Raw genomic sequence first — 57,671 nt, 5'->3', positions numbered from 1 at the left:
GGGGACTGACGTGGGTTTGCATCCACTGGTTACCCGAAGAGCGGCTGCGGCGCAGCTCACTGGCGCTGACAACAACACTGGCGACCGTATTGACCACCGTCTGTGCGGTTCAGCTGGTGTATTTTGTCCTTACCCGACAGCATCAATTGACGCCGACACTGCAGAGTTTCTCTGACGAACTCGAAAAGCTGGCCTATACATGCGCCATGATTACCGGCCTGAGCCGAGCCTTGTTATCCACTCGGCATCCATCCTGGCGCTTACCCTCTATTGCCGATCCGGTGGCGCTGGCCATAAAGCCTTTTCCACGCAGATTGGCAGCTCTGCTCATGGTGCTCGTTTCTCTGGTACAGATGAGCAACGTGGCCGACATGAGTTCACAGGTCATTATTTTTGGGCGTGGCGTGGTGGCAATGGGTGTAGCGCTAACCATTGGCGCGTTGCTGCTGCGTGTAAATCACACCCGAAGAATGATGGCGGCGGCGGCAAGTGAACCGCCTGAATCAAGTACTATCTTCGCCGGACTGATTTATGCCAGCGCGAGCATCGTCGTCGTGCTGTCGCTGCTCTCCTTGTTGATTGGCTACACCTCTCTGGCAAGGTTTCTTACTTACGAACTGGTGTGGATTTATATTGTCCTGTCCAGTTTCTATCTGCTGACACAACTACTCAAAGATACCTGCGATAACGTTTTTTCGCCCAAACACTCAAGTGGCAAAGCCATCAAGCAACTATTGGGCATTGGTGACGTACGCCTGGAGCAGGTAGCGATCGTTTTGTCGGGTGCAGGCAGAGCACTGCTATTGTTGCTCGCGGTCATTGCGCTGTTCGTGGGCGGGGTCGGTAGCACGCTTGGACAACTGGTTCACAGCATCTTCGGGGTGCTCGGTGGCGACGGACTGCGCAAACTGAATATTATTCCGGCACACCTCTGGCACGCCGGCCTGGCCCTTGCCATAGGCGTTTATATGGTTCGAACGCTAAGCAAGTGGCTAGACACAGAGCTATTGCCTAAAACAGATATGGACCCGGGCATGTGCGCCTCGCTGAGCACGTTGTTCAGCAACATTAGTTACGCCGTGGTCATTCTGCTGACCTTGTCTACCCTTGGGGTCGAGTGGCAAAGTCTTGCCTGGATAGTCAGTGCCTTGTCAGTGGGTATCGGCTTCGGCCTGCAGGAAATCGTCAAGAATTTCGTCTCTGGAATCATCCTGCTCACCGAGCGCCCAGTCAAAGTCGGCGACCTGATAAGCATCAGCGGAGTCGAAGGGGATATCCGACGGATCAATGTGAGGGCCACAGAAATTCAACTCAGCGATCGGTCGATCGTCATTGTCCCTAACTCCCAATTGATCTCACAAAACCTGCGCAACGTGACCATGGGCGGTAGTTCTCTAGGTGTAGCCACACTTGAGCTCATCTTTCCACTTGATATCGATCCGGAACAAGTCAAAAGCCTGTTACTGGCTGCCTATGACGAACACAAAATCATTCTCGACAAACCCTCACCTTCGGTAAGATTCAGCAAACTGACGCCTGATGGCATCACGTTAACCATCACCGGTTATGTCAATAGCCCTAGAATCGTTAGCGCGACCAAGAGCGACCTCCTCTTTGAAATACTCAAGCGACTGAGCGTTGCCGGCATTCCCTTGGCCAGCCCTAAACCTTGATACCTATGAAATTTTTGGGTCGGATGGATTGTTTAAATGCAGTGGGCCCGTTTGTATAGATAGGCACCTGATTGCACGGATCTGCCTCCCCACCTTCCGACGCCATTCCTGATAAACTTTCGTCTCCCGCCTCATCCACCTAGATACCCAATGCCCCTAAATCTCGCCACGGCAACACCCCAATCCTTCTCCCGCCGCTTCTCCGTGGCCCCGATGATGGATTGGACCGATCACCATTGCCGCTTTTTCCTGCGTCTGTTGTCGAAAAACGCTCTGCTGTACACGGAAATGGTCACGACCGGCGCGCTTCTCAATGGGGATCACGCTCGTTTCCTGCAGCACGACGAAGCAGAGCACCCGTTGGCTCTGCAGTTGGGCGGGAGTGTTCCTGCCGACTTGGCGGCCTGCGCGCGTTTGGCTGAAGCCGTAGGCTACGACGAGGTCAATCTGAATGTGGGCTGTCCGAGTGATCGGGTGCAGAACAATTTGATTGGCGCGGTGCTGATGGCGCATCCGGGGTTGGTGGCGGATTGTGTCAAGGCGATGCTGGATGCGGTGTCGATCCCGATGACGGTGAAGCATCGGATCGGGATCAATGGTCGGGACAGTTACGCGCAGTTGTGTGATTTTGTCGGACAGGTAAGCGAGGCGGGTTGCACGAGTTTTACCGTGCATGCGCGGATTGCGATTCTTGAGGGATTGTCGCCTAAGGAGAACCGCGATATTCCGCCGCTGCGCTATGACGTAGCCGCGCAGTTGAAGGCGGATTTTCCTGATCTGGAAATCATCCTCAACGGCGGGATCAAGACGCTGGACCAATGCCGTGAGCATTTGCAGGTGTTCGACGGCGTGATGTTGGGGCGTGAGGCTTATCACAACCCTTATATGTTGGCCGAGGTCGATCAGCAGTTATTTGGCAGCACCGCGCCGGTGATTTCCCGGGCGGAGTCGCTGGCGGCGTTGCGGCCTTATATAGCTGCGCATATTGCCAGCGGCGGCTCGATGCATCACATCACTCGGCATGTGCTGGGGCTGGGCACGGGTTTTCCAGGGGCTCGGCGCTTTCGGCAATTGCTGTCAGTCGATATCCATAAGGCAAAGGACCCGCTGGCGTTGCTGGATCAGGCGGCGCAGCTGCTCGAAGGTCGGTAGTTACAGCGTCGCTTGGGGAACAACCGGTACAGATCGGGTTCAAAGGATTCTGGATCGCTTATCCGCCTCTTGGAGCGCCGATAAGGATGCGCCCTTGAGTGGCTGGCAGCGCTCGGGTAATGTCTTCTAACCGCACAGGACAGAGCACGCTCATGACTTCCAAGCTGGATCAACTCAAGCAAATGACTACTGTGGTCGCTGATACTGGCGATTTTGATGCCATCGCCCGCCTCAAGCCGGTGGATGCGACGACCAACCCTTCCCTGCTGCTCAAGGCCGCCTCCAGTTCGAACAACGCCGGACTGCTCGCCGATGCTTTCAGCGGTAGCAAAAACGATATTGGACTCGCTTGCGACCGGTTTGCTGTCGCGATCGGGCAAAAGATTCTCAACGTGGTACCTGGTCGCGTTTCCACTGAAGTGGACTCCCGGCTGTCATTCGACACTGATGCCATGATCAAACGTGCCGAGCGTCTGGTTGGCCTTTACGATGATGCCGGCATTGGCCGCGACCGGATACTGATCAAGCTGGCGTCGACCTGGGAAGGCATTCGTGCCGCCGAGAAGCTCGAACGCGACGGTATCCAGACCAACCTCACGCTGCTGTTCTCGTTTGCTCAAGCGGTGGCCTGCGCCGAGGCTGGCGTGTTCTTGATTTCGCCGTTCGTAGGGCGGATTTACGACTGGTACAAAAAGTCGGCTGGCCATGATTTTCTTGGCGCTGAAGACCCTGGCGTGCAATCGGTCACCCGGATCTACAACTACTACAAATCCAATGACTACAAGACCGTGGTCATGGGTGCGAGCTTCCGCAACCTCAGCCAGATCGAGCTCCTGGCCGGTTGTGATCGCCTGACCATCAGCCCGGACTTGCTTGAGCAGCTGTCGAATGATAACGGTACGCTGGAGCGCAAACTGGCGCCGGGCAATGCCGGAGAGAAACGTCAGAGCTTGAGCGAAAACCAGTTCCGCTGGGCCTCGAACGAAGATGCGATGGCCACCGAAAAACTGGCTGAAGGCATTCGTCAGTTCGCACGGGATCAGGAAAAACTCGAAGCATTACTCGCCGCCAAGGCCTGAATGCATCAAAGGGCGGCACCTTCACAGGTCCGCCCTTTTTAATTCCCGCGCATCAATGGCTTCAGCAGTGTCGCTATCAGTGCCGCTCCAGGGCATTGACCAGGTCGTGAAACGCTTCGCGATTAGAGTCGTTCAAGCCCATCAGTATCTTGTGCGCTTCCAGCACTTTGGCCTTCACCACTTCTTCGGACTGATCCTGCGACGGCAAGTCGGTCAGGCACTCAGGACACGGGATCGGTCGATCCACTATGTTGAACACTTGATCAAAGCCCATCGACTGCAACAGTCGAGTGATGTCTTCGTGGGTGGTGACAACCGTCGGCAACAGCCCAACTTTTTGGCGCGACAAGATGGACAACTTGGCCAGCAAGCCGAGCGTCGTGCTGTCAATGCTGCGGGTTTCGGTCAAATCGATGACGATTGCCGAAAAATTCCGCGCAGTGAAGATGCGTTCAATAGTGGCATCCAAAGCCGAACAGAGCGTCAGGCGCACTTCGCCAACGAACTTAAGGACAAAAGTGCCTGCTTGCTCAGCGAACTGGATTCTACCGGTACTCATTAAAGGTTCCTGCTCAACACCAACAAGGCGATATCATCCGGCATCTCTCCTAGCGTGGCCAATCCAAAAACTTGACGCAGACCATCCAGGCTGCCGCCGGCCTTTTTTACCAACTGAGGTAAAATGGCCTCTTTCTCTTTGAGTGTATCACCGGGCAAAAGGTCCAAAATCCCATCAGAGAGTAAAGTCAGGCTGAAGGTCTCAGGCAAGTCCAGTACGTGATCTTGATAGGTCGCCTCATTGAACAGCCCGACCGGCAGGCCACGGCCTTCCAGATAATGGACATCCGTGGGCGTGTACAAAATCGGTAGCGGTAAATGGCCACCGATACTGTAGGTCAATTTCCCGGTTTCTTCGTCGATGACACCACCTACCATGGTCACATGCTTGCCCAGGTTGCAGTTGATCAGTCCACGGTTGATATGGCCCAGCACTTCCGAAGGTTTGAACTCCGGCAATGTACCGCTACGTTTGAATTCGAACAACAGGCGCGTGGTCATGAACTTCAGCAGCACCGTGACAAAGGCTGAAGAAGCACCATGCCCGGACACGTCGGCGAGGTAAAACGCCACGCGGCGCTCGTCGACCCGAAAGTAATCCACGAAGTCGCCTGACAGGTACAGCGACGGGATGATCTCGTGAGCGAACTGGAACTGATCGACCGCCCATGGATTGACCGGCAACATGTTCATCTGCACCTGTCGACCGGCGTTCTGGTCTTCCTGGAGCAAATGCAGGCTGGCTTCGAGTTCGCGGTTGGCCGTTTCGAGCTTCTGACGATAGCGCTGGTTTTCCAGGAGCAGCCGCGCACGATCCAGGGCTCGACGCACTGAGTGCTCGAGCACCGCCAGATCTTCTAGGGGCTTGACCAGGTAATCGGCGGCACCCAAGCGCAAGGCTTCGACGGCGTCGCTCATGACCCCTGCCCCGGAAACGACGATGACCGGCGTTTCAGGCGCGAGGTTAGTTACCTGACGGATAAGCTCGAGGCCGCCCACCTGAGGCATACGCAGGTCGCAGATCACAAGGTCGGGCTTTTTTTGCTCAAAGACCTGAAGACCCTGCAAGCCATTGCTCGCTTGCAGGACGCTGAAGCCACTGTCTTCCAAATAGGCGGCGATGCTCGCTCGCACTACTTCGTCGTCATCGATTATCAGCAGCGTGGCACTGGTTTTCTGCATGTGGGCAAACGGCGCCAGAGTAGGTTGGCGTAGGCGGCTCGGTTTTTTACCGGGCTCGCATACTGGATTCGCTTCTAGCCTCTCTAAAACAGCAATCACAGACTTTTGGTCGTGCGCAGCGCTGTTCAAAGGTGCCCTTCAAGGCGCAGACGGTACTCCCATCCGCCGGGCGTTTCAAGCTCACGCCGATGGTCACGGGATGTCTTTACATCGCAAATCACCCGGAGTTATAAGAACAGGTAAATCAGCAACGAAATCGAAGGACATGTCATGAGCCAAAATGATCGGAACTACGCAGAAAAGAGAGATTACATCCGCATGCGTGTGGATGCCGACGTGACCCTGTTGTACGCCGGCCAGATCATTCCAGCAGTCTGCGTGGACCTGTCAAGCTCGGGCATGCAAGTGGAAGCGCCTCGCGCGTTCAAGATTGGTGACAAGCTGAGCGTGCGGATCGATTCCGACCATGCGGCGCTCAAGGGGCTGGAGGCCGACACCGAGGTTGTGTGGCTGACCGATCAAGACGAAGGGGGTCAGAAACTGGGCCTGACTATTCTCTCAATGAATTGAACCGATTTTTTCGAGAGAAAAATCAAATAAAAAAGGCGACCTGAAGGTCGCCTTTTTTGCAGGCCGGAAGACTAGAAATCGTCTTTGACCTTGCCGTCTTTCACCTTGAACTCGCGATTCTGCAAGTAGGCGTTACGGATGAACGTGTATTTGTCACCACGGATCAACTTCTCGGCTGACAACAGGCTCGCACGGGTGTCGACAATATCCACGCCCCACATGGTGTTGCGGGCCGGTATATCGTTCATGTAGTGGTACGGCGAGGTGTACGTGTCAGGGTACTTGGCGAGACCGTCGCGCACGTTGCTAGGACCGAGCAACGGCAGCACCACATACGGTCCGCTTGGCAAACCCCAATGACCCAGGGTCTGACCAAAGTCTTCATCGTTACGCTGCAAGCCCATCTTGGTACCGACGTCGAAGAAGCCGGCCAAACCAAATGTCGTGTTGAACAGCAGACGGGCCGTGTCGACGCCAGCGGCCTTCGGCTTGGCCTGCAAGACATCGTTGGCGAAGTTGCGAACGTCACCGATGTTATTGAACATGTTGTGAATGCCGTCTTCAAGGAACTGCGGCGTGATGTACTGATACCCCTGCGCCAATGGCTTCAGGGCGTAGGTATCGACTGTATCGTTGAAGCGGAAAATGACTCGGTTGACGCCTTCCCAAGGGTCTTCATCAGCGGCTTGAGCAACCATGGGAACCAGCGCAATACCGGCACAAATACACAATTGAGCCAGACGATCGATAAAGCCTGCACCGGTCACGGGCATAGCAGACACTCCTAGAGACAGTAATGGGGCGGGCGCTATGCCCTGCAACTCAAGACGCGCAGTATAAAGCCTTCTACGACTATTTAGGCAGCTTAGTGGATCCAGATGCTGCCAAAGTACAAATCAACGGCCCATCCTCGTTACCAAAATGTCATGCGACTGTCATCTGCCACCCGTAGCGTGTGAGGATAATTCAGGGACGTGACCATGCCTGCGCCACACGCCACACCCGCACCCTCTCCTTCGCCAATCTTCACTGCGCTGCTCTTCGGCCTCAGTGGCTGCCTGGTCGACTTTGGTGCTCGCGCCCGAGCGGTGTCGGCTAGAAGCGCACTCGGCGCGCAACCGCAGGATATTCAACTCGAGATGAGCGAACAGGCCCGCGTCACACCGGGCGCTCTAGATATTCTGCAAACCCTGAGCCGACAAGGCATACCTTGCGCCTGGCTGGATGACCTTCCCTCCACGGTCAGCCAACACTTGGCGGCGCCACTGCCGGAATGGGTTCAACCGACCAATCACGCCATTGCCTGCGCCGCCTGGCCCGCCCCCGATGCTTGTTGGCAGGCGTTAATGGCCTTGAAGGTGAAACAACTCGATGGCTGCGTGCTGGTCAGCGGTGAACCACACCTGCTGCAGTCCGGGCTCAACGCCGGACTCTGGACAGTCGGCCTGGCATCTTGCGGCCCCCTCTGCGGATTGTCTCCTAGTGAATGGCGAGCGCTGAACAGCGCCGAACGTGAACACCGTCGCGGCCAAGCGACCCTGCAACTGTATGGCCTTGGCGTACATTCAGTGATCGATCACCTCGGGGAACTCGCTTCCTGCCTCGCCGATATCAGCTTGCGCCGCACCAAAGGCGAGAAGCCCTGATCGCGACCCGTTGATCAAGATCATGCATGCAGCTTCGGAGTGGATTAGTCTTATACTTATCAAGGACCTTTAGCTCAGCGCTAAGGTCCATGCCAGAGACTATCCATAAAGGGAGCACGCTATGCCTGCCCGCGAACTGCAAGAACAACTCAACACCCTGCGCGAGCAACTGGAGCAGAATCCGCCGCTGTCTGAATCGGAACGCGAGCACCTGCATGAACTGATGCAGAAGATCGAACTGGAGCTTCAACTGGAAACCGTCACTCAGGACTCGAGCCTGTCTGACAACGTCAATCTTGCCGTCGAACGCTTTGAGCTGGAACATCCAGCCATTGCCGGAACACTGCGCAGCATTGTTCAGACCTTGGGTAACATCGGGATTTAAGCCCACCCGCGAAACACATCGGTTACGCACCACAAAAAACCCGTCTGATTAGACGGGTTTTTTCGTTTACTGACGTGCCAGCCTGCGATTTTCCAGGCTGATCGCCTCGGTACTGCGATAAGGGTTGATGTCCAACCCGCCGCGTCGCACGTAACGTGCGTAGACCGTTAACATCTCTGGCTTGAGCAAGCGCTGCAGATCGAGAAAAATCCGCTCGACGCATTGCTCGTGAAAGTCTGAGTGCTGACGGAAGCTGACGATATAGGCCAACAAACTGGCGTGATCCAGAGCGGAACCGCGATATTCCACGGCAACGCTGCCCCAGTCAGGTTGACTGGTGACCGGACAATTGGATTTGAGCAGATGGCTGTGCAGGCTTTCTTCGATCACCCGCGAGTCATCGCAACGCAGCAACTCTGGGCGCGGCGTCTCGTAGCTATTGATGCTCACGTCCAGCTCATCGATGCAAACGCCCGGCAATGCCGCGACACCCTCCGTTTCAACGTCACTCAGGCTCCGAATTCGAACGCCCACCGGCTTGCCGGCGGCGGCAGACAGATCCGCTTGCAACGTCGCGACCAAGCTGGCTCGATCCGGGAACGGGGTCTGGTTCAGCGAATTGAGGTAAAGCTTGAACGATTTAGACTCAATGATATTCGGCGAGTCTGCCGGGATGGTGAATTCACCAATGGCCACCACCGGCTTGCCCGACGGCAGCAGCCAGGACAACTCAAAGCAGTTCCAGAAATCGACACCTTGATAGGGCAGCGTTTCAGCCGTGAGCCCAAGCTCGGCCCATTTCGCCGCACGCGGGATCGGGAACAGCAGGGACGGCGTGTAGGTGGCAATGTATTCACTGGACTTGCCCAGCGGCGAATGTTCGGCTGCGGGATGCATGGTGGGGACCTGGCTAAATAATCCCCACGAGTTTATAGGGTTTGCCCGCAGCTTTCAGCGCCTAGTCGACGATGTTGATCTTACCGACCATCCCGGCCTGATAATGCCCGGGAATATTGCAGGCAAACTCAAGGTCGCTGGCCTTGCTGAAAGTCCAGGTCAATTCGGCGGTTTTGCCCGGCTCAACCAGCACGCTGTTGGGGGCGTCGTGTTTCATGGGTTTATCATTATTCATTGCACCTTGCATCATGCTGTCATGACCCATACTGCCGTGATCCATTGCCTCATGGCTCATTGCCTCATGACTCATACCCGTCGGCGAGAGCATGCCGCCTTGCTGCATCGCGAGCATTTCCTTCTGATGTTCCGCGTGCATGGCCGCGTCGCCAAGGTTGAACTCGTGCAGCAACTGCCCCTTGTTGACGAGGACGAAGCGCACCGTCTCACCCGCTTTGACCTGAATAGCCTTGTCCTGGAAAAACATATCGCCCAAGGTCAACTCGACCGTGCGAGTAGCCTGAGCCGCCGGAGCAGCGTGACCGAAGTTCAGTGTATGGGCAGACGAAGCCATTAGCGGCAGGCTCAACCCCAGCAGCCCCGCGACCACGGCAATACGAACAAGCGAAACCATAGACTTCTCCAAATAAGCGACAATCAATCACCCTACTGTAGAGAGGCAGCGCTGGCAGTTAGCTGACCGGGAGATTACAACTTTGTCAGCTTCGGCCTTGGATCTGCCATTCGCGTTATAAAGTACCGCTGCATAAGCTCCTCCGCGGTCGCCACGAGTCGCCCATGAAATTACTAATCGTCGAAGATCAACCGAAAACCGGCCATTACCTGCGCCAAGGCCTGAACGAGGCCGGTTTCATCACCGAACTGGTGGCCGATGGCACCACGGGACAGCACTTGGCGTTGAGCGGCGACTACGCGCTGCTGATCCTGGATGTGATGCTGCCCGGCCGCGATGGCTGGCAGATACTCCAGGCCGTGCGCAGCGCCGGACTGGAGACGCCTGTGTTGTTTCTCACCGCCCGCGATGCAGTGGAGGATCGGGTTCGAGGCCTTGAGCTGGGCGCCGATGATTACCTGGTCAAACCCTTCGCCTTCTCTGAACTGCTCGCCCGGGTGCGCAGCCTGCTTCGTCGTGGCAGCAGCGTCGCGCAGGAAACTCATCTGCAACTGGCCGATTTGCGCCTTGACCTGCTGCGTCGGCGAGTAGAACGCAATGGACAACGCATCGACCTGACGGCCAAAGAGTTTTCGTTGCTGGAACTGCTGTTGCGGCGCCAGGGTGAAGTGCTGCCTAAATCGCTGATCGCATCACAGGTCTGGGACATGAATTTCGACAGCGACACCAACGTGATTGAAGTCGCCATCCGCCGCTTGCGCTTGAAGGTCGATGATGATTACCCAAATAAACTGATCCATACCGTTCGCGGCATGGGCTATGTTCTAGAAGAGCGCCCCCTGTGATGGCTCGTCTGTCCCTCAGCAGTCGTCTGGCACTGCTGTTCGCAGCCTGCACTGCCGTGGTTTCGTTGACCGCGGGCGTGCTGTTCAATCGAGCCAGTGAAGCGCACTTCATCGAACTGGACCAACAATCACTCGACAGCAAGTTGCAGACATTTCGCTCGGTATTGAAGGGTGTTGCGAGCCAAGCCGATCTCAGCGCTCGACAAACGACGCTGCAAAGCGAGCTCAGCCATCAGCCAGACCTGGCGCTGCGTCTCAGCGGCAGTGACGGAATCATCTGGTTCGACAGCCTGCCGACGCTCCCGGCAACATTGCCCACTCCGCATGGCCTGCACACCTTGCACAGCACAGAGACTGACTTTCGAACGTATAGCGCCTTGCTCGAGCCCGAGGTCGTTAATTCACCGCAACTGACGCTGTTGCTGGACGTGACCCACCACCAACACTTTCTTCAGCGCATGCAGCACTTGATCTGGCTCACGGTTGGATTTTCTGCTCTGGCCACGGCACTGCTGGGTGCCTGGGCGGCGCGCAGCGGCCTCCGACCACTCAGACAAATGAGCGAAATCGCCGCCAGCGTCTCGGCCAGTTCGCTGACGACACGCCTGCCGCAGACGGAAATGCCCGCTGAACTGGCGGAACTGACGCACGCCTTCAACGCCATGTTTGGACGCCTCGACGACGCCTTTCAGCGGCTCTCGGCATTCTCTGCGGACATTGCCCATGAGTTGCGCACGCCGCTGTCCAACCTGCTGACCCATACCCAAGTCACCCTCACCCGCCCGCGCTCGACCGAGGACTATCGCGAAGCCTTGCTCGGCAATCTTGAGGAACTGCAATGGATGGCGCAGATGATCAACGACATGCTGTATCTGGCCAAGGCCGAACACGGCCTGCTCAACCCGACGCGGGAAACCCTGCAACTGGAAGACGAAGCGGACGCAGTACTCGAGTTTTTCGCACCCTTGGCCGAGGACGCGCAGGTGCGGCTGTCACGCGAAGGCAACGCCACACTGGCCGGTGATCGCAACATGCTGCGCCGCGCTATCTCCAACCTGCTGGACAACGCGCTGCGCTTCACCCCGGCAGGCGGACAGGTCGCAATGCGCATATCCCGCTCGGATCAAGGCGTGCAACTGAGTATCGAAAACAACGGAGCAACCATTCCTGCACCAGCGTTGCCCCATGTGTTCGATCGGTTTTTTCGCGCGGACCCTGCACGCAGCGAAGGCAGCAGCGAGCACGCAGGGCTGGGGCTGGCGATCACTCAGTCAATCATCCGCGCCCACGGCGGGCAGATTCGCTGCGAATCGGCGGACGGCTGGACACGCTTTGTGATTGAGTTCAACCGTGAATCACCGCACGGCAATCACTCGTAGCGCAGCGCATAGGCCGGCTGGATCTGTGCCGCACGCCAGGCTGGGTAGAGCGTCGCGAGAAAACTCAGGATGAATCCGGCGCTGCAGATCAACACAACATCCTCCCATTGCAGTTGGGATGGCAGGTTATTGATGAAGTACACATCGGAACTGAAGATGTGCTGCCCGGTGACGCGCTCCAGCCAGCCCACCATCTCGCTGACATTGATTGCAGCGATCACGCCGAGAACACCACCGATAATGGTGCCCACGATCCCGATGACGGTGCCCTGAACCATGAAGATGGTCATGATCTGCCCAGGTGTGGCACCGATGGTGCGCAAGATGGCGATGTCAGCGCCTTTGTCGTTTACTACCATGATCAAGGTGGCGATGATGTTGAACGCCGCCACAGCGACAATCATCAGCAGCAACAGGCCGATCATGGTCTTTTCCATTTTCATCGCACTGAACAGACTGCCCTGAGTGTGAGTCCAGTCATCGGCGCGGTAACCAGCACCTAGGCCGGCAACAATGGCAGCCGAGACCTGCGGCGCTGTGTACAGATCCTTAAGCGCCAGACGTACGCCTTGCACTTGATCAGGCTTCCAGCGCTGCATTTGCGCAGCGTCGGCGACGTTGATCAGGGCCATGGAGCCATCCAGCTCGGCACCGACCTTGAACACGCCGACCACCGTCAGCCGCTGCAGGCGCGGGGTAATGCCGCCCGGCGCATTACTGACTTCCGGGACGATCAGGGTCAGCTTGTCGCCGACGTTCAGGCGAAAACGTCGAGCGGTGATTTCACCAACCACCACACCAAACTCACCAGCTTTGAGGTCTTCCAGGCGCCCCTGAGTGATGTGTTGGGCAACAATCGAAACCTTGTGTTCCAGCGCCGGATCAACGCCGCTGATCTGGATAGGCTGCATCGAACCCTTATAGGAGAACATGCCTTCCATTTCGGTGAACGGAACAGCAGCGGTCACCTCGGGGTTCGTCATCGCCGCAGCGGCTGCGGGTTTCCAGTCGTCAAGAGGCGTAACGCCGGCGATGACGGCGTGGGGCACCATGCCCAGAATCCGCGAGCTCATTTCACGCTGAAAACCATTCATCACCGACAGCACCACGATCATTGCCAACACGCCCAGGGCGAGGCCAATCATCGAGGTCATCGAAATAAACGAAATGAAGTGATTACGGCGCTTGGCGCGGGTATAGCGCGCGCCAATAAAAATTGATAACGGTCTGAACATTCGCGGAGCACCGTAGAAAAAATGAAAACCCCGACGCCGTGACAACCGGCGCCGGGTTGATTGAATCAATCAGCGACCAAATGACCATCTTCGAGGCGCAACACTCGATCCATCTGCCGGGCCAGAGCCATGTCGTGGGTCACGACCAGAAACGCCGTTTGCGATGAGGTACTGAGCTCCAGCATCAAATCCTGAATGCCCTGCGCCGTGTGATGATCGAGGTTACCGGTGGGCTCGTCGAGCATCACCAGTCCCGGCCGGTTGACCAGCGCCCGGGCAATTGCCACGCGCTGACGCTCGCCACCAGACAATTCCGATGGTTTATGCGCCAGTCGATGCCCCAGCCCTACCCGCTGCAGCAACTCGGTAGCACGCTGACGGGCTTCCGGGATCGCCGTACGGCCGATCAACAGCGGCATGCAGACGTTCTCCAGAGCGGTGAACTCAGGCAACAGGTGGTGGAATTGATACACAAACCCCAGCGCCCGGTTACGCAACAGACCCCGGGCTTTTTCGCCCAACGCCGACAATTCTTCACCCGCCAGCCAAACGCTGCCTTGCGAAGGCGTATCCAGACCGCCAAGCAGATTGAGCAAGGTACTTTTACCGGAACCCGAACTGCCGACAATGGCGACGCGCTCGCCGGGGTGCAACTCCAGTTGCAAGCCCGAAAGGACCACCACTGACTCCGGGCCTTCCTCGTAGGATTTGCCCAGATTGCGGCAACTCAGTACTGCTTTATCACTCATGCCCGACTCACTCATAACGTAGCGCCTCCGCAGGCTGGGTGCGCGCAGCACGCCAGGCTGGATACAGGGTGGCGAGAAAACTCAGAATCAATGCGGCACCGCAGACCAGCAGCACGTCTTCGGCCATCAATTGCGACGGCAGGTAGTCGATGAAGTAGACGTCCGCATTGAGAAACTTGTGCCCGAGCAAACCTTCCAGCGCGGAGATCGCAGCACTGACATTGAGCGCGGCGAAAATCCCCACCACAGCGCCGATCAGCGTCCCGACCACACCAATGACCGTGCCCTGCACCATGAAGATCGCCATGATCTGCCCGGGTGTAGCGCCCAAGGTGCGCAGGATCGCGATATCGCCTTTCTTGTCGTTGACCACCATCACCAGCGTGGAAATGATATTGAAGGCAGCGACCGCAACGATGAGCAACAACAGCAAGCCGATCATGGCTTTTTCCATACGGATCGCCTGATACAAATTGCCCTGCGTCCGGGTCCAGTCACGGGCATAGAAATTATGATCACCCAACCTCTGCGCGATTTCCCACGATACGCGGGGTGCCTCGAACAGGTCGTCGAACTTCAGACGCAGCCCTTGCACCTGATCCGGTTTCCAGCGATGCAGACGCGCCAGATCGGTGAGATTGGTCAAGCCGAGGTAGCCGTCCAGCTCGCCAGCGCCGACATGAAAGATGCCAACGACAGTAAAACGCTTCATCCGCGGAAATATTCCGGCGGGGGTAACGGTCACTTCCGGGGCGACGAAGGTCAGTTTGTCACCGAGACCTACGCCCAGCTTGGTGGCGGCCTTGTCGCCGATAACGATGCCAAAGCTGCCGGGGGCCAGATCATCCAGGCGCCCCTTCAGCATAAAGTTATCGATGATCGAAACTTTGCGCTCCTGCGCCGGATCGATGGCGTTGAGCAACACCTTCTGCACCTGACCGTTGCTGGTCAGCAAACCCTGCATCTGGGTAAACGGCGCAACCGCGACAACCTTGGGGTTTGCCTTGACCTTGTCGCCCAGGCTTTGCCAGTCGCTGATCGGCTGATCGGACTCGATGGTCGCGTGGGGCACCATGCCCAGCACACGGGTGCGCATCTCATGATCGAAACCATTCATGACCGATAACACGACGATCATCACGACGACGCCAAGGGCGAGGCCGATCATCGACGTCAGGGAAATGAAGGAGACAAAATGATTGCGGCGTTTTGCACGGGTATAACGCGTGCCAATAAATACAAAAAGAGGTCTGAACATGTCGGGGCTTGTTCGGAGGAAAGGGAACGTCCTTGTGGCGGGGCTCAGCGAGCAGCTTTACACTCAGAACACCGCCGCTACCATGGGTTCGCCATGTCGACATTAAATGAAGAAGATCGCCGCGAATACTACCGTATCGAGGACACGATCGCACTGGAAATTAACCACCTGTCCGGCACCCACGCGACCCATCAGACGCCTGCGCAGGACACGTCCACGTTGTTCAACCTGCTCAGCGAACTGCACGTCAGCGAGTTCGAGTCTCAACATTTGCTACGCCAGCTAGGTGATAACGACCGCGCGCTCGGCAGCTATCTGAAGGCCCTGAACAAGCGCATCGATTTGCTCGGTCAGGTCGTGGCACACACCGTTCTGGGCAAGATAGGCGAGCCACAGCTGGTGATTCTCTCCGAAGGCGGCGTGCAGTTTCATCATCCGCTGCCGATTCCCGCAGGCACGAAACTGTCCATCAAGATGGTGCTGATGCCACAAGCACTGGGCTTGATGATGAACGCCAAGGTCACGCACTGCGGCGCTCGCGAAATCGGAAATTTCGAGATTGGTACCGAGTTCGAGGACCTCCCGGATGCCCAGCGACAGCTGCTCGCCCGTTACATCTTGCAACGACAATCCCAGCAACGCCGCCTGGCGCGAGAGCAAAGCAATGGCTCAGAGACGTGATACCTGACAAATCTGGCTATCCCGTGAAAACCTCTGAGCCCAGGTAACGAAGACGCTTAGGCAACAAACAGCGCTAAAACCCACAAGGAGTAAACGTGACCCTTATTTACGGCCACCGCGGCGCTAAAGGCGAAGCACCGGAAAACACCCTGACCAGCTTCCAGGAATGCCTCAAGCACGGCGTTCGCCGCTGCGAGCTGGATCTGCACCTGTCCCGTGATGGCGAACTCATGGTAATCCATGACCCGACGCTAAAACGCACCACGGATCGGCGCGGCAAAATCATCGAGCAGGACGCTGCGGACCTGGTGACTTTTGATGCGCGCAAAGGCGGCCCAGGCTGGGTTCATCCCTGCCCGATTCCACGTCTGGAAGAATTGTTCGAACAATGCGCCTTCGATCATTGGCAACTGGAAGTCAAAAGCGCATCCCGCACACGCGCTGCGACCACCGTGCTGGCGATTCGGGAATTGGCCCAGCGTCACGGCCTGCTGGACAAGGTCACCGTTACGTCGAGTTCGAGGGAAGTGTTGCGCGCAGCACTGGAGCTGACACCCGACCTGTCACGCGGACTGGTGGCTGAATACGCCTGGCTCGACCCTCTGAAGGTCGCGCAAAGTTATGACTGCAAGATTCTGGCGTTGAACTGGACACTGTGCACCCCCGAGCGCTTGCAGAAAGCCCAGCGTCAGGGATTGCACGTATCGGTATGGACAGTCAACGAACCCGCGCTGATGCGCAGGCTCGCCGACTTCGGCGTAGATAGCCTGATTACAGACTTTCCCGGTTTGGCCACTGCCACTCTCGGGAATTGCTGAAATCGGTCTCCCCGGCCGGCTCAGGCCACCGGCCGGAGCCGCTCAAAAAAGCCGGTTGAGGCCGTCGTAAGCCGCTACCCGATAGGCTTCTGCCATGGTCGGGTAGTTAAACGTGGTGTTGACGAAGTACTTGAGGGTGTTGGCCTCGCCCGGCTGGTTCATGATCGCCTGACCGATATGCACGATCTCTGACGCCTGGTCACCAAAGCAATGCACGCCCAGCACTTGCAGCGTCTCGCGGTGGAACAGGATCTTCAGCATGCCGACCGGCTCGCCGGAGATCTGCGCCCGGGCCATGCCCTTGAAGAACGCCTTGCCCACTTCGTACGGTATTTTCGCCTGGGTCAGTTCGTGTTCATTCTTGCCGATCGAACTGATCTCCGGAATGGTGTAGATCCCGGTTGGCACATCGTTGACGAAACGCCAGCTGCCATTGTCGACAAGGCTGCCCGCCGCTGAACGACCCTGGTCATAGGCCGCACTGGCCAGGCTAGGCCAACCGATCACATCGCCCGCACCATAGATGGTCGGTACGCTGGTCCGGTAGCTCTCATCGACTTCGATCTGACCACGGCTGTTGGCCTTGATCCCGACGTTTTCCAATCCGAGCTTGTCGGTGTTGCCAGTCCGGCCATTACACCAGAGCAAGGCGTCGGCCTTGATCTTTTTACCGGACTTGAGGTGCAGGATCACACCATGATCCAGGCCTTCGACCTTCTCGTACTCTTCGTTATGGCGAACCATCACGTTGTTGTTGCTGAAGTGATAGCTCAACGCCTGAGAGATTTCCGAGTCAAGGAAGCTCAGCAGTTGCTCACGGTTGTCCACCAGCTCGACCATCACACCAAGACCGCTGAAGATCGAGGCGTATTCGCAACCGATAACGCCGGCACCGTAGATGATCAGCTTGCGCGGGGTATGCCCGAGGCTGAGGATGGTGTCGCTATCGTAAATTCGTTGGTGGGTGAAATCGATATCGACCGGGCGATAAGGACGCGAGCCGGTGGCGATGATGATCTGATTGGCCACCAGCTTTTCCAACGTACCGTTGGGGCATACCACGTCGATGCTGTGCTCGTCGGCAAAACTGCCCGTGCCTAAAAACACATCGACACGGTTACGGGCGTAATAGCCGGTACGCGACGTCACTTGCTTGGCAATGACTTTTTCAGCGTTTTTAAGTACGTCCGGGAACGAGAACCAGCGCGGCTCACCAATAGCCCTGAACATAGGGTTGGTGTTGAAGTGCATGATTTGCTTGACCGAGTGACGCAGCGCCTTGGACGGGATGGTGCCCAGGTGAGTGCAGTTGCCGCCGACCTGACGACGGCTATCGACCATCGCTACTTTGCGTCCTGCTTTAGCGGCGTTCATCGCCGCGCCTTCTCCCGCCGGGCCTGAACCCAGCACCACTACGTCGTAGTTGTAGACAGCCATGCGTACTCCTTTAGAACAGGCCGAGGCGCCACTCTGGCGTCTCTGGCTAAATCATGCCGCGGCCAGCGGCATGAAGGATCGAAACAGGGGCGCAGTCTAACCAAGCGCGGAAGCGGCGAACATTAACCCTTGGTCGCGTCGTAGGCCAATACTGTCTGCACTACATCGCACACAAGGTCGATAAATCGCTGTCGGGCTACTGCGATTTATCGGAAAACAGCCTGTCGAACGCCGAATTGCTGCGGATGATAAAACGCTTGTCGACACGAATCACAAAAAAAGCGGCAATTTCATGCTCTTCAGCGAAAGCCCAACCCCGTTCCGGGCCGAGAATCAGGAGTAAGGTAGAAAATCCATCGGCCATCAATGCCGACCGATCGATGACCGTGACCGATGCCAGTGCGTGATCAATGGGCGCACCCATCAGCGCATCAAAGGTATGGGAATAACGCCGTCCGTCTTGCTCGAAATAATTACGGTAGTCGCCAGATGTTGAAACACCATAGCCATCGAGTTCGATAATTTTTTCGGCAATCTGCTGATCATCTCGGGGCGCTTCGAGTGCAACACGCCAAGGCGACCCATCGGCTTTTTTGCCCACGGCCTTGAGCTCACCTGTCGCCTCGACCAAAAAACTGCGGATACCCAACGCCTGCATCCGAGCGCTGATGCGGTCCACCGCATAACCGGCTGCGATGCTATTGAAGTCCACCTGGACCGGGGCATCCTTGCACAACTGGTCGCCGTCGATGCGCAAGTGGTCATGCCCCACCCGCTGGCGTACCAAGGCCAATTGCTCGGCCGTCGGCACGTGTTCGACCCGGGCCTGCGGGCCAAAACCCCACAAATCGAGCAAGGGTTCCACCGTCAGGTCATATGAGCCCTGGCTGTCGATGGACAATTGCTCGCCCACCCGCACCAACGCCAACACCCCTGCGGGCATCGACTGACAACTGTCCGCTGGCAGCCCATTGAACCGCTCAATGTCCGAATCACTGCGGTAGGTCGACATCTGCTGATCGACTTCAGCCAGAATCGCTTCCACCTCCGGCTGAACGTGCGCAATGTCTGGCCCGGAGGGGCCGCGCACGTATTTCACCGAATACGTACTGCCCATAGTCGGACCGCCAAAACTTTCCAGACCGTCACCCGAGCCGCACGCGGTCATGGAACCCATCAGCAGTACAGGCATACAACGCCTGATGAGCCTAACGCTGCACTTGAACGCGCGTGACTCCGCTATCAAATCGAAACACATTTATTGCTCGCAAGCCCGGCATCGAGCAAAAATTGACTTAACCTGTCAGTAGGCATTCAACGAAGCGCGGCCATTATGCGACATCTGATGATTTACCTGCTGCTGATATTCAGTCCATTGGCACTGGCTAATCAGGCAGAGCGCCTCAAGGAAGCAAACTTCCCCGCGCAACTCAGCGACCACTCACCTGCGCTTGAGCGCAAGAGCCAGGCAGTACTGACGTATTTATGGGTCGACGTTTACGCTGCCGCCCTGTTTGCTGAACCTTCGACCAGCGCCCAACAGGCGGTGTCCGCCCAAAAAACGCAGCGCCTCGAATTGTATTATTTTCGCGACATTGATCGTCAGGACGTGATCAAAGCCGCCAGTGCAACACTCGAACGCCAGCAAAACAAAGCAACCCTCGCCCGCCTGCAGCCACAACTGGATCAGCTCAGCCAGAGCATCCAGAGTATTCGTCACGGAGATCGGTACGCCTTGACCTGGCAGCCCGGCCAAGGGCTGAAAATGGAGTGCAACAACAAGGTCATCTTCAGCAGCCTGGACCACGAATTGGCCCAGGTATATTTCTCGATCTGGCTGGGGACTCAGGGGGTATCAGACGACTTGCGAGAAGCCTTGCTCACGCAGAATTGAACAAGGCTGCAGCGCTTCGTATCAGCGCGTTAATACCAGATAGCCAAATCGCGTCCAAAAAAATGCCCCGAACTGAGTCGGGGCACTTTTCAACCTGTTACTTGGCCTAGCGGTTACTTAACGCGGGAAAGCAGGCGGGTTGACCCCGGACATGTCTTCCATCACGCGAACAACCTGGCAGCTGTAACCGAATTCGTTGTCGTACCAGACATACAGAACAACACGGTTGTCATTGCAGATGGTCGCTTCAGCATCCACTACACCGGCGTGACGCGAACCCACGAAGTCAGTGGATACCACCTCCTGCGAATGCACGAAATCGATCTGCTTGTGCAGGTCCGAGTGCATGGCCATGTAGCGCAGGTACTCGTTGATTTCGTCGCGGCTGGTTGGCTTCTCAAGGGTCAGATTGAGAATAGCCATGGACACGTTTGGAGTTGGAACACGGATCGCGTTGCCGGTCAGCTTGCCAGCCAGTTCAGGCAGGGCCTTGGCAGCGGCGGTAGCAGCACCGGTTTCAGTGATAACCATGTTCAACGCAGCGCTACGGCCACGACGATCACCCTTGTGGAAGTTGTCGATCAGGTTCTGGTCGTTGGTGTACGAATGAACCGTTTCAACGTGACCATTGACGATACCGAACTTGTCGTTGACGGCCTTCAACACCGGCACGATGGCGTTGGTGGTGCAGGACGCCGCCGAAACGATCAGGTCTTCAGCCGTGATCTGGTCATGGTTGATGCCATGCACGATATTCTTCAGCTTGCCTTTGCCTGGCGCGGTGAGAACCACACGCTCGATACCTGCGCAGGTCAAATGCTGGCCCAGACCCTCGGCATCACGCCATACGCCGGTGTTATCCACCAGCAATGCGTCCTTGATGCCGTACTGGGTGTAATCCACCTCGGTCGGGTTCTTCGCGTAGATCACCTTGATCATGTTGCCGTTGGCGGTGATGGTGCTGTTGGCTTCATCGATAGTGATGGTGCCATTGAACGGGCCATGTACCGAGTCACGACGTAGCAGACTGGCACGTTTGACCAGGTCATTGTCGGCGCCTTTGCGCACGACAATGGCGCGCAGACGCAGGCCATCGCCCCCACCGGTTTTCTCGATCAGAATCCGCGCCAGCAGGCGACCGATCCGGCCGAAACCGTACAGCACGACGTCCTTGCCTTTACGAGCAGTGGCGCTTTGTTGACCGACGACATCGGCCAGCTCTGCACGCACGAACTGCTCAGCAGTAAGGCCTTGGCCTTCTGCCTTGAATTTCACGGCCAACTTGCCCAGGTCCACCGAAGCGGCACCCAGTTTGAGTTCGCTCATGGCTTTGATAAGCGGGAATGTTTCGTGTACGGACAGCTCACTGCCATCGGCCTGGCGATGACGAGCAAAGCGATGGGCTTTGAGAATCGCGATGACTGAACGGTTGATCAGACTGCGGCCATAGATCGAGCTCACCACATTGTTATTGCGGTAGAGCTGACCGATGAGGGGGATCATCGCCTCGGCGAGGGCTTCACGATCGATCCATTCACCAAGACACTGGTCGGGCTTCTGAGTCACGGGAACCTTCCACATGTAGGGGCTGAAAAAAGGGGCTACATTATGCCGCCGCCTTTGTTTATGAGCAATGCACGGCTATCAGATTACACGGCACTGCATTTTCCGGCGCGCTGAAAACTGACAGCGCCTGCCTCCGCCCGTTACAATCGCAACCCCTGTTGTAACGCTTGGAGCTCAACCTCCCGTGCCTGTCCTGCGCCTACCGCTACTCCCTGCCGCTGCAGGTAAACAGCACTGGGGCAACTTGCCTGGTGCCGCCCTGAGCCTGGCTATTGCCGAGGCTGCCAGCGCCGCCAAGCGCTTCACGCTGCTGTTGACCGCCGACAGCCAGAGTGCCGAGCGCCTTGAACAAGAGCTTAGCTTCTTTGCGCCTACGCTGCCGGTTCTGCATTTTCCGGATTGGGAAACCCTGCCCTACGATTTGTTCTCGCCGCACCAGGACATCATTTCCCAGCGCATCGCCAGCCTTTATCGGTTGCCGGAACTCGCGCATGGCGTTTTGGTAGTACCCATCACGACGGCGCTACACAGACTGGCACCCACCAAATTCCTGCTCGGCAGCAGCCTGGTGCTGGACATCGGCCAGAAGCTTGATGTCGAGCAGATGCGTACCCGGCTTGAAGCCAGCGGCTATCGCTGCGTCGACACGGTGTATGAGCACGGCGAGTTCGCGGTCCGTGGCGCCCTGATCGATCTGTTCCCGATGGGCAGCAAACTGCCGTACCGGATCGACCTGTTCGACGACGAAATCGAAACCCTGCGCACCTTCGACCCGGAAAACCAGCGTTCCATCGACAAAGTCGAATCGGTTCGCCTGCTGCCGGCGCGAGAGTTTCCGCTGCAAAAAGATGCCGTGACCCGCTTCAAGGCCCGCTTTCGCGAGCGCTTCGACGTGGACTTCCGTCGCTGCCCGATCTTTCAGGACCTGAGCAGCGGCATCACACCGGCCGGCATCGAGTACTACCTGCCGTTGTTCTTTGACGAAACCTCCACCCTGTTCGATTACCTGCCCCAGGACACCCAGGTGTTCTCGCTGCCCGGCATCGAACAAGCGGCGGAAAATTTCTGGAACGACGTCCGCAACCGTTATGAAGAGCGGCGCGTCGACCCTGAGCGTCCGTTATTACCGCCCAATGAATTGTTCTTGCCGGTAGAAGACTGCTTCGCTCGCCTGAAAAGCTGGCCTCGCGTGGTTGTCAGCCAGCAGGACGTCGAACCTGGTGTTGGCCGCGAACGCTTCCCGGCGCTGCCGTTACCGAATCTGGCGATTGAATCCAAGGCCACACAACCGTTGGCGGCGCTGTCGACATTTCTCGAAGGATTCCCAGGGCGCGTGCTGTTCACCGCAGAATCCGCCGGGCGCCGGGAAGTCCTGCTGGAACTGCTTGAGCGCCTGAAACTGCGACCGAAAACCGTGGACAGCTGGCCGGACTTCGTCAGTGGCAGCGAACGCCTGTCGATCACCATTGCGCCACTCGATGAGGGTCTTCTGATTGAGGACCCGTCTCTGGCGCTGGTGGCCGAAAGCCCACTGTTCGGTCAGCGGGTCATGCAGCGTCGACGTCGGGAAAAACGCACCGACGGCGGCAACAATGACGCAGTCATCAAAAACCTTACTGAACTGCGCGAAGGCGCGCCCGTGGTGCATATCGACCATGGCGTCGGCCGCTACCTGGGCCTGGCGACGCTGGAAGTGGAGAATCAGGTCGCCGAATTCCTGATGTTGGCCTACGCCGAAGACGCCAAGCTGTACGTCCCGGTCGCCAACCTGCACTTGATCGCCCGTTACACCGGCAGCGATGACGCCCTTGCGCCGCTACACCGACTGGGTTCGGAAACCTGGCAGAAAGCCAAACGCAAAGCGGCCGAGCAAGTACGTGATGTCGCCGCCGAGCTATTGGACATCTACGCACGACGTGCCGCCCGTGAAGGGTATGCCTTCGCCGACCCGAAAGCCGACTATGCGACGTTCAGCGCCGGCTTCCCGTTCGAAGAGACCCCGGACCAGCAAACCACCATCGATGCCGTGCGTGCCGACATGCTCGCGCCCAAGCCGATGGACCGCCTGGTGTGCGGCGATGTGGGCTTCGGCAAAACCGAAGTGGCAATGCGCGCAGCCTTTATTGCCGTACATGGCGGACGTCAGGTCGCGATCCTGGTGCCGACCACCCTCCTCGCCCAGCAGCACTACAACAGCTTCCGCGATCGCTTTGCCGATTGGCCGGTGAGCGTGGAAGTCATGAGCCGCTTCAAGTCTGCCAAGGAAATCAACGCGGCAGTCGCGGACCTGGCAGAAGGCAAGATTGATATCGTCATCGGCACGCACAAACTGCTGCAGGACGATGTGAAGATCAAGAATCTGGGCCTGGTCATCATCGACGAAGAGCACCGTTTCGGCGTGCGTCAGAAGGAGCAACTCAAGGCCCTGCGCAGTGAAGTCGATATCCTCACCCTGACCGCGACCCCGATCCCGCGCACGCTGAACATGGCCGTATCGGGCATGCGCGACCTGTCGATCATCGCCACACCGCCAGCGCGCCGCCTGTCCGTGCGCACCTTCGTCATGGAAGAGAACAAAAGCACGGTCAAGGAAGCACTGCTCCGGGAACTGCTGCGTGGTGGCCAGGTTTATTACCTGCACAACGACGTGAAAACCATCGAGAAATGCGCCGCCGACCTGGCCGAACTGGTGCCTGAAGCCCGTATCGGCATCGGTCATGGACAGATGCGCGAACGCGATCTCGAACAGGTGATGAGCGACTTCTATCATAAGCGCTTCAACGTGCTGATCGCCTCGACCATCATCGAGACGGGCATTGACGTGCCCAGCGCGAACACCATCATCATCGAACGTGCCGACAAATTCGGTCTGGCTCAACTGCACCAATTACGTGGTCGGGTCGGCCGCAGTCACCACCAGGCTTACGCCTACCTGCTGACCCCGCCCCGGAAACAGATCACCCCGGATGCCGAGAAGCGCCTGGAAGCCATCGCCAACACCCAGGACCTCGGCGCGGGCTTCGTGCTCGCGACCAACGATCTGGAGATCCGTGGTGCTGGCGAACTGCTGGGCGACGGGCAGAGCGGGCAGATCCAGGCCGTGGGCTTCACCCTGTACATGGAAATGCTTGAACGCGCGGTCAAGGCCATTCGCAAGGGCGAACAGCCAAACCTCGACCAACCCCTGGGCGGCGGCCCGGAAATCAACCTGCGCTTGCCAGCGTTGATCCCCGAAGCCTACCTGCCCGATGTGCATACGCGCCTGATTCTGTACAAACGCATCGCCAATGCCGCCGACGAAGAGGGCCTCAAGGACCTCCAGGTCGAGATGATCGACCGCTTCGGCCTGTTGCCCGAGCCGACCAAAAACCTGGTGCGCCTGACACTGCTCAAATTGCAGGCCGAGCAGCTAGGCATCAAAAAAGTCGACGCCGGACCGCAGGGTGGACGAATTGAATTCAGCGCCGATACCCAAGTTGATCCGCTGGTGCTGATCAAGCTGATTCAGGGCCAGCCCAACCGCTACAAATTCGAGGGTGCCACGCTGTTCAAGTTCATGGTGCCGATGGAGCGCCCGGAAGAGCGATTCAATATTTTAGAAGCGCTGTTCGAGCGCCTGACTCCAAAAACGGCTTAAGGATTCACCCATGCGTGTGCTCCACTCATTGATTCTGCTGCTGACACTGGTCGCACCGGCAGCGTTTGCCGACGGCCTGTATCAGGTCGAAATGATCCTGTTCCGGCAGATTGGCCAACCCGCCACGACCAACCAGCCCGCCCCCGAAGCCTGGGCCGCCGGGGCGCAGAAAATCAGCCCCGAAAATGAACGCAGCCCGGCGCTGACCGGAATGGCCAGTAAGCTGGACGCCAGCGGCAACTACAACGTGCTGCTGCATCGGGCCTGGCAGCAGAATCTGAGCGCTGACCCGAGCAAAATGGCGGTCAGCAGTGGTCAGGAGCAGTTCGGTCACTTTCCCATTGAGGGCACCGTCACCTTGAGCCTGGCGCGGTTTACCGATATCACTGCAGACTTTTGGGTCAATCAGCTCGATGCCTATGGTGTGGTGCGCACCAGCGAGCGAATGACCCAGACGACCCGGGTGAAGAATGGCGAATTGACCTATATGGACAATGGCAGCCTGGCCATGCTGATCAAGGTTTCACCTCTTTAAGCATCCAGGGAGCGCGTTGCGCTCCTTGCCCTTTGAGCATCGCTGCGGCGTCGGGCTGTACTGAACTGTGTCGTCCATTCTTGAAAAAGTTCTAGCCTCTTCGTGGGCACAAGTCTTCAAAGCTCAAAGCCTTGAGCGAGGGCGCGACTATGCCCAGCAGCAACGCATCAAGTTGCAGCACCTGAGTCCCGAGCTGGTCAGGACGGTGTGCAGAGGCTCGAGTCTGGAAATCTACACGCAAACCCTCACTTTCAAGGACCCGGCCGAGCATAAGCAATTCGTGGTGTGTAAATGCACCTGCCCCGTGCGCAACAATTGCAAACATTGCGCCGCTGCTCTTTTCTTTCTGCAGGACCCGGAAAACAAGGCCTCGATCCTCGCCGCGCTGGGTGCGCCAGACCGTACGCCTGCGCCTGCGCCAGCACGAGCCGAGCCCAAGCCCGCATTGCCTGAACGCTTGATAGACACCCAACCTGTGCCTCGGCTGATTCTTGCCAGCTTCGAGTTCAGCGCTTACGAACCACGCAATGGCCGTATGCAACGTCATATCCAGCATCGCGCCGCGCTGGCGTTTGGCTACGGCGAGCATTACGCGACAGGGAGCAAAACCACCGACGTCCTGGAACACTTCGACACTGAAACCGTGCGCATACGCCGCTATCCGGAGGCAGAAAAGCACTGGCGACAGATCATCCAGGACCTCGGTTTCAGGCTGGCGACCCGGCAAAGCAAGGCCTTGCCCGACAGCGCCGGGGACATGTTCGAACTGCCGAGCGACAAGGCCTGGCTGAACTTCATGACCCACGACTTGCCACAGCTGCGTGAGCAAGGCTGGGAGATCGACGTCGCGGAAGATTTCGCGTTTGACGTCACGCCTGTAGACGACTGGTACGCGGTCATCAATGAGCAGCCAGAGCGCGACTGGTTCGACCTGGAACTGGGTATCATCGTCAATGGTGAGCGCCTGAGCCTGCTGCCGATTCTGATCAATCTACTGCGCAGCCACCCCGAACTGATGAGCCCGGCCGGGATCGCCAAGCGCCGGGACGATGAGCAACTCTTGGTCCAGCTCAATCACTTCACCCAGCGAGGTGGCGGCCCGATCCAGGTCGCCCTGCCCTACGGCCGTCTAAAACCCGTGCTGGCAACCCTGGGTGACTTCTATTGGCGCGACGACGGCAATAACGCCCTGCGCCTCAATACCGCAGACGCCGCACGCCTGACCCAGCTGGACGATATGCCGCTGACCTGGGAAGGCGGCGAACGCCTGCGTCAATTCGGCGAGCGCCTGGCGGACATCAAGAATTTTTCAGTGACCGTACCCGACGGTTTGAATGCAACCCTGCGACCCTATCAGCTCGAAGGCTTGAGCTGGATGCAATCGCTGCGCGAGCTGGAAGTTGGCGGCATCCTGGCCGATGACATGGGCCTGGGCAAAACCCTGCAAACCCTGGCCCACCTGCTGGTGGAAAAGCAGGCCGGTCGCATTGATCGCCCGTCCCTGGCCGTGATGCCCACCAGCCTGATTCCCAACTGGATGGATGAAGCCGAACGTTTCACCCCTCAACTACGTGTATTGGCGTTGTATGGGCCAGGCAGGCGCCAGGATTTCGCCAACCTGCAGGATTACGACCTGATCCTCACCACCTATGCGCTGCTGCCGCGTGACGTCGAGTTGTTGGCGCAGCAGCCGCTGCATGTGCTGATCCTCGACGAAGCGCAGTACATCAAGAACCCCAACAGCAAGGCCGCTGAGGCCGCGCGCAGCCTAAACGCCCGTCAGCGCCTGTGCCTGAGCGGTACGCCGTTGGAAAATCATCTGGGCGAACTCTGGTCGCTATTCCACTTCCTGATGCCAGGCTGGCTGGGCGACAGCAAGCAGTTCAACAGCAACTACCGCACCGCCATCGAGAAGCAGGGCAACGAAGAACGCTTGCAGCACTTGAATGCGCGGATCAAGCCCTTCCTCCTGCGCCGCACCAAAGAGCAGGTCGCCACCGAACTGCCGCCCAAGACCGAAATCATCCATTGGGTCGAGCTCAACGACGCCCAGCGCGACGTGTATGAGACGGTACGCCTGGCCATGGACAAGAAGGTACGCGACGAAATCGCCCGCAAAGGCGTTGGTCGCAGTCAAATCATCGTTCTGGAAGCGTTGCTCAAACTGCGTCAGGTCTGCTGTGATTTACGGCTGGTCAACAGCGCTCCGGCAACGGGGCGCCATGGCAGCTCGGCCAAGCTGCACAGCCTGATGGAAATGTTTGAAGAGTTGCTGGCCGAAGGTCGAAAAATCCTGTTGTTCTCACAGTTCACCTCGATGCTGACCCTGATCGAAGCCGAGCTGAAACAGCGCGGCATCGAATACGCGCTGCTAACCGGGGCAACCAGAGACCGCCGCACACCGGTACAGGACTTCCAGAGTGGCAAGCTTCCGGTTTTCCTGATCAGCCTCAAAGCCGGTGGCACCGGCCTGAACCTGACCGCAGCCGACACGGTGATCCATTACGATCCCTGGTGGAACCCGGCAGCCGAAAATCAGGCCACCGACCGTGCGTACCGCATCGGCCAGGAGAAACCGGTCTTCGTCTACAAGATGATCGCGCGCGGCACGGTGGAAGAGAAAATCCAGCGTTTGCAGCAGGAAAAATCAGCGCTGGCGTCAGGCGTACTGGATGGCAGGACCGCAGGTGACTGGAAGTTGGGAAGCGAAGACATCGCCGCCCTGTTCGCGCCATTGCCAGCGCCGGTCAAAAAAATAAAGCATTGAGTCAGACACCCTAATGAAATGGTTGCCCCCAGGTACGCGGGGTAACCATAGATGCAGGAGCGGGCTTGCCCGCGATGGCGGCATGCCCGACTCAATCGCATTTTTCAGCCCGCAGCAAGCACCCGCGCCAAAGTCGCCTTCACCTTGCCCATCCCGTCATGCAGTGCCTGTTCAATTTCGGCCATGGTAATCACTGCCGACGATTTTCCCGCCGCCGGATTGACCACCAGCGCCAGACAGGCGTAATCCAGTTCTATTTCGCGGGCCAGTGCCGCTTCAGGCATACCGGTCATGCCGACGATATCGCAACCATCACGCTCCAGCCGAATGATCTCCGCCACGGTTTCAAGGCGCGGGCCCTGAGTGCAGGCATACACGCCTTGGTCGCTGTAAGCACAGCCTTCAGCCGCCAGCGCTGCAATAAGTCGCGTGCGCAGCGCTTCGCTGTAGGGATAGCTGAAATCGATGTGGGTCACCTGCTCCAGATCATCAGCGAAGTAGGTGTGCTCGCGACCGCTGGTGTAGTCGATCAACTGGTGCGGCACGCAGAAATGCCCGGTACCCATGGCCGGATGAATCCCGCCCACAGCATTCACGGCCAGGATCGCCTCGGCCCCGGCCTGCTTCAATGCCCACAGATTAGCCCGGTAGTTGACCTGATGTGGCGGTAGGCGATGGGGGTGACCGTGGCGCGCCAGAAACAGCACCTCACGCCCTGCATACTCGCCAATCTGAATCTCAGCCGACGGCGCACCATAAGGCGTATTCATCGGCAGGGACTGACGGATATTCAAGCCATCAAGTTGGGTCAGGCCAGTGCCGCCGATAATCGCGTAAACAGTCATTAATACATCCTTCAGTCGATCAGTTGGGCAGCACGCAGTGCATCAAGGGCCGCCAGCCAGCGTGGGTGCTGGCGATATTCAGTAGTGGCGTACGCCTGGCCTCGCATCCGCGCGATGCGTGGCGATGGTTTTACCTTCAGCCGTTGCGCGGCATTGAGTGCCAGCTCGGCAGCCGCCCGGTCGTTGCACACCAGGCCCATGTCACACCCGGCGCTCAAAGCAGCCTCGATACGACTTGCGGCATCACCGACCACATGCGCGCCGGCCATGGACAGATCATCGCTGAAAATCACCCCATCGAACCGCAACTCGCCGCGCAGGATATCTTGCAGCCAACGCCGGGAGAAACCGGCAGGCTGAGCATCGACTTGCGGATAAATGACGTGGGCTGGCATCACGGCTGCCAGTTGCTTGCTTAGGCGAGCGAACGGCACAAGGTCCTTGGCGCGGATTTCGTCGAGGCTGCGCTCGTCTGTCGGAATCGCGACATGAGAGTCGGCTTCAGCCCAGCCATGGCCAGGAAAGTGTTTGCCGGTTGCCGCCATGCCTGCGGCGTTCATGCCACGAATAAAGGCACCCGCCAGCAACGCCGCACGTTCGGGATCACCCTCAAAAGCCCGGCTCCCGACCACGGCACTGCGCTGATAATCCAGATCAAGGACCGGTGCGAAACTCAAATCCAGCCCGACCGCCAACACTTCAGTGGCCATCAGCCATCCGCAATGTTCAGCCAGCGATTCGGCATTCAGGTTGTCGGCAATCGCCCGCATCGCCGGTAATCGGACGAATCCCTGACGCAGACGCTGTACCCGCCCGCCCTCCTGATCCACCGCCAACAGCAACTCAGGTCGTATCGCACGGACAGCGGCACTGAGTTCACGAACCTGGCGCGGATGCTCAATGTTGCGGGCAAAAATGATCAGACCACCCACTTCGGGCTGACGCAAAAACTGGCGGTCCTCAGCGGTCAGCCAAGTACCGGCGACATCCACCATCAACGAGCCTTGCAGGCCAGAACTCATATGCAATTCCTTAACTCAACGCAGCCGACGCCCGATCCGGGCGTGGCATCAAAGCGCAGTGAAGACAGCCAGACGCACACACCGCTGCCGATCGGCGGAGCTGGACAAATACGGAGTGGCGTGGGAGACATGAATAAATCGAGGGTACGCATGGGCGGCTAGCTTAGCCGATGAAAGCTGCCACGCCCACCCATCAACGGTCAAACCTTGGCGACGGCGACCGTACTTTTGCTGCGCGGTTTGAGTTGTGCAGAGACCATGGCCGCGTCGGTCACGCCGGTTTCGGCGCGCATGCCGGCTGCCAGGAACGGCACCATTAGACGCATCACCTGCTCAATGGAGGTATTGACCCCGAAATCAGTCTCGGCAATCGCCCGCAACGCTTTGATCCCGGACATGCTGAACGCTGCGGCGCCGAGCATGAAATGCACGCGCCAGAACAGTTCGATCGGTGGAATATTCGGGGCTGCTTCATTGACCAGTAACATGTAGCGGCGAAACACCTTGCCGTACATGTCTTCCAAGTAACGACGCAGGTGCCCCTGGCTCTGACTGAACGCCAGGCCCAGCAAGCGCATGAAAATCGACAGGTCGTTACCGCTCCGCGGCTGCACCACCAACGCTTGCTCGACGAGGATTTCCAGCAGCTCTTCAAGTGTCGGCTTGTGTTCAGGCTTGGCCTGACGGCGCTCCAGCTCTCGATCGAGGCTGATACAGAACGGACCGAGGAAGCGCGAGAAAACCGCCTGAATCAGGGCCTTCTTCGAACCAAAGTGATAATTCACCGCGGCCAGGTTGACCGAGGCTTTGCTGGTGATCAACCGCAACGATGTTTCGGCAAAGCCTTTTTCCGCGAACAACTGCTCAGCAGCATCGAGGATACGTTCAACTGTTTCCGACTGGGCCATGATTCTTCTGCCTGACAAACACTTGTTTGAAACATACGTTTCAGCCGGGCTATTTGTCAAGTCTGCCCGTTCGTTTTCTGGCTGACCAGTCATGCATTTAATCATATAACCCGGGGCCTGTAGCCACCGCGTGACTTATCGCCTCGGATCACCTGCCAGCAGCCCCCTGCACACCGTCCAGCGGCCTGAGTAAAAAGGACGATTGCCAAGACGCAATCACTGTATATAATCCCAGTCACTGTATAAAAAGACAGAGCGATCATCATGATAAAACTGACGCCACGCCAAGCTGAGATTCTGGGTTTCATCAAACGCTGCCTTGAAGACAACGGCTACCCGCCGACCCGTGCGGAAATCGCTCAGGAACTGGGCTTCAAGTCGCCCAATGCGGCGGAAGAACACCTCAAGGCTCTGGCGCGCAAAGGCGCTATCGAAATGACGCCGGGCGCCTCGCGGGGTATTCGTATTCCTGGCTTCGAAGCCAAGTCCGAAGAACGCAGCCTGCCAATCATCGGTCGCGTCGCCGCTGGGGCACCGATTCTGGCGCAGCAACATGTCGAAGAGTCCTGCAACATCAACCCGTCTTTCTTCCATCCGAGCGCAGACTATTTGTTGCGCGTGCATGGCATGAGCATGAAGGACGTCGGCATCCTCGATGGCGACTTGATTGCCGTCCATACCTGCCGCGAAGCCCGCAATGGCCAGATCGTCGTGGCGCGAATTGGTGATGAAGTGACGGTTAAGCGCTTCAAGCGTGAAGGCAGCAAGGTTTGGCTACTTGCCGAGAACCCGGATTTCGCCCCTATTGAAGTGAACCTCAAAGATCAGGAATTGGTGATCGAAGGCTTGAGTGTCGGCGTCATTCGCCGCTAAAGGAGACGTTATGCAGTTCCCCCAAACACCACAGCAAGCACAACTACCACTGTTCGAGGCATTCATGGCACAGCCCATCGCCCCGCTCCTCAAAGAAGTAGTCGAAACGCCCTGGAACACAGCGCCAGACGCTTTTAGTGAACTGTCATTGCGCGGCGCAGCCGGGAACTGCCTGAACCTTCTGGCGCCGATTTTGCGGGAGCTGAGTCAGGACCAGGACGCACGCTGGCTGACATTGATCGCGCCACCTGCGAGTCTGACTCAGACCTGGTTGCGTGATGCGGGGCTTAATCGTGAACGGATTCTTCTATTGCAACCACGCGGTACACAAAGCGCGTTGCAATTGACCTGCGAGGCTCTGCGGCTGGGTCGCAGCCACACGGTTGTCAGCTGGCTCAACCCGATCAATGCCGGGGCACGCCAACAGCTGATCAGCGCTGCCAGGACGGGTGATGCGCAGAGTTTGAATATTCGGCTGGGCTGAAGATCAGCCCGTGATCAATGAAGAACGCGCGGGCCATCGTGTTTATCAAAGTCGCCTTCCGCAAGGCGCCCAGCCATCTGAACGCCGACGCTCAGCATGGCTTTAGCGATTTCTACGTGCTGACCTTGCAAAAAGGCTTTGGCATCAGCAGAAAAATCCAGGGTAACCAAGGAGCCCTCGTCCTCAGCACGGCGCAGTTCGATGCGGCCGTCGGGCAACTCGACAATTTCTAAAAAGGACGTTGGCATAGGATCTGTTCTCCACGAAAGGCCAGCATTGTATCAGCCCGTCGACTCAGCCCCTAGCCCATCGATCAATCAGCACTCGCTCAGCCCTTCGCGAAAACGAATCGTCAGGCTCTTGAGCTGCTGACGCCAACTTTCCATTTCCTCACGGCCCAACTCAGGCTCAGGCTCGTCATCCAGGCTGACAGCAATAATCATTGGCTGCGTAACGTCACCCTTGGCTTTCCTTGGCGCACGCGGCGGCAGGAACAGCGCGTTGTAGGCCGCCAGCAACTGCGCCAGCCAGGTTTCCCGGTTCTGCGCGAGCTCGATCAGCTCGGCCATTTCCGGGATCGCGATAGCGTCCAGCACCTCTTTGGTCAACAGCAGTTCTGCGCGCGGCGCATTGGCCTGGGGCAAACGGTAAAACCCTGCGATCTCATGGCACAAACCGAGCAACGCGCCATACAGGTGAAACAGGACGGACTCACGCTCAGCCTGAACCAGCGCGATAGCATTCATCGCCCGGCTTTCCTGAGCCTTACCCAGCGCCTCAAGAGCGAGCCCTGCAAAATAAATCTTCTGGTTGGTACGGGTATAGAGTTCATGGGCCATGGTGGCACTCTCCATCACAAACAAAAAAGAACGGCTCTACTCAAAGCAAATCTGGCTCGCGCAACGCGCTTTGGGCGCACCGGGCGAGCCAGCATCAGACAATCGATGGGCGCCTGACGGGTGACGTCAGGCGCAATGGATCAACGTTTGTCTTCGACCTTCCAGGCCTTGCCATCGTAGAACGCGCGCCAGCCTGTCGGCTTGCCTTCCACTTCGGTCTGCACATATTGCTCTTTGGTTTTGCGGCTGTAACGAATCACCGCAGGGTGCCCGTCTGGATCTTTCTTCGGTGCTTCGCAGAGGAAGTGGTACTTCGGATCGATTTCGTCTTTGTGCGGCACAATCTCGATCACCAGCGGAGCACGGGTCTCGCGGTTTTTCGGGAACTGACTGGCCGCCAGAAACAGCCCGGAGGCACCATCACGCAGAATATACGTGTCGGTGACCTTCTCGCATTTGAGTTCGGGCATCTTCACCGGGTCCATTTTCGGCCCCGCCGCTTCACCGCTTTTCAGCAGCTTTCGGGTGTTCTTGCAGTCAGGGTTGGTGCAACCGAAGAACTTGCCGAAACGACCGGTCTTGAGCTGCATCTCGGAGCCACACTTGTCGCACTCCAGGCTCGGACCTTCATAACCCTTGATCCGGTAGGTGCCCTCTTCGATCTCATAACCCACGCAATCGGGGTTATTGCCGCAGATGTGCAGCTTGTGCTTCTCGTCCAGCAAGTACGCATCCATGGCCGTGCTGCAAATATGGCAACGGTGCTTGCCACGCAATACGCGTGACTCGGACTCACCCTCATCATCCTCGGCAATTTCGTCGCCGGGGGTGAGGTTGACGGTCGCCTTGCAGCGTTCTTTAGGCGGCAGGCTGTACCCGGAGCAACCGAGAAACACCCCGGTCGACGCCGTACGAATCTGCATCGGGCGACCGCAGAGCTTGCACGGGATGTCCGTCATCACCGGCTGGTTGGAACGCATGCCGCTGTCTGGCGCTTCGGCTACTTCGAGTTTCTTCTTGAAGTCACCGTAGAACTCGTCGAGCACGTTTTTCCAGTCGCGCTGACCTTGAGCGACGTCATCGAGGTTCTCTTCCATACCGGCGGTGAAGCCGTAGTCCATCAGGTTCGAGAAGCTTTCGGACAAGCGCCCTGTAACGATATCGCCCATTTTTTCAGAGTAGAAACGGCGGTTATGCAACGCCACGTAACCACGATCCTGAATGGTCGAAATAATCGCGGCGTACGTCGATGGACGACCAATACCGCGTTTTTCCATTTCCTTGACCAGGCTCGCTTCGGAGTAGCGCGCAGGCGGCTTGGTGAAGTGCTGGCTTGGATCAAGTTTGTTCAGCTTCAGGTTGTCGCCCTGAGCCATGTCCGGCAACACATCGTCGTCGCCCGGCTTGGCCATCTGCGGCATGACACGGGTGTAACCGTCGAACTTGAGGATGCGGCCTTTGGCACGCAGCTCAAAGGTGCCAGCAGCGACGCTGACGGTGGTCGACAGGTATTGCGCCGGTGGCATCTGGCACGCGACGAATTGGCGCCAGATCAGCTCGTAGAGGCGCTCAGCGTCACGTTCCATACCCGTCAGCTTGCTCGGGTGGGTGTTGACATCGGACGGACGAATCGCTTCGTGCGCCTCTTGTGCACCTTCTTTGCTGCTGTAGACGTTTGGCGATTCAGGCAGGTACTTCTTGCCGAACTCGGTTTCGATGTAGCTGCGCGCCATGGTGACCGCGTCGACTGACAGGTTAGTCGAGTCGGTACGCATGTACGTGATGTAGCCCGCTTCATACAAACGCTGGGCCATCATCATGGTTTTTTTCACGCCAAAGCCCAGGCGGTTGCTTCCCGCCTGTTGCAGGGTCGACGTGATGAACGGCGCAGAAGGCTTGCTGCTGGTCGGTTTGTCTTCACGCTTGACGATGCTATAGCTGGAAGCTTTGAGCTTCTCCAGCGCAGCCATTGCGTGGGTTTCATTCAACGGCTTAAAGGCTTCGCCGTTTTCGCGAGCCACTTCAAAGCGTACGTTGGCGCCTTTGGTGGTGCCCAGATCCGCGTGGATTTCCCAATATTCTTCGGGGTTGAACGCACGAATCTCGCGCTCACGCTCCACCACCAGCTTCACGGCAACCGATTGCACACGGCCTGCAGACAAACCACGGGCGACCTTCTGCCAGAGCAGCGGCGACACCATGTAGCCAACAACACGATCGAGGAAGCGACGTGCCTGCTGGGCATTGACCCGATTAATATCCAGCTCGCCTGGCTTGGAGAAAGCTTCCTGAATCGCTTTCTTGGTGATTTCGTTGAACACCACGCGCTTGTAGCGGCTGTCGTCACCGCCGATGGCTTCGCGCAGGTGCCAGGCAATGGCTTCCCCTTCGCGGTCCAAGTCGGTTGCGAGATAGATGATGTCAGCATCCTTGGCGAGCCGGCGCAGCTCCTCGACCACCTTCTCTTTACCGGGAAGGATTTCGTACTTGGCTTTCCAGCCGTGATCAGGATCGACACCCATGCGCGAGACGAGCTGGCGCTTGGCTTTTTCCTTCGGCGTAAGCACAGGCGCATCACCAGCGGCAGCCTTGCCACGCTTGGCAGCGGGCTCTTTGCTGGCGCTAGCGGAACCGCTAGTGGGCAAGTCTCGGATATGGCCGATACTCGACTTCACCACGTATTGGTTACCCAAGTACTTGTTGATGGTCTTGGCCTTAGCCGGGGATTCCACAATGACCAGCGATTTGCCCATGGATCAGAAAATTCCTGAATTCTAGAAATGAAAGGCGGTTGGTGCCTGTCGAGGCCCGCTATATATAGTGGCAATCAGGTGAGGTCAAGCACAGGTTACTGCGCGATCTCAGCTCAAGGCCTTGAAAACAGACTGGGTTCAGCCTGAACCAAAGCAAAGCGAGGCACCTGTTCACCGTCAACTTCGACGGATTCAAGGAACATGCTCAAAGGGCGCACCCACAGGCCGTAATCGCCATAGAGCGCTTGGTAGAACACCACTTCTTCTTCGGTTTCAGAATGTCGGGCAACGCTGAATACACGGTACTCAGGGCCCTTGTAATGGCGATAGAGTCCTGGCTGTAACTGCATGCTGCTGCCCTCGTAAAATAAATCCGAAATAAAAGGTTTCAAAAACAATTCTTCAGAAAAACAAAAGCCGGGGCACAAGGCCCCGGCGTCCATCACTCGAACCTTTTAGACGCGTTCGAAGACGGTGGCAATGCCCTGACCGAGGCCGATGCACATGGTAGCAACCCCAAGGTTACCGCCATTTTGCTTCATGACGTTCAGCAACGTGCCGGAGATACGCGCGCCAGAACACCCAAATGGATGACCCAGAGCGATCGCGCCGCCGTGCAGGTTAACCTTCTCGTTCATCTTGTCGAGAACTTTCAAATCTTTCAGCACTGGCAGGGCCTGTGCAGCGAAAGCTTCGTTGAGCTCGAAGAAGTCGATATCGGCAATACTCAGGCCGGCACGTTTCAACGCTTTTTGCGTTGCCGGCACTGGACCATAGCCCATGATCGCCGGGTCAACACCTGCCACTGCCATCGAGCGGATAACCGCCATAGGCTGGATGCCAAGGTCTTGAGCGCGCTGTGCGGACATGACAATCATGCACGATGCACCGTCGGTAATTTGCGAGGAAGTCCCCGCCGTCACGGTGCCGCCTTTCGGGTTGAAAGCAGGCTTCAAGGCGGCCAGGCTTTCCAATGTCGTTTCTGGACGAATGGTCTCGTCGTAGTCGAACATTTTCAGGAAGCCGTTCTCGTCATACCCTTGCATCGGGATGATTTCGTCCTTGAACTTGCCTTCAATCGTGGCCTTGTGTGCCAGCTGATGCGAGCGCACACCGAAAGCGTCTTGCGCTTCGCGGGTGATGCCGTGCATTTTGCCGAGCATTTCTGCAGTCAGGCCCATCATGCCGGAAGCCTTGGCCGCGTGCAGTGACATATGCGGGTTCGGATCCACGCCATGCATCATGCTGACGTGGCCCATGTGCTCGACACCACCGATCACGAACACATCGCCGTTGCCGGTCATGATCGCTTGCGCAGCAGTGTGCAAAGCGCTCATGGACGAACCACACAGGCGGCTGACCGTCTGTGCCGCCGAGGTGTGCGGGATCGGCGTCAACAACGACACCATGCGAGCGATGTTCCAGCCCTGCTCCAGGGTCTGGTTCACACACCCCCAGATTACGTCTTCCACTTCCGCAGGATCGACCTTGACGTTACGTTCCAGCAGCTTGGTGATCAGGTGCGCGGACATATCTTCAGCGCGGGTATTGCGGTGCATGCCACCCTTGGAGCGGCCCATCGGAGTGCGACCGAAGTCAACAATCACGACATCTCTCGGATTCAAGCTCATAAATTCCTCTCAATCGTTGGGCGCTTAACCGAAGAAGCTCTGGCCATTCTTGGCCATCTCACGCAGCTTCGCGGTGGGTTGGTACAAGGCGCCCAGATCAGCGTATTTGTCAGCCAGCGCGACGAATTCAGCGACACCTACGGAGTCGATGTAACGCAGCGCACCGCCACGGAATGGAGGGAAACCGATACCGTAGATCAAGCCCATATCAGCTTCAGCGGCTGTTTCAACAATGCCGTCTTCCAGGCAGCGTACGGTTTCCAGGCACAACGGAATCATCAACCAGTTAATGATGTCGTCGTCGGACACTTCGCGCTGCTCGTAGACAATCGGCTTGAGTACTTCAAGCACGGCGGCATCGGCGACTTTCTTCGGCTTGCCTTTCTTGTCCATTTCGTAGGCGTAGAAGCCCTTGCCGTTCTTCTGACCCAGACGATTGGCTTCGTAAAGCACGTCCACAGCCGAACGACGATCGTCCTTCATGCGATCCGGGAAACCTTCAGCCATCACGTCGCGGCCATGGTGGCCAGTGTCGATACCGACCACGTCCATCAGGTAGGCCGGGCCCATTGGCCAACCGAATTTTTCCATGACCTTGTCGATGCGAACGAAGTCCACACCCGCGCTGACCAATTTGGCAAAACCGCCGAAGTACGGGAACAGGACACGGTTGACCAGGAAGCCCGGGCAGTCATTGACCACGATCGGGTTCTTGCCGATTTTCTTGGCGTAAGCCACAGCCGTCGCAACCGCGACTTCACTGGACTTCTCACCACGAATCACTTCGACCAGCGGCATCATGTGCACCGGGTTGAAGAAGTGCATACCCACGAAGTCTTCCGGACGCTTGAGGGCCTTGGCCAACAAACTGATGGAAATGGTCGAGGTGTTGGACGCCAGAATGGTGCCTTCCTTGACCTGACCTTCGACTTCAGCCAGCACAGCTTGCTTGACCTTAGGGTTCTCGACCACAGCTTCGACGACGAAGTCGACGGTGCCGAAATCACCGTAGGACAGGGTTGGACGAATTGCGTTGAGGGCCACAGCCATCTTCGCCGACGTCAGGCGACCTTTGTCGACACGGTTGCCCAGTAGCTTGGACGCTTCGTTAAGACCCAATTGAATGGCGTCTTCGCGGATGTCCTTCATCAGGATCGGCGTGCCTTTGACAGCCGACTGATAGGCAATGCCGCCGCCCATGATGCCTGCGCCGAGTACCGCCGCCTGCTTCACGTCTTTCGCGACTTCATCGTAGATCTTGGCTTTTTTCTTCAGTTCCTGATCGTTCAGAAACAGACCGATCAGACTATGCGCAGCCGAGGTTTTGGCCATTTTGACGAAACCGGCAGCTTCGATTTCAAGCGCTTTATCCCGACCAAAGTTGGCGGCTTTCTGGATGGTCTTGATCGCTTCGACCGGCGCCGGGTAGTTCGGGCCAGCCTGGCCTGCAACGAAGCCCTTGGCGGTTTCGAATGCCATCATCTGTTCGATGGCATTGAGCTTGAGCTTGTCCAGTTTCGGCTGACGCTTGACCTTGAAATCGAACTCGCCGGAAATGGCACGCTTGATCAGGTCCAGCGCTGCTTCACGCAGTTTTTCAGGGGCAACCACCGCATCGACAGCACCGACTTTCAGGGCATCTTCAGCACGGTTTTCCTTGCCCGATGCGATCCACTCGATGGCGTTGTCGGCACCGATGATGCGTGGCAGACGCACGGTGCCGCCGAAACCAGGGTAGAGGCCCAGTTTGACTTCAGGCAGACCGACCTTGGCGCTGCTGGACATCACGCGGAAATCCGCTGCCAGGCACATCTCGAAACCACCGCCCAGGGCGATGCCATTGATGGCCACGACGGTTGGAACGCTGAGGTCTTCAAAATCGCTGAAGATTTTGTTGGCTTCGAGGTTACCCGCCACCAGCTCTGCATCCGGCAACTTGAAGTTGTCGACGAACTCGGTGATGTCGGCGCCGACGATGAAGACGTCCTTGCCGCTGGTGACAATCACGCCCTTGATCGAACCATCTGCCTTGATGGTGTCAACGGCCTGACGCAGGTCGTTGAGGGTTAGACGGTTGAACTTGTTGACGGACTCACCCTTGAGATCGAAATTCAATTCGACGATGCCACTTTCAAGAGCCTTAACCGTGATGGCTTTACCTTCGTAAATCATCAACTGATCTCCACGATATGGAAGCTGAACAATACACGTCGGACACTGGAGGCCGGCGTGACTACGACGTTTCGTCAATGCTAACGCCAAACCGCCAGACACATCCGCCGACGTATTAGCCGGGATTCTGTAAGAGCCTTCTGACAATGCAAACGCTCAATTCATACGACCGTTTGATTTGGGTAACACACCTTCACGGAAATCCTGGCAATTGTCAAATCAACAGAACGTCAATAAAAGCGGCGAATTATGGGGGTGCATGATCATTCATTAGCGCCCATCACAGGTTTGATACACGATTGATGGGGAAGTATTCATGCACGTGATGACGAACAGACTGACGCAAAGTGTCGGGCAAACCCTGCACGGTTGAGGTGACGGGCAGCTTTTGCGAATAAAATGATGGGCGCGACAGCGACAAACGCTTCGGGAGCGACTACATTCAGCGCACTGAATGTTTCAGGCCAAACACGTCCGGCCGAAACATCGCGCAGCACAGTGCCTTCCCAGTCTCGTCGCAGGGATCGCTACAGATTATCGGCCTGCCTGGCCACCCCAGCCCGATGTTGTTGTCGGGCTTTTTATTGCCTGGACTTTGAGGTATGGCTGATTGCCAACACAGTCAGAATCGTCAAGCCAGCGCTTTAAGGACGGCGGAGATGCGTTGCAGTATTTCGGGCTCGCCGCGCTCGCCCCAGTACAAGGCGATCATTTGCTGACCCGCCTCGACCTTGAAAACGTTGGCTGGGAGCGTACTGAACTGGGCCATCAGTTGCGCATCCTCGCAGGGCTCGCGCCATTGGTTGAGCCAGACGCCTGGAGTGGTTTGCCAATAGACCCAGCACACGGCCCGTTCGCTACGGCGCGGTCGATGGTATTGCGCGCAGGGGCTTGGCGGCTCTTCTGGCAGCCAGTGCGGCCATTCCTGAGGCGCCAGTTGCATGCCAAGCCCAATACGCCGTGCCTCCATGCGCAGGGCCATCTTGCCGCTCTGATGACGCGAAGGTCGCAGCCACGCCAAAGGGCTCAGGACCAGCGCAAGGATTGACAACACTATCCAGACCGTCATATTTCTTATTCCCAGAAGTAATTATCAATTTAACCGCGCACCCAGCCCTGGGTGAAAAGAGCCATACTTACAGCTATCGCAATCCTAAAGAGGAGCTCCTCATGCCATACGAACACATTTTGGTCGCTATAGACCTCACTGAAGAGTGCGATCCTGTTATCCGCCGCGCTCGCGAACTCGCCGTCAGCAATGGTGCCAAATTGTCCCTGGTGCATATCGTTGAACCCATGGCCATGGCCTTTGGTGGCGATGTACCGATGGATCTCTCCCAATTGCAACAGCAGCAGTTCGACCAGGCCAAAGAGAAACTCGAAGCCTTGAAGCTGAAATACCCGGAAGTCCGGATCGGCGACAGCCACCTCACCTATGGTCAGCCCCGACAGGAAATCCATCAACTGGCCAAGGCGCAGGGCTGCGACCTGATCGTTGTCGGCAGCCATGGCCGGCATGGCTTGGCGTTGCTGCTCGGTTCGACTGCCAACGACGTCCTCCACGGTGCGCCGTGCGATGTTCTTGCCGTGCGCCTGAAGCGCCCTGAGTAACCGGGATGTAAATTGAAGGCAGGTGCGACCCGCCTTCAGTAAAAAGCCCGGGCCATTTGCAAATGGCCCGGGCTTTTTTATTCAGCTCAGCAAAGCAAAGCAAAACGCATTACGCGTCCAGCTCGGCCCAGCGCTCCAGCAATGCATCGAGTTGCGCTTGCTGGTTTTCCATTTGCGCCAGCACTGCAGCAGTCTGCTCGGCTGGGCGCTGATAGAAACCGGCATGAGCCATTTCAGCCGTCAGAGCAGCCATCTGCGCCTCGACATCGTCGATTTGTGCAGGCAGCCCTTCCAGCTCGCGTTGCAGCTTATAGCTGAGCTTCTTCTTGGCCACTGGCATTTCCTGAGCCGCCACAGGCGTCGCAGCAACAACTGCAGTCGCCAGTTCGGCTTTACCGGATTTATTCTCGGTCACACCCAGCAGGCGCGGCGAGCCGCCCTGGCGCAGCCAGTCCTGATAACCACCGACGTATTCACGAACCTTGCCTTCACCTTCAAACACCAAGGTGCTGGTCACAACGTTATCGAGGAATGCCCGGTCGTGGCTGACCATCAACACGGTGCCTTTGAAGGTCAACAGCACTTCTTCAAGCAACTCGAGGGTTTCCACATCGAGGTCGTTGGTAGGTTCGTCGAGTACCAGCAGGTTGGCTGGCTTGCTGAACAGTTTGGCCAGCAACAGACGCGCACGCTCGCCACCGGACAATGCCTTCACTGGCGTACGAGCACGCTGCGGGCTGAACAGGAAGTCGCCCAGATAGCTCAGGACATGCCGGCTCTGACCGTCGATATCGATGAAATCCCGACCTTCGGCCACGTTGTCGATAACGGTTTTTTCCAGATCGAGCTGGTGACGCAACTGGTCGAAATAGGCCACTTCCAGACGCGTACCCACTTCCACGGTGCCGCTGGAGGGTTGCAGGTTATCAAGCATCAGCTTGAGCAAGGTGGTCTTGCCGGTACCGTTGGCGCCCAACAGACCGATACGGTCCTCGCGCTGCAGGACCATGGAGAAATCCTTGATCAGGAACGGACCGCCCGGGTGAGCGAAGCTGACGTTGTCCAGAACCATCACTTGCTTACCGGACTTGTCGGATGTATCCAGCTGAATGTTGGCCTTGCCTGTGCGCTCACGACGCTCGCCACGCTCCACACGCAACTCTTTCAAGGCGCGTACGCGACCTTCGTTACGGGTGCGACGAGCCTTGATGCCCTGACGAATCCAGACTTCTTCTTGCGCGAGGCGCTTGTCGAACAGCGCGTTGGCGGTTTCTTCCGCGGACAACTGGGCTTCTTTGTGGACCAGGAAGCTGGCGTAGTCGCCATCCCAGTCGATCAGACCGCCACGGTCCAGTTCAAGAATGCGGGTGGCCAGGTTCTGCAGAAAGGACCGGTCGTGGGTAATGAACAGAACCGCGCCCTGGAAGCCCATCAAGGCCTCTTCGAGCCAAGCGATCGCGCCGATATCCAAGTGGTTGGTCGGTTCATCGAGCAGCAGCAGATCGGGCTCGGAAACCAACGCCTGGGCCAGCAAGACCCGACGACGCCAGCCACCGGACAACTCAGCCAGGGTTTTGTCGGCCGGCAATTGCAGGCGGCTCAAGGTGCTGTCGACCAATTGCTGCAGACGCCAGCCGTCGCGGGACTCAAGGTCGTGCTGAACATGCATCAGCTTGTCCAGATCCTCGGCGGTGACGATGTTCTGGCTCAGGTGGTGGTACTCGGCAAGCAATGCGCCGACGCCATCCAGGCCTTCAGCGACCACGTCGAACACTGTCCGATCGTCGGCCACCGGTAATTCCTGCGGCAGTTCGCCGATTTTCAGACCCGGGGCACGCCACACAGAACCGTCGTCAGGCTTTTGTACGCCCTTGACGAGTTTCAACATACTGGACTTGCCAGTGCCATTGCGGCCGATGATGCACACCCGCTCACCACGGGCGATCTGCCAGGACACCTTGTCCAACAACGGCATAGCGCCGAAAGCAAGGGACACATCGCTGAATTTGAGCAGGGTCATGAGTTTCTCCAAAAACTGGGCGCGCATTCTACCTGAGATACCCGGACTATGTCGGCATTCAATGACGAACAACCCGCCGCGACTGGACGCAAATCCCTGATTTGCTCCCTATAAAAGAGGCGGATGAATATTTCTGTCACACGTCGCATAGTCGGCAATGCTTTCACCCGGAGCTGGCAAAGGGCTAAGCTAGTAGTACCTTTCACGGTTCATCTGCACGGAAGTCTCATGCGCAGTCGTTTGTTCAGTTTTTTATCCTGCCTGCTTCTCTCTGCGACCGCTGCGCAGTCGGCACAAGCAGCAGATCTCACCCTTCAGCGTCAGTATTACGACGAGGCAAAGCGCGCACTGGCCAAAGGTGATTCCGGCCCCTACGTGCGGTATAGCCAGGCGCTCGCCGATTATCCGCTGGAACCTTATCTGGCCTATGACGAACTGACCGCACGACTCAAGACCGCGACCAATCCGGAGATCGAACGATTTCTCTCGGCTCACGGCGACCTGCCTCAGGCCAACTGGATGAAGCTGCGCTGGTTGCGCTGGCTGGCTGAACGTGGCGACTGGCAGACATTCGCCCAGTATTACGACCCAAAGCTCAACTTCACCGAACTCGACTGCCTCTACGGCCAATACCAGTTGAGCCACAACCTGCGCGCACAAGGTTATGCCAGTGCCGAGAAGTTGTGGATGACCGGCAAAACTCAGCCTGCCGCGTGCGATGCGTTATTTTCGAGCTGGGCGGCTGAGGGCCAGTTACCGGAAGAGAAACGCTGGCAGCGTGCCAAGCTGGCCGCACAAGCACGCAATTACAACCTGGCCAATTCCCTGGTCGACAGCCTCGTTACGCTGGCCCCGCAAGGCAAGCTGCTGATCGCGGTCGCACAGAAACCTGAACTGCTCAACGACCCTTCGCGCTTCACGCCGGTCGATGAAGCCATGTCCGATGTAGTCGGTCTTGGCCTGCGACGCCTGGCCAAGCTGGACCCGCAGAAAGCCATGGACATGCTCGACAGCTACTCGGCGAGGATGCATTTCTCACGCGATGAGCAAGTGGAAATCGCCAAGGAGATCGGTCTGACGCTGGCCCGCCGCTTCGATGGTCGGGCGCTGGAGATCATGACCAAATATGACCCGGACTTGCGCGACAACACGGTCACCGAATGGCGTTTGCGCCTGCTGCTGCGCTTGGGCCGTTGGGACGATGCGTATCAGTTGACCCGCAAACTGCCGCAGGACCTGGCGATCACCAATCGCTGGCGTTACTGGCAAGCGCGCTCTCTGGAGCTGTCTCAGCCGACTAGCCCGCTGGTGCCAACGCTCTACAAAGCGGTCGCCAAGGAGCGCGACTTCTATGGCTTCCTTGCCGCCGACCGTACGCAGACCGCTTATCAGCTGAACAACAAGCCGCTGATGCTCAGTCAGCAGCTCATCAACAAGGTCCGCACCACGCCAGGCGTACGTCGGGCACTGGAGTTTCACGATCGTGGCCAGGTGGTGGACGGTCGGCGCGAGTGGTACCACGTCAGCCGCCTGTTCAGCCGCGATGAAATGGTCGCTCAGGCAAAACTGGCCTACGACATGCACTGGTACTTTCCGGCCATCCGCACCATCAGTCAGGCGCAATACTGGGACGACCTGGATATCCGCTTCCCGATGGCCCACCGCGAGACATTGGTACGTGAAGCCAATGTCCGCGGCCTGCACTCCAGCTGGGTGTTTGCCATTACACGTCAGGAAAGCGCCTTCATGGACGACGCGCGTTCCGGCGTCGGTGCCAGTGGCCTGATGCAATTAATGCCGACCACTGCCAAGGAGACCGCTCGCAAATTCAGCATTCCGCTGGCATCGCCCCAGCAAGTGCTCGACCCGGATAAAAACATCCAGCTGGGCGCTGCCTACCTGAGCCAGGTACACAGCCAGTTCAACGGCAACCGCGTACTCGCATCGGCCGCCTATAACGCTGGCCCCGCCCGCGTTCGCCAATGGCTCAAGGGCGCGAACCACCTGGCATTCGATGTGTGGGTTGAAAGCATCCCCTTCGACGAAACACGTCAGTATGTGCAGAACGTACTGTCTTATTCGGTGATCTACGGCGAAAAACTCAACTCGCCACAGCCTCTGGTGGATTGGCACGAGCGGTTTTTCGACGATCAGTGAGGACTGAAGGTGTCAGGCAGCTCTTCGCTGCCTGACACCTTGCCTTATCGCGACTGAATTCGCTGACAGTCGATGTATGTACCCGCTGCGACCTACTCCAGCACCGTCACCGGCATCCCGACGTCGAGAATGCCCGGGCCGTCGCTAACCATGTTTTGCCCAAACCAGACTTCCCCTTCGCGCTCGCGATAGGTCTTGAGGGTTGTTAATGGTTCGCGATCCTGGGTACGTTCACCGGTCTTGGGGTCGATGGTCGTGAGTATGCAGCGCGAGCAGCCCTTGAGCAGACGAAACTCGATGTCGCCGATACGGATGCGCTTCCAGCCGTCCTCGGCGAATGCTTCACTGCCCTCAACCACCAGATTGGGCCTGAACCGGAGCATCTCCAGCGGCCAGCCGACCTTTGCCGACAAATCATCCAGCGAAGCCTGACCGATCAGCAGCAAGGGGAAGCCGTCGGCAAAACCCACCTTGTCTTCAACCGTGCCGTAGCCACTGGGCAACCAGCGAGCACGGTTGTCGGGCACATGAACCATGCGTGTCGGCTTACCCATGAACTCGCTGAGCCACTGCGCCGCCTCATCCCCCGCATCGGGCACACGCAGGGTGTCGCGCCACACGGTCACACCACGCAGCGACGCTTCGGTGTCTTCAGGCAAGGGCACATCGAGGGCCTGGAAGCCGGGGGCATTGAGGGTCACCCCGCCGTCGGCATTCCACAACACCGACAACTGTGACATGTGCGGCATGGCTCGCTGAGTGAAGAAGCGCCCGGAAGCCTCTTCCACCAACATCCAGCGTCGATCTCCAGCCAGGCCCAGCCCATCGAACCGGGCCTGCTGCAGAGGTTCGGCCATGCCAGATTTGAGTGGAAATCGATAAAGCGCGCTGAGACGCAGCATGGTCAGCTCCGTAATGGACAAAGCGTCAATCTATACGAGTTACCACCCCGTACGACACCCCCAACCCACCCCGAAACCAAAAATCCGTCAGGCCTGATCCAGCATCAGACGCTCACGCACCACGTCGACCAATTTGTCCGGCTGGAACTTGGAGAGGAAGTTGTCGCAGCCGACCTTCTTCACCATTGATTCGTTGAAGCTGCCCGACAACGAAGTGTGCAGTACCACATACAGACCGCGTAAACGGGGATCGTTGCGGATCTCGGTGGTCAGGCGATAACCATCCATTTCCGGCATCTCGGCGTCGGTGAACACCATCAACAGCTTGTCAGTCATGACTTCGCCGGTATCAGCCCATGCCTTGAGCATATTCAACGCCTTGAGACCGTCGCGGGCGATGTGCATCTTCACCCCAAGCTGAGACAAGGTGTCACGCAGTTGCGCCAACGCCACATTCGAATCATCCACCAACAGCACTTCGCGACCACGGGCAAGCTCCAGGACGGGATCCTGAAGTTTTTCACGGGAGACTTTGGCGTTGTAGGGCACGATTTCAGCGAGGACTTTTTCGACGTCGATAATCTCCACCAACTGATCATCGACTTTGCTGATGGCGGTCAGGTAATGCTGGCGGCCAGCACTGACAGGCGGTGGCAGAATCGCTTCCCAGTTCATGTTGACGATGCGATCCACCCCCCCAACCAAAAACGCCTGCACCGACCGATTGTACTCGGTGACGATGATCGTACTGGTGGGCCCCGGTATCAGCGGACGCATACCAATCGCCTGGGAAAGATCGATGACCGGGAGCGTCTGACCACGCAGGTTGACCACACCACAGACAAAGGGATGACGTTGTGGCATCAGGGTCAGCTTGGGCAGCTGCAAAACCTCCTGAACCTTGAAAACGTTGATCGCGAACAGTTGTCGCCCGGCCAGGCGAAACATCAGAATTTCCAGGCGATTCTCACCCACCAGCTGCGTGCGTTGATCTACCGTGTCGAGAATGCCAGCCATTAATGACTCCTGGGGGATAGTTCGTATTGAGAGCGCTCAACCCGTTATCGGCCGAAGTGAGCGGGACCTTAATTGCAACAAAATGCCACGTAACGCCCTTGATGTCACATCAACATCACTGTTTGGGTCATTTGCCTTTCCGAAAATAGCCTCTGCCCGTTACGACGCGAAAGAGATTCGCCAGGCACATTGCAGAGCAGATGCAAATAGACGCTATGGACTCGCCGATTGAACCCGAAAAAACATTCGGAAACGGACTACAGACATCCGTTTGATTTCAACATTAACTTGGAGCCACTCGCCGAGTGCGACCTACGATCGCTGTCCATGAGTTGCGGAGATAAAACATGTTGAACAGCAATGAGTGGCAACATTCGCTCCCTGATTTTCTGACTAAATCGCAAACACTTCTCGCCAAGGCGGAAGAGTGCCTGAGTCATCTGGAATGGTTCATCAACGACAGGGACGCCATCGAGTGCCTGCTCGATACCCTGTCGATCATCACCGACGAGGCGGATGCCCTGTCGCTTGAGAGCATCGCTGATTTCTCCCGCCATGTTCGTCACCTACTGGAGCTTGCCCATCCCCAGACTTGCCTTCAGGGCGATGCGCTGTCCAGCCTCAGGCGCTGCTTCATCCTCCTTGCCTGGCAGCTTGAACTGGTCGATACCGGCACGGGAATGCTGTTGCTTGATGACAGCGAGCAACAGGAACTGCTGAACGCGTTCGCGGTCATCGTCGGACTTGAAAATCAACGCTCGCGGTTTATGCCCGACACGCGTTGGTCGACCGCCCCGAATCACTCAAACATCTAGGCAAGATCGCCGCCTCTGCTGCTCCGTGCGCGAGCGCGACTCATCAACCTCAATCACCGACCTGCTCACCGGTGCCGAGCAGTGGCGAATGCGCGGGTAAATGCACGCGCAAGGCCGCAGGACGGACGACGAAGCGCATGCTTTCGCCAGCCATGGGTTCACCGTCGAGATTGATGTCCAGCCCCTGCGCCGACTTGATTTCGACCCAGGGCAGCCGTGCGCGTACAAACATGTTATCGATCCCCAGCCCCCCTTCAAGCAATCCCTTTAGCGTGCTCACCACGTCTTGCGGCGCAGGCAGAATACTGATGTCGAGCAGGCCGTCATCGGCCAAGGCTGTCGGGCACAGGACATGTCCGCCTCCGGCTTGACGACCGTTACCAATCCCCAAGGCCAGCAGATCGCCGCGCCAATGGAAGTCTGGCCCGGTCAGTTCACCGTAGGCTGCACTTAATTCACTGAAGCGCGACAGGCCCGTGAAGAGATAAGCCGCCCCACCGAGGATTTTTTTCAAATCCTCTGACGTACTGGCTGTTACCTGACTGCCGAAGCCACCGGTGGCCATGTTCAAAAAAAGTTGGCCGCCGACTTCACCCATATCGACCCTGCGGGGTGGCACATCAAGCAAGTCCAGCGCCTCTTTCATGGTTAACGGGACGCCTGCGGCGCGCGCAAAATCATTGGCGGTCCCCATTGGTAACAACACCAGGCTGGCCTCATCGCTAAGTGGGTGCCCGGCCAATGCCAGCGCCTCGGCGATTTCACGCAGCGTTCCGTCTCCACCGCCGGCGATAATTTTCCGATGACCCGCCGCCAGCGCTTCGGCGACCAGACGCTGAGCATCGCCAGCCTCCCACGTCACTCTCACTTCCAGCTGCCACCCCTCGTCACGCTTGGCGCCCACGGCCGAACGAACCTCTTCATTGAGGGCTTGCTTGCCGTGCAAAATCAAAAATGCCCTGCGCAGTGTCATTGCTGTCTTCTCCCTCTCGAAACTCAATACCAATGCGGCTTGTGAAGACTATTGACCATCCGGCAGGCAAAAAGGCCCCATCAACCAGAAAAAATGATTACCCCCTTAACTCCACCACAAAACGACACCCTCTGTTTCACCTGACTCACGCCACAAAATCAATTCAGTTGGATTGATCTCAGAGGTAAAAACAGAAAGGCCAGAAATATTTTGTAGAAAAAAACTGCCCAGCTGCAAATTGCCATTGAAATGCAATCAGGGCCTGTGTTTAATTCGACAGAATATTGGCTATCTTGATAAGGGAATGCACAAAAGTCATTTTATTGACTTTGCTAATGAATATCCGTCTCAGTGCCGCGGGATTTGGCACTGAATTCATGGCTTGAGGGATGGACAGTTATGCGCCTGCAACCTGTTGACAGTCTTCTGCTTACGCGCTCCAGCCTGGTCGAATATTTTTTGTTCGGTATTCGCCTCGTGCACGGCGTGACCTGCATTCTCCCGGGATTATTGATTCTGGCGTTCTGGCAAACTGACCACCCCATTGCACTGAAGAGCTATTTAGCGGTGCTGATGTTCTTTGGTTTCATCAGCGTATTGATCTTTCAGGCCATCGGGGTCTATTCGGAATCCATCTTCAGCAACCTGCTGCGCTTTCGCCTGACCCTGTTCGCGTGGTCTTCGGCGTTCTGCCTGCTGCTGTTCATGCATCAGGCATTGTCTCTGTTCAACTACATCTCCGATGTGCAACTGATCCTCTGGTTCACGACCAGCTTTGTGCTGTTCGGCGTCGAGCGTCTTTTCCTGCTGATGATGTTCCAGCGCCTCATGCAAAAAGGCTTCTTCCTGCAGAACGCGATCATTCTCGGTGCAACTGAAAACGGTCAGCGCCTGGCCGAGTACCTGGAGCAGAACCAGGACATCCGTTCCGGGGTTTCCGGTTTTATCGACGACCGTATCGGGCGCATGCCTAAAACCGTGGCCAATCTGTCAGTACTGGGCAACTCCGGCGATCTGGAAAGGCTGATTCGCGAAGAGAAGGTCACTCAGGTGCTGGTCGCCCTGCCCTGGACCGCAGAAAACCGTATGGATTACATCATTCGCGAGCTGCGCAGGTTGCCCGTCAACGTGCTGCTGGTCCCAGACATGGTTGCGTTCCGGCATGCTCACAACCGCCTCACCGAAGTGGCTAACCTGCCGATGTTCAACGCATCCGAAGTACCGCTGCGCGGTTGGTCGCCTTTTTTCAAACGACTGGAGGACATGGTGCTGGCAAGCTTTGCCCTGCTCCTGCTGTTACCGGTGATGGTGCTGGTCGCCATTGCGATCAAGCTCGACTCCCCAGGCCCGGTGCTGTTCAGGCAAAAGCGCTACGGCTACAACAACCGGCTGATCGAAGTCTGCAAATTCCGTTCGATGTACCAGCATCAAGCCGATGCGACCGCCGAGACGCAAACCACTCGCGGTGACGCCAGGATCACCCGGATTGGACGCTTTATCCGCAAGACCAGCCTTGACGAGTTGCCACAACTGTTCAACGTCTTCGCCGGCAGTATGTCCATGGTCGGGCCGCGTCCGCACGCCACTGCAACCAAGGCCGCAGGCATTCTTTTTGAAGAAGCGGTCAAAGAATACACGGCTCGCCATCGGGTCAAACCGGGCATTACTGGCCTTGCGCAAATCAACGGCTATCGTGGTGAAACGGACACGTTGGAAAAAATCGAAAAGCGCGTCGAATTCGACCTCGAATACATAGAAAACTGGTCGGTCTGGTTTGATCTGTACATCCTTTTCCGCACTGTTCCTGCAGTGCTATTCACTCGTGAGGCCTATTGATGAGCACTCTCATCCCTTGCATTATCGCTGGCGGCGCCGGCACCCGACTGTGGCCGGTTTCCCGCGAAGCCATGCCCAAGCCCTTCATGCGTCTTCCCGATGGCGAAAGTCTGCTGCAAAAAACCTTCGTTCGGGCCGTCGGATTGGCCGACGTCGACCGAATCCTGACCGTGACCAACCGTGACGTGTATTTCCGTACGGTGGACGACTACCGCCAACTCAATAAGAGCCACGTGAGCCTGGACTTCATCCTCGAACCGTTCGGGCGCAATACTGCCCCGGCCATCGCGGCTGCGGCGCTGCATGTCGCTCGTTTGTACGGCGACGATGCTCACCTGCTAATTCTTCCAGCCGATCATTTGATCAAGGATGTAGAGGCGTTCGCTCAAGCCGTGAACGCAGCTCGAACACTGGCTGACCAAGGCTGGATGGTGACGTTCGGCATCGTACCGACCAAGGCTGAAACCGGGTTTGGTTATATCGAAAAAGGTCAGGCCTTGAATTCGACAGCCACAGCCTATCAAGTGGCCCGTTTTGTCGAAAAACCAGACGCTGATACCGCTCAGGGTTACCTCGACGGTGGATTGCACCTGTGGAACGGCGGCATGTTCTGCATGCGCGCCGACACGATCTTGCGCGAGCTGCAAGAGCACGCGCCGCAAGTATTGGCCTCGGTCAAAGCTTGCCTGGAGCAAAGCACGAGCAAAGAAGGCAATCACGAATTGCAGCTGGAACTGGACAGTGAACTGTTCGCTCTGGCACCGGACATTTCCATCGACTACGCCGTGATGGAGCCCTCGCAAAAAGTCGCGGTGGTGCCGTGCCAGCTGGGCTGGAGCGACATCGGCTCATGGCAGGCCATGCGTGAACTGAGCCCGGCCGACACCGATGGCAACCAATGCAACGGCCAGACCGTCTTGCATGACGTGACCAATTGCTACATCGACTCGCCACGACGACTGGTGGGCGGTGTCGGCCTGGATAACCTGATCATCATCGATACCCCCGACGCGCTGCTGATTGCCGACGCCAATCGTAGCCAGGACGTCAGAATCATTGCCAAGGAGCTCAAGCGCCAAGGCCATGATGCTTATCGCCTGCACCGTACCGTCACCCGCCCGTGGGGGACCTACACCGTGCTCGAAGAAGGCAAACGCTTCAAAATCAAACGCATCATGGTCCGCCCTCAGGCATCGTTGTCACTGCAAATGCACCATCACCGCAGCGAACACTGGATTGTGGTCAGCGGCATGGCGCGGGTGACCAACGGCGACAGTGAATTTCTACTCGACACCAATGAGTCGACGTTTATCAAACCTGGCCGCACTCATCGCCTGATCAACCCCGGCGTGGTTGATCTGGTCATGATTGAAGTACAGAGCGGCGAATACCTGGGTGAAGACGACATTGTTCGCTTCACCGACGTTTATGGTCGCGTGCCCGTGGAAACGCTCAAGGCCTAGCAGGTCGCATCACCCTCGAGAGAACAGCAGGCAGTAGCGGCAGCTGTACCCGCTCAGACCTGCTCGGAAATTTCGATCAGGTTCAGGTCCGGGTCGCGCACGTACACCGAGCGAATGGGCCCGGTGGCGCCCGTGCGCATGATCGGGCCTTCGACAATCGGCCAGCGGGCCTCGGCCAGGCGCTCAATCACCTGTTCCAGCGGAATCGACGCAATAAAGCACAGGTCCAGCGCGCCCGGAACCGGCAGATGCGCCTTGGGCTCGAATTCGTGCCCGCGTATGTGCAGGTTGATTTTCTGGTTGCCAAACGTGAACGCCATACGTCCGGCACCAAAGGTCTCCAGTTGCATGCCGAGCACGCGGGTATAGAAATCCCGAGTGGCATCGGCATTGCTGGCGGTCAGGACCAAATGGTCAAGATGGTCGATCATGGGTTGAGCTCCTTGAACAAGGTCGAAGGCACTTGCTGGTGCATTTTAATGACACGGAATGGAATTGGGTGCCCGAGCACAATGACCCGAATGCCTTGCAGAGGCTGACGAAGTCGACTGAGGCTTTAGGGATGTTTAAGCATTGAATGGCCACGCTCAGTCAACCGATACATCTGCACAGGGCTGCGGGGTGAGTCGGGATCGGTCATTTCCACCAGCCCTGCCGCCAATGCCGGGTTGAGGTACGTGCTACGAAATGATTGCCGATGCACGAGGCCCAATTGCTCCATCAGCTCGCCGGACTTGAACGAAGGATGGCTTGCGAGAACCTTGAGTAGTTTTTTTACCGGGTCGGTTACTTGTGCGGTTACTTGTGCGGTTACTTGTACGGTCTGATCCACGTCGCTCAGAGCCTGCTTCAAGGCACCCAACATGAATTCAACGAAAGGCGTCGCTTCGGCTAACTGATCTGCCGCGGATAGCGCACCGTAATACGCGTCCTGCTGATCACGAATGACCGTTTCTACCGGCAGATACGCCAGCACTGGACGCCACTGACTCAGGATCAGGGTTTGCCAGAGTCGACCCATTCGTCCATTGCCGTCCGCAAAGGGGTGGATGAATTCAAACTCGTAATGGAACACGCAACTGGCGATCAACGGATGCAAATCGCCCCCCTCCAGCCAACCCAGCAAGTCATCCATGAGTGCCGCGACGCGACTGGCCGGAGGAGCCATATGCAGGAGTCGGTCACCGCGATAAATCCCCACCCCGCCCCGACGAAACCGACCGGCGTCATCTATCAAGCCGTGCATCAATAGCGCGTGAGCCTGCAACAGGTCAGAGCGGACATCGGCTTTCCATCCGGGCATAGCTTCGTAAGTAGCGAAGGCATTGCGCACTTCCTGAATCTCACGAGGCAGACCAAGCACTCGCTGCCCGTCCAGCACCGCAGTCACCTGCTCCAGGCTCAACGTGTTGTTCTCGATAGCCAGCGACGCCTGAATGGTACGAATGCGATTGCCACGCCTCAGCATTGGGGTCTGCGTCGTTTCCCGCAACGACGACAAGCGACCGACCTGTTCGCTGATATCTGCGACGAGGGCGAGCATCCGTGGGGTCAGTGTCAACGGTGGCTGGTATTTCTTCATTTACTAAAGTCCATGATCAATCTTCATGTTACAGAGTGGGTCTCTCACTGAAATCCTTTACGTGTTCGATAAAACGCGCCACCGCCGGAGCCTTTTCAAAACGTCGATAGACCAGCGACAAGAATGACGAAGGTTGGCAGTCTTGAATACGCCGGTACACCACATTGGGCAACTTGATGTGGTCCACCATCGACTCCGGCACCACGGCCACACCCTGGCCGAGGGACACCAGCGCCACCACAGCGACCAACCCACCCGGTTGAGGCCCAAGCGTTGGCGCATAGCCGCCTTGCGCAGCGACCTGCAAGGTGCCGGATATCTGCTCGGGGAGAATGAAGATTTCATTCTGCAAATGCGCCGCATTGATTTCTTTCAGACGACACAGCCATGAGCTGCCTGGCAGCGCCAGCGCGAAGCCTTCTACCAACAGACTGATGGTGCTCAGGGCTTCGGGTAAATGCATGGGCGAGCGGATGTAACCGACATCCAACCGCCCTTCCTCGATCAATCCTGGCAACGCCGGCATCAGGTTCTCGCTGATGGCAAAACCGACGTCTGGGTAACGCAGACGAAAGCTGCTGACCTGTTTTTGCAGCACCCCGGAAAACACCGCCGAAGCCACATAACCCAGCTCAATGTGGCCGGTCTCACCGCGCCCCGCTCGCTGCGCATTGAGCTGCGCGGCTTCGAACTGACGCACGGTCAGCTCCGCCTCTGCCTGCAAGGCCCTGCCCGCATCCGTCAGGCTGACCTCGCGTTGCAGGCGCAGGAACAAGCGCGTGCCCAAGGCGCTTTCCATGTCCTGAATCTGTCGGGTAAGCGTCGGCGGAGCAATGCCCAGTTGTGCTGCGGCACGGCTGAAATTCCTGTGCTTGGCGACGGCCAGAAAGTAACGAAAGTGGCGTATTTCCATGACTGTATTAGCTCAAAGGTAATGAAGTGCTCAAGCCCAGGTAACAAAGCGCCTAAAGCAGTGCAATAAGCTTGCTGGCACGTTACCCATAAAGCAATCGTGTATCTGCGAGGAATGATATGAAAACGCCCAGCCCGCGCATGACCCTGTTGACCGCCTCGGCGGTCTGCTCGCTTATCGTTCTGGACACCAATATTGTCGCCGTGACCTTGCCCAGTATTGCCCGTGACCTGGGGGCTAATTTCGCCGACATCGAATGGGTGGTCAGCGCCTACATGCTGGCCTTCGCCGCACTGCTATTGCCCGCCGGCAGCATTGCCGATCGTTTTGGCCGGAAGAAGACCCTGCTCTGCGGCCTGGCGCTGTTCATTCTGGCCTCACTGGGCTGTGGCGCGGCGCCAAACATCCTCTTCCTCGACATTGCCCGAGCGATCAAAGGTGTAGGGGCCGCGCTGTTGTTGACCTCGGCACTGGCGACTATCGGCCATGCGTTCCATGACGAGACCGAACGGGCCAAAGCCTGGGCGTTCTGGGGGGCCTGCATGGGCGTAGCCATGACCGCCGCGCCCACCGTGGGTGGTCTGATTGCCTCATTCGTGGGCTGGCGCTGGATTTTCTACCTGAACCTGCCGCTGGGCTTGCTGCTGGTGAGCATGGTATGGCGCAACATCGACGAGTCGCGCAACGAACAATCGGCACGGCTCGACCCATGGGGCAGCCTGGCGTTTAGCAGCAGTCTGCTGTGTCTTATCTGGGGCCTGATCGAGGCCAATCGCATTGGCTGGGACAATTCATTGACCACCTTGCGCTTGCTGGCCGGCGTACTGTTGATGGTCCTGTTCGTGGTGGTTGAGCGGCTACAGCTTCGGCCTATGGTCGATCTGCAATTGTTCAAACACCCGCGGTTCGTTGGTGCGCTCCTGGGCATGTTCGCTTACGCAGGCTGCGCCCAAGTGATGATGACGCTATTACCGTTCTACTTGCAGAATGGCCTGGGGTTCACTGCTATCGCCTCCGGGCTGGGCATGTTGCCGTTCGCGCTGACCATGCTCACCTTCCCGAAGATCGGCACGCGGTTATCTCGCCTGTTATCGCCAGCCAGCATGATGGCCCTCGGGCTGACCCTGGTCGGTTGCGGCAACCTGATCAGCGCCTGGGCGGTGTCGATGGGCGGCTACCTGAGCTTTGCCTGCGCCACCGCCGTCACCGGGGCTGGCGCCGGACTACTCAATGGCGATACCCAGAAGAACATCATGGCGTGCGTACCGCGCGACCGTGCAGGCATGGCGTCCGGCATGAGCACCACGATGCGTTTCAGCGCGATAATGCTCGCCATCGGTGTGTTCGGCGCCTTGTTGGCTAGCCACTCGCAACAGGCCTTGACCCGTAGCCTGCAACTCGACGCTCCCGACTGGCTGGCTCAGACTGATCACATCGTGTCCCGCGTGGTGGCCGGTGACATGGTCGCGGCGATGCAGCCGCTGACGGAGAATGCGCGACTGATCGTCCAGCCGCTGGCGCAACAGGCATTTGTTTCAGGCTTCAGCACGGTCCTGTGGGTGGCCGGACTGATGGCGCTGCTTGGCGCCCTGCTGGTGGGCACCCTGATGCGCAACCCAATACCGGCGGTCGAGTCGTGGCGATCACCGCCCAACCGGCCATGGCCGAGTTCGTGAGTTTCACTCAAGCTCAGGACGTCAAACGGCTGTGGGCGACCTGATCTATCATCAGCCATCCAGCGAGATGAAGGAGATCACCATGGACGTCACGATCAAACAATTGCCGCCCGCACGGGTCGCCTACATGCGCCTTACGGGTCCGTACGGCCCGGCTATCGGCGTATTCTGGCGTGAAGTGTTCGGTGTTTGGATGGAGCAGAATGGCCTATTGCAACGCGTTCGCTATGGCATCGGCCTTGATGATCCCACCATCACGCCGCCCGCTGAATGCCGCTACGACGCCTGTGTCGAAGTACCTGAAACCTTCGACGCTACCTCGCAAGTCCTGGTTCGCACCCTGCCCGGCGGTCAGTTTTCCTGGACAAGATTCGTCGGTACCGGCGCGGAAATCGGTGAGGCCTGGAACCGACTCTTCCGTGAACTGCCCACCCTCGGCATGCGAGCGGACGGTGGACCTTATTTCGAACGCTACGCGCAAGACTCCCACTACGACCCGCTGACCGGGGTGATGGAGTGTGAGCTGTGCATTCCGGTCCAGCCGCTGTAGTTCATGTTGGCGTTACACAGAATCCCTGTAGGAGGCCTCGCCGCGTCTTCGACGC

The 57,671-nt window shown here is 57.7% G+C and carries 50 protein-coding genes and 2 pseudogenes (1 of these 52 running past the window's edge); 24 read left to right on the top strand and 28 right to left on the bottom strand.

Features of this window, described 5'->3' with window-relative positions; genetic code table 11:
* The 3 genes from AC1MEA_RS17535 to tal all read left to right on the top strand — a co-directional run.
* Positions 1-1,673, top strand: partial view of a DUF3772 domain-containing protein gene (locus AC1MEA_RS17535; RefSeq protein WP_480416919.1) — the 3' portion only. The gene continues 703 nt to the left of window position 1, outside the view; only the last 1,673 of its 2,376 coding nucleotides appear in the window; its start codon lies beyond the left edge, outside the window; its stop codon occupies positions 1,671-1,673.
* A 150-nt stretch (positions 1,674-1,823) separates the two neighbouring features.
* Entirely contained in the window at positions 1,824-2,825 is a 1,002-nt protein-coding gene (gene dusA, locus AC1MEA_RS17530) for a tRNA dihydrouridine(20/20a) synthase DusA (protein WP_480416918.1), read from the top strand.
* Positions 2,826-2,977: 152 nt separating this feature from the next.
* Complete coding sequence (tal, locus tag AC1MEA_RS17525) at positions 2,978-3,904, top strand: transaldolase (protein ID WP_449634516.1); 927 nt, start codon at positions 2,978-2,980, stop codon at positions 3,902-3,904.
* A 76-nt stretch (positions 3,905-3,980) separates the two neighbouring features.
* Here the strand turns inward: tal and rssC are convergent, their stop codons facing one another.
* Complete coding sequence (rssC, locus tag AC1MEA_RS17520) at positions 3,981-4,463, bottom strand: anti-sigma factor antagonist RssC (protein WP_219063157.1); 483 nt, start codon at positions 4,461-4,463, stop codon at positions 3,981-3,983.
* On the bottom strand, positions 4,463-5,644 hold the full coding sequence (rssB, locus tag AC1MEA_RS17515; RefSeq protein WP_219063158.1) for a two-component system response regulator RssB: 1,182 nt from the start codon (positions 5,642-5,644) through the stop codon (positions 4,463-4,465). The genes rssC and rssB overlap by 1 nt, the downstream gene beginning before the upstream one ends.
* Positions 5,645-5,914: 270 nt before the next feature.
* Here rssB and AC1MEA_RS17510 point away from each other — a divergent pair, with 270 nt between their 5' ends.
* The gene (locus AC1MEA_RS17510) at positions 5,915-6,214 is read left to right on the top strand and encodes a PilZ domain-containing protein (RefSeq protein WP_219063159.1); all 300 of its coding nucleotides are present in this window, start codon (positions 5,915-5,917) and stop codon (positions 6,212-6,214) included.
* A 71-nt stretch (positions 6,215-6,285) separates the two neighbouring features.
* On the opposite strand, the gene AC1MEA_RS17505 is transcribed toward AC1MEA_RS17510, so the two are convergent.
* On the bottom strand, positions 6,286-6,987 hold the full coding sequence (locus tag AC1MEA_RS17505) for an MlaA family lipoprotein (RefSeq protein ID WP_480416917.1): 702 nt from the start codon (positions 6,985-6,987) through the stop codon (positions 6,286-6,288).
* A 207-nt stretch (positions 6,988-7,194) separates the two neighbouring features.
* Here AC1MEA_RS17505 and pcrP point away from each other — a divergent pair, with 207 nt between their 5' ends.
* Both pcrP and AC1MEA_RS17495 read left to right on the top strand, forming a co-directional pair.
* The gene (gene pcrP, locus AC1MEA_RS17500; RefSeq protein ID WP_480416916.1) at positions 7,195-7,860 is read left to right on the top strand and encodes an HAD superfamily inactivated hydrolase PcrP; all 666 of its coding nucleotides are present in this window, start codon (positions 7,195-7,197) and stop codon (positions 7,858-7,860) included.
* A gap of 121 nt (positions 7,861-7,981) precedes the next feature.
* Positions 7,982-8,245 (top strand): DUF4404 family protein, encoded by a 264-nt coding sequence (locus tag AC1MEA_RS17495; protein ID WP_219063162.1) that lies wholly within the window; start codon positions 7,982-7,984, stop codon positions 8,243-8,245.
* 66 nt (positions 8,246-8,311) lie between these two features.
* Here the strand turns inward: AC1MEA_RS17495 and queF are convergent, their stop codons facing one another.
* Positions 8,312-9,142 carry an NADPH-dependent 7-cyano-7-deazaguanine reductase QueF gene (queF, locus tag AC1MEA_RS17490; RefSeq protein WP_480416915.1) on the bottom strand — a complete coding sequence of 277 codons (831 nt, stop codon included), beginning with the start codon at positions 9,140-9,142 and terminating at the stop codon, positions 8,312-8,314.
* A 61-nt stretch (positions 9,143-9,203) separates the two neighbouring features.
* Positions 9,204-9,773: a copper-resistant cuproprotein CopI gene (copI, locus tag AC1MEA_RS17485; protein ID WP_449634512.1), complete on the bottom strand. Its 570-nt coding sequence runs from the start codon at positions 9,771-9,773 to the stop codon at positions 9,204-9,206.
* Between the two features lie 164 nt (positions 9,774-9,937).
* Here copI and AC1MEA_RS17480 point away from each other — a divergent pair, with 164 nt between their 5' ends.
* Positions 9,938-10,618, top strand: a complete 681-nt coding sequence (locus AC1MEA_RS17480) for a heavy metal response regulator transcription factor (protein ID WP_219063165.1) — start codon at positions 9,938-9,940, stop codon at positions 10,616-10,618.
* Positions 10,618-11,997 carry a heavy metal sensor histidine kinase gene (locus AC1MEA_RS17475; RefSeq protein WP_480416914.1) on the top strand — a complete coding sequence of 460 codons (1,380 nt, stop codon included), beginning with the start codon at positions 10,618-10,620 and terminating at the stop codon, positions 11,995-11,997. The genes AC1MEA_RS17480 and AC1MEA_RS17475 overlap by 1 nt, the downstream gene beginning before the upstream one ends.
* On the opposite strand, the gene AC1MEA_RS17470 is transcribed toward AC1MEA_RS17475, so the two are convergent.
* From AC1MEA_RS17470 to AC1MEA_RS17460, 3 genes are all read right to left on the bottom strand, one after another.
* Positions 11,988-13,232 (bottom strand): lipoprotein-releasing ABC transporter permease subunit, encoded by a 1,245-nt coding sequence (locus AC1MEA_RS17470; RefSeq protein WP_480416913.1) that lies wholly within the window; start codon positions 13,230-13,232, stop codon positions 11,988-11,990. The two genes, AC1MEA_RS17475 and AC1MEA_RS17470, sit on opposite strands and share 10 nt — an antisense overlap.
* Before the next feature lie 65 nt (positions 13,233-13,297).
* Positions 13,298-13,981, bottom strand: coding sequence for a lipoprotein-releasing ABC transporter ATP-binding protein LolD (lolD, locus tag AC1MEA_RS17465; protein WP_219063168.1), 684 nt, complete (start codon positions 13,979-13,981; stop codon positions 13,298-13,300).
* Between the two features lie 7 nt (positions 13,982-13,988).
* Entirely contained in the window at positions 13,989-15,239 is a 1,251-nt protein-coding gene (locus AC1MEA_RS17460; RefSeq protein WP_480416912.1) for a lipoprotein-releasing ABC transporter permease subunit, read from the bottom strand.
* A 93-nt stretch (positions 15,240-15,332) separates the two neighbouring features.
* Here AC1MEA_RS17460 and AC1MEA_RS17455 point away from each other — a divergent pair, with 93 nt between their 5' ends.
* Complete coding sequence (locus AC1MEA_RS17455; RefSeq protein WP_480416911.1) at positions 15,333-15,920, top strand: PilZ domain-containing protein; 588 nt, start codon at positions 15,333-15,335, stop codon at positions 15,918-15,920.
* A gap of 95 nt (positions 15,921-16,015) precedes the next feature.
* On the top strand, positions 16,016-16,738 hold the full coding sequence (locus AC1MEA_RS17450; RefSeq protein WP_480416910.1) for a glycerophosphodiester phosphodiesterase: 723 nt from the start codon (positions 16,016-16,018) through the stop codon (positions 16,736-16,738).
* A gap of 42 nt (positions 16,739-16,780) precedes the next feature.
* On the opposite strand, the gene sthA is transcribed toward AC1MEA_RS17450, so the two are convergent.
* Together sthA and AC1MEA_RS17440 are read right to left on the bottom strand one after the other, a co-directional pair.
* The gene (gene sthA, locus AC1MEA_RS17445; RefSeq protein ID WP_219063172.1) at positions 16,781-18,175 is read right to left on the bottom strand and encodes a Si-specific NAD(P)(+) transhydrogenase; all 1,395 of its coding nucleotides are present in this window, start codon (positions 18,173-18,175) and stop codon (positions 16,781-16,783) included.
* Positions 18,176-18,371: 196 nt separating this feature from the next.
* A complete protein-coding gene (locus AC1MEA_RS17440; protein ID WP_480416909.1) occupies positions 18,372-19,367 on the bottom strand; it encodes an FAD:protein FMN transferase in 996 nt (331 codons plus the stop codon).
* Positions 19,368-19,508: 141 nt separating this feature from the next.
* On the opposite strand from AC1MEA_RS17440, the gene AC1MEA_RS17435 reads away from it, so the two are divergent.
* Positions 19,509-20,069, top strand: coding sequence for a chalcone isomerase family protein (locus tag AC1MEA_RS17435; RefSeq protein ID WP_480416908.1), 561 nt, complete (start codon positions 19,509-19,511; stop codon positions 20,067-20,069).
* Between the two features lie 117 nt (positions 20,070-20,186).
* Here AC1MEA_RS17435 and AC1MEA_RS17430 read toward each other — a convergent pair whose 3' ends face one another.
* Positions 20,187-21,650: a glyceraldehyde-3-phosphate dehydrogenase gene (locus AC1MEA_RS17430; RefSeq protein WP_219063175.1), complete on the bottom strand. Its 1,464-nt coding sequence runs from the start codon at positions 21,648-21,650 to the stop codon at positions 20,187-20,189.
* 169 nt (positions 21,651-21,819) lie between these two features.
* On the opposite strand from AC1MEA_RS17430, the gene mfd reads away from it, so the two are divergent.
* The 4 genes and pseudogenes from mfd to AC1MEA_RS17410 all read left to right on the top strand — a co-directional run.
* Complete coding sequence (mfd, locus tag AC1MEA_RS17425; protein ID WP_219063176.1) at positions 21,820-25,272, top strand: transcription-repair coupling factor; 3,453 nt, start codon at positions 21,820-21,822, stop codon at positions 25,270-25,272.
* 10 nt (positions 25,273-25,282) lie between these two features.
* On the top strand, positions 25,283-25,807 hold the full coding sequence (locus tag AC1MEA_RS17420; RefSeq protein ID WP_480416907.1) for a CsiV family protein: 525 nt from the start codon (positions 25,283-25,285) through the stop codon (positions 25,805-25,807).
* A 67-nt stretch (positions 25,808-25,874) separates the two neighbouring features.
* Positions 25,875-26,388, top strand: a pseudogene (locus AC1MEA_RS17415) (SWIM zinc finger family protein); the annotation flags it as partial.
* Between the two features lie 32 nt (positions 26,389-26,420).
* A pseudogene (locus AC1MEA_RS17410) lies at positions 26,421-28,574 on the top strand (DEAD/DEAH box helicase); the annotation flags it as partial.
* A gap of 104 nt (positions 28,575-28,678) precedes the next feature.
* On the opposite strand, the gene AC1MEA_RS17405 reads toward AC1MEA_RS17410, so the two are convergent.
* From AC1MEA_RS17405 to AC1MEA_RS17395, 3 genes are all read right to left on the bottom strand, one after another.
* On the bottom strand, positions 28,679-29,419 hold the full coding sequence (locus AC1MEA_RS17405; protein WP_449634503.1) for an S-methyl-5'-thioinosine phosphorylase: 741 nt from the start codon (positions 29,417-29,419) through the stop codon (positions 28,679-28,681).
* A gap of 11 nt (positions 29,420-29,430) precedes the next feature.
* Entirely contained in the window at positions 29,431-30,429 is a 999-nt protein-coding gene (gene nagZ / locus AC1MEA_RS17400; protein ID WP_480918166.1) for a beta-N-acetylhexosaminidase, read from the bottom strand.
* Positions 30,430-30,641: 212 nt separating this feature from the next.
* Positions 30,642-31,349, bottom strand: coding sequence for a TetR/AcrR family transcriptional regulator (locus AC1MEA_RS17395; RefSeq protein WP_219063179.1), 708 nt, complete (start codon positions 31,347-31,349; stop codon positions 30,642-30,644).
* Between the two features lie 264 nt (positions 31,350-31,613).
* Here AC1MEA_RS17395 and lexA point away from each other — a divergent pair, with 264 nt between their 5' ends.
* Positions 31,614-32,222 carry a transcriptional repressor LexA gene (gene lexA, locus AC1MEA_RS17390; RefSeq protein WP_219063180.1) on the top strand — a complete coding sequence of 203 codons (609 nt, stop codon included), beginning with the start codon at positions 31,614-31,616 and terminating at the stop codon, positions 32,220-32,222.
* A 10-nt stretch (positions 32,223-32,232) separates the two neighbouring features.
* Positions 32,233-32,706: an SOS-induced cell division inhibitor SulA gene (gene sulA, locus AC1MEA_RS17385; protein WP_219063181.1), complete on the top strand. Its 474-nt coding sequence runs from the start codon at positions 32,233-32,235 to the stop codon at positions 32,704-32,706.
* Positions 32,707-32,720: 14 nt separating this feature from the next.
* Here sulA and AC1MEA_RS17380 read toward each other — a convergent pair whose 3' ends face one another.
* From AC1MEA_RS17380 to AC1MEA_RS17350, 7 genes are all read right to left on the bottom strand, one after another.
* The gene (locus tag AC1MEA_RS17380; RefSeq protein ID WP_219063182.1) at positions 32,721-32,954 is read right to left on the bottom strand and encodes a hypothetical protein; all 234 of its coding nucleotides are present in this window, start codon (positions 32,952-32,954) and stop codon (positions 32,721-32,723) included.
* Between the two features lie 69 nt (positions 32,955-33,023).
* The gene (locus tag AC1MEA_RS17375; protein ID WP_219063183.1) at positions 33,024-33,545 is read right to left on the bottom strand and encodes a DUF6586 family protein; all 522 of its coding nucleotides are present in this window, start codon (positions 33,543-33,545) and stop codon (positions 33,024-33,026) included.
* Between the two features lie 140 nt (positions 33,546-33,685).
* Positions 33,686-36,298: a type I DNA topoisomerase gene (gene topA, locus AC1MEA_RS17370; RefSeq protein ID WP_219063184.1), complete on the bottom strand. Its 2,613-nt coding sequence runs from the start codon at positions 36,296-36,298 to the stop codon at positions 33,686-33,688.
* Between the two features lie 113 nt (positions 36,299-36,411).
* Positions 36,412-36,648, bottom strand: a complete 237-nt coding sequence (locus AC1MEA_RS17365) for a DUF1653 domain-containing protein (protein ID WP_480918165.1) — start codon at positions 36,646-36,648, stop codon at positions 36,412-36,414.
* Positions 36,649-36,753: 105 nt separating this feature from the next.
* Complete coding sequence (gene fadA, locus AC1MEA_RS17360) at positions 36,754-37,929, bottom strand: acetyl-CoA C-acyltransferase FadA (protein ID WP_219063185.1); 1,176 nt, start codon at positions 37,927-37,929, stop codon at positions 36,754-36,756.
* A 24-nt stretch (positions 37,930-37,953) separates the two neighbouring features.
* Entirely contained in the window at positions 37,954-40,101 is a 2,148-nt protein-coding gene (gene fadB / locus AC1MEA_RS17355; RefSeq protein WP_219063186.1) for a fatty acid oxidation complex subunit alpha FadB, read from the bottom strand.
* Positions 40,102-40,732: 631 nt separating this feature from the next.
* Complete coding sequence (locus AC1MEA_RS17350) at positions 40,733-41,170, bottom strand: hypothetical protein (protein ID WP_449634499.1); 438 nt, start codon at positions 41,168-41,170, stop codon at positions 40,733-40,735.
* A gap of 101 nt (positions 41,171-41,271) precedes the next feature.
* On the opposite strand from AC1MEA_RS17350, the gene AC1MEA_RS17345 reads away from it, so the two are divergent.
* The gene (locus tag AC1MEA_RS17345) at positions 41,272-41,712 is read left to right on the top strand and encodes a universal stress protein (protein ID WP_219063188.1); all 441 of its coding nucleotides are present in this window, start codon (positions 41,272-41,274) and stop codon (positions 41,710-41,712) included.
* A 109-nt stretch (positions 41,713-41,821) separates the two neighbouring features.
* Here the strand turns inward: AC1MEA_RS17345 and AC1MEA_RS17340 are convergent, their stop codons facing one another.
* The gene (locus AC1MEA_RS17340) at positions 41,822-43,732 is read right to left on the bottom strand and encodes an ATP-binding cassette domain-containing protein (protein ID WP_322178576.1); all 1,911 of its coding nucleotides are present in this window, start codon (positions 43,730-43,732) and stop codon (positions 41,822-41,824) included.
* A gap of 228 nt (positions 43,733-43,960) precedes the next feature.
* Here AC1MEA_RS17340 and AC1MEA_RS17335 point away from each other — a divergent pair, with 228 nt between their 5' ends.
* On the top strand, positions 43,961-45,889 hold the full coding sequence (locus tag AC1MEA_RS17335; RefSeq protein ID WP_480416906.1) for a transglycosylase SLT domain-containing protein: 1,929 nt from the start codon (positions 43,961-43,963) through the stop codon (positions 45,887-45,889).
* A gap of 92 nt (positions 45,890-45,981) precedes the next feature.
* On the opposite strand, the gene AC1MEA_RS17330 is transcribed toward AC1MEA_RS17335, so the two are convergent.
* Positions 45,982-46,791, bottom strand: a complete 810-nt coding sequence (locus tag AC1MEA_RS17330) for an MOSC domain-containing protein (RefSeq protein WP_480416905.1) — start codon at positions 46,789-46,791, stop codon at positions 45,982-45,984.
* Between the two features lie 87 nt (positions 46,792-46,878).
* A complete protein-coding gene (locus AC1MEA_RS17325) occupies positions 46,879-47,808 on the bottom strand; it encodes a chemotaxis protein CheV (protein ID WP_219063192.1) in 930 nt (309 codons plus the stop codon).
* Positions 47,809-48,155: 347 nt separating this feature from the next.
* On the opposite strand from AC1MEA_RS17325, the gene AC1MEA_RS17320 reads away from it, so the two are divergent.
* Positions 48,156-48,623, top strand: a complete 468-nt coding sequence (locus AC1MEA_RS17320) for a hypothetical protein (protein ID WP_480416904.1) — start codon at positions 48,156-48,158, stop codon at positions 48,621-48,623.
* Between the two features lie 49 nt (positions 48,624-48,672).
* On the opposite strand, the gene yegS is transcribed toward AC1MEA_RS17320, so the two are convergent.
* Positions 48,673-49,596, bottom strand: a complete 924-nt coding sequence (gene yegS, locus AC1MEA_RS17315) for a lipid kinase YegS (protein ID WP_480416903.1) — start codon at positions 49,594-49,596, stop codon at positions 48,673-48,675.
* A gap of 399 nt (positions 49,597-49,995) precedes the next feature.
* Here yegS and AC1MEA_RS17310 point away from each other — a divergent pair, with 399 nt between their 5' ends.
* Together AC1MEA_RS17310 and AC1MEA_RS17305 are read left to right on the top strand one after the other, a co-directional pair.
* Positions 49,996-51,432: an undecaprenyl-phosphate glucose phosphotransferase gene (locus AC1MEA_RS17310; protein WP_219063195.1), complete on the top strand. Its 1,437-nt coding sequence runs from the start codon at positions 49,996-49,998 to the stop codon at positions 51,430-51,432.
* Entirely contained in the window at positions 51,432-52,895 is a 1,464-nt protein-coding gene (locus AC1MEA_RS17305) for a mannose-1-phosphate guanylyltransferase/mannose-6-phosphate isomerase (protein ID WP_480416902.1), read from the top strand. Before AC1MEA_RS17310 ends, AC1MEA_RS17305 begins: the two co-directional genes overlap by 1 nt.
* Positions 52,896-52,948: 53 nt before the next feature.
* On the opposite strand, the gene AC1MEA_RS17300 is transcribed toward AC1MEA_RS17305, so the two are convergent.
* The 3 genes from AC1MEA_RS17300 to AC1MEA_RS17290 form a co-directional block, all read right to left on the bottom strand.
* Positions 52,949-53,326, bottom strand: coding sequence for a VOC family protein (locus tag AC1MEA_RS17300; protein WP_219063197.1), 378 nt, complete (start codon positions 53,324-53,326; stop codon positions 52,949-52,951).
* Positions 53,327-53,451: 125 nt separating this feature from the next.
* Positions 53,452-54,477 carry a Fic family protein gene (locus AC1MEA_RS17295; RefSeq protein ID WP_480416901.1) on the bottom strand — a complete coding sequence of 342 codons (1,026 nt, stop codon included), beginning with the start codon at positions 54,475-54,477 and terminating at the stop codon, positions 53,452-53,454.
* Between the two features lie 28 nt (positions 54,478-54,505).
* Positions 54,506-55,390 carry a LysR family transcriptional regulator gene (locus AC1MEA_RS17290; RefSeq protein ID WP_480416900.1) on the bottom strand — a complete coding sequence of 295 codons (885 nt, stop codon included), beginning with the start codon at positions 55,388-55,390 and terminating at the stop codon, positions 54,506-54,508.
* 119 nt (positions 55,391-55,509) lie between these two features.
* Between AC1MEA_RS17290 and AC1MEA_RS17285 the strand changes: the two genes are divergently transcribed.
* Positions 55,510-57,066 carry an MFS transporter gene (locus AC1MEA_RS17285; protein WP_480416899.1) on the top strand — a complete coding sequence of 519 codons (1,557 nt, stop codon included), beginning with the start codon at positions 55,510-55,512 and terminating at the stop codon, positions 57,064-57,066.
* A gap of 82 nt (positions 57,067-57,148) precedes the next feature.
* Complete coding sequence (locus AC1MEA_RS17280) at positions 57,149-57,616, top strand: AraC family transcriptional regulator (RefSeq protein WP_480416898.1); 468 nt, start codon at positions 57,149-57,151, stop codon at positions 57,614-57,616.
* Positions 57,617-57,671: the final 55 nt, after the last annotated feature.

Source organism: Pseudomonas sp. ASL8, assembly GCF_056680355.1.
The sequence above is the reverse complement of the archived record's forward strand: the minus strand, read 5'-3'. Positions and strand labels throughout refer to the sequence as shown.

Bases quoted from the DNA above. Each gene is read 5' to 3' on its own strand.
- dusA (WP_480416918.1), top strand. From the start codon at position 1,824: ATGCCCCTAAATCTCGCCACGGCAACACCCCAATCCTTCTCCCGCCGC.
- tal (WP_449634516.1), top strand. From the start codon at position 2,978: ATGACTTCCAAGCTGGATCAACTCAAGCAAATGACTACTGTGGTCGCT.
- rssC (WP_219063157.1), bottom strand. From the start codon at position 4,463: ATGAGTACCGGTAGAATCCAGTTCGCTGAGCAAGCAGGCACTTTTGTC.
- rssB (WP_219063158.1), bottom strand. From the start codon at position 5,644: ATGCAGAAAACCAGTGCCACGCTGCTGATAATCGATGACGACGAAGTA.
- AC1MEA_RS17510 (WP_219063159.1), top strand. From the start codon at position 5,915: ATGAGCCAAAATGATCGGAACTACGCAGAAAAGAGAGATTACATCCGC.
- AC1MEA_RS17505 (WP_480416917.1), bottom strand. From the start codon at position 6,987: ATGCCCGTGACCGGTGCAGGCTTTATCGATCGTCTGGCTCAATTGTGT.
- pcrP (WP_480416916.1), top strand. From the start codon at position 7,195: ATGCCTGCGCCACACGCCACACCCGCACCCTCTCCTTCGCCAATCTTC.
- AC1MEA_RS17495 (WP_219063162.1), top strand. From the start codon at position 7,982: ATGCCTGCCCGCGAACTGCAAGAACAACTCAACACCCTGCGCGAGCAA.
- queF (WP_480416915.1), bottom strand. From the start codon at position 9,142: ATGCATCCCGCAGCCGAACATTCGCCGCTGGGCAAGTCCAGTGAATAC.
- copI (WP_449634512.1), bottom strand. From the start codon at position 9,773: ATGGTTTCGCTTGTTCGTATTGCCGTGGTCGCGGGGCTGCTGGGGTTG.
- AC1MEA_RS17480 (WP_219063165.1), top strand. From the start codon at position 9,938: ATGAAATTACTAATCGTCGAAGATCAACCGAAAACCGGCCATTACCTG.
- AC1MEA_RS17475 (WP_480416914.1), top strand. From the start codon at position 10,618: ATGGCTCGTCTGTCCCTCAGCAGTCGTCTGGCACTGCTGTTCGCAGCC.
- AC1MEA_RS17470 (WP_480416913.1), bottom strand. From the start codon at position 13,232: ATGTTCAGACCGTTATCAATTTTTATTGGCGCGCGCTATACCCGCGCC.
- lolD (WP_219063168.1), bottom strand. From the start codon at position 13,981: ATGAGTGATAAAGCAGTACTGAGTTGCCGCAATCTGGGCAAATCCTAC.
- AC1MEA_RS17460 (WP_480416912.1), bottom strand. From the start codon at position 15,239: ATGTTCAGACCTCTTTTTGTATTTATTGGCACGCGTTATACCCGTGCA.
- AC1MEA_RS17455 (WP_480416911.1), top strand. From the start codon at position 15,333: ATGTCGACATTAAATGAAGAAGATCGCCGCGAATACTACCGTATCGAG.
- sthA (WP_219063172.1), bottom strand. From the start codon at position 18,175: ATGGCTGTCTACAACTACGACGTAGTGGTGCTGGGTTCAGGCCCGGCG.
- AC1MEA_RS17440 (WP_480416909.1), bottom strand. From the start codon at position 19,367: ATGCCTGTACTGCTGATGGGTTCCATGACCGCGTGCGGCTCGGGTGAC.
- AC1MEA_RS17435 (WP_480416908.1), top strand. From the start codon at position 19,509: ATGCGACATCTGATGATTTACCTGCTGCTGATATTCAGTCCATTGGCA.
- AC1MEA_RS17430 (WP_219063175.1), bottom strand. From the start codon at position 21,650: ATGTGGAAGGTTCCCGTGACTCAGAAGCCCGACCAGTGTCTTGGTGAA.
- AC1MEA_RS17420 (WP_480416907.1), top strand. From the start codon at position 25,283: ATGCGTGTGCTCCACTCATTGATTCTGCTGCTGACACTGGTCGCACCG.
- AC1MEA_RS17405 (WP_449634503.1), bottom strand. From the start codon at position 29,419: ATGACTGTTTACGCGATTATCGGCGGCACTGGCCTGACCCAACTTGAT.
- AC1MEA_RS17395 (WP_219063179.1), bottom strand. From the start codon at position 31,349: ATGGCCCAGTCGGAAACAGTTGAACGTATCCTCGATGCTGCTGAGCAG.
- lexA (WP_219063180.1), top strand. From the start codon at position 31,614: ATGATAAAACTGACGCCACGCCAAGCTGAGATTCTGGGTTTCATCAAA.
- sulA (WP_219063181.1), top strand. From the start codon at position 32,233: ATGCAGTTCCCCCAAACACCACAGCAAGCACAACTACCACTGTTCGAG.
- AC1MEA_RS17380 (WP_219063182.1), bottom strand. From the start codon at position 32,954: ATGCCAACGTCCTTTTTAGAAATTGTCGAGTTGCCCGACGGCCGCATC.
- AC1MEA_RS17375 (WP_219063183.1), bottom strand. From the start codon at position 33,545: ATGGCCCATGAACTCTATACCCGTACCAACCAGAAGATTTATTTTGCA.
- topA (WP_219063184.1), bottom strand. From the start codon at position 36,298: ATGGGCAAATCGCTGGTCATTGTGGAATCCCCGGCTAAGGCCAAGACC.
- AC1MEA_RS17365 (WP_480918165.1), bottom strand. From the start codon at position 36,648: ATGCAGTTACAGCCAGGACTCTATCGCCATTACAAGGGCCCTGAGTAC.
- fadA (WP_219063185.1), bottom strand. From the start codon at position 37,929: ATGAGCTTGAATCCGAGAGATGTCGTGATTGTTGACTTCGGTCGCACT.
- fadB (WP_219063186.1), bottom strand. From the start codon at position 40,101: ATGATTTACGAAGGTAAAGCCATCACGGTTAAGGCTCTTGAAAGTGGC.
- AC1MEA_RS17350 (WP_449634499.1), bottom strand. From the start codon at position 41,170: ATGACGGTCTGGATAGTGTTGTCAATCCTTGCGCTGGTCCTGAGCCCT.
- AC1MEA_RS17345 (WP_219063188.1), top strand. From the start codon at position 41,272: ATGCCATACGAACACATTTTGGTCGCTATAGACCTCACTGAAGAGTGC.
- AC1MEA_RS17340 (WP_322178576.1), bottom strand. From the start codon at position 43,732: ATGACCCTGCTCAAATTCAGCGATGTGTCCCTTGCTTTCGGCGCTATG.
- AC1MEA_RS17335 (WP_480416906.1), top strand. From the start codon at position 43,961: ATGCGCAGTCGTTTGTTCAGTTTTTTATCCTGCCTGCTTCTCTCTGCG.
- AC1MEA_RS17330 (WP_480416905.1), bottom strand. From the start codon at position 46,791: ATGCTGCGTCTCAGCGCGCTTTATCGATTTCCACTCAAATCTGGCATG.
- AC1MEA_RS17325 (WP_219063192.1), bottom strand. From the start codon at position 47,808: ATGGCTGGCATTCTCGACACGGTAGATCAACGCACGCAGCTGGTGGGT.
- AC1MEA_RS17320 (WP_480416904.1), top strand. From the start codon at position 48,156: ATGTTGAACAGCAATGAGTGGCAACATTCGCTCCCTGATTTTCTGACT.
- yegS (WP_480416903.1), bottom strand. From the start codon at position 49,596: ATGACACTGCGCAGGGCATTTTTGATTTTGCACGGCAAGCAAGCCCTC.
- AC1MEA_RS17310 (WP_219063195.1), top strand. From the start codon at position 49,996: ATGCGCCTGCAACCTGTTGACAGTCTTCTGCTTACGCGCTCCAGCCTG.
- AC1MEA_RS17305 (WP_480416902.1), top strand. From the start codon at position 51,432: ATGAGCACTCTCATCCCTTGCATTATCGCTGGCGGCGCCGGCACCCGA.
- AC1MEA_RS17300 (WP_219063197.1), bottom strand. From the start codon at position 53,326: ATGATCGACCATCTTGACCATTTGGTCCTGACCGCCAGCAATGCCGAT.
- AC1MEA_RS17295 (WP_480416901.1), bottom strand. From the start codon at position 54,477: ATGAAGAAATACCAGCCACCGTTGACACTGACCCCACGGATGCTCGCC.
- AC1MEA_RS17290 (WP_480416900.1), bottom strand. From the start codon at position 55,390: ATGGAAATACGCCACTTTCGTTACTTTCTGGCCGTCGCCAAGCACAGG.
- AC1MEA_RS17285 (WP_480416899.1), top strand. From the start codon at position 55,510: ATGAAAACGCCCAGCCCGCGCATGACCCTGTTGACCGCCTCGGCGGTC.
- AC1MEA_RS17280 (WP_480416898.1), top strand. From the start codon at position 57,149: ATGGACGTCACGATCAAACAATTGCCGCCCGCACGGGTCGCCTACATG.